The following is a 48,638-nucleotide window of genomic DNA, read 5'->3' as shown; positions in this document are numbered from 1 at the left end:
AGATAATATTAGTTATTCAATAGAGTTCAGTTATTAATCGAAACAAGAATAAAAATAGTTTGGGTTTTGCTATATCTACCCAAGCCATATTTTTCACTCACATAAATTTATTTGCTCATAAATAATTTATTAAAAATTGTTGAAATGGCAGTAAATTCCGAAAATAATAAGTAATCATAGCTCTGACAATATCAAACCCTGCCCTGGCTTCAAAAAAGATGTTTTTAAGCAAAAATGTCTTTATCCAATTAAATTTTTAGGTAAAATATTAATTGGATAAAGAGTATATTAATTTTTTATAAAATAGATACTGGGTTTAAAATTTTAATTTGAAATCTTCCTAATATGGTTCATGTCCAATTGTCCAGGTAATTGCATAATGCTAACAAAGTCTTTAACAATTATTGCAGAGCATCATCAATATTTCAAAAATGATGGTGATGATGTAATTCAAGGATTAAAACAAACACCAAAGAATTTACCACCAAAATATTTTTATGATGATCGCGGCTCGGAATTATTTGAACAAATTTGTGAATTACCAGAATATTATCCCACCAGAACAGAAGCTTGGATATTGCGTCAATATGCCGATGAAATTGCTCAAATCACTGGTAAATCTGAATTGATAGAGTTAGGAAGCGGTAGTTCTACCAAAACTATTTTCCTGTTAGATGCTTATCAAAAAAAGTCCAGTTTATGTAAATATGTACTAATTGATGTTAGTGGTGGAATCCTCAAAGCTAGTGTCCTGAAGCTGCAAAAAAAGTACCCTAATTTATCGATTAATGGCTTAGTAGGAACTTACGAACAAACATTAATCAAACTAGCCTCTAATGCTTCCCTCTCGCGGATTATTTCCTTTCTGGGAAGTTCGATAGGGAATTTCAATCCCCAAGAGTCGGAGAAGTTTTTACAACAAGTTGCTGATGCTTTAAACCCAGGTGATTACTTTTTACTAGGGTTAGATTTACAAAAACCCAAAGATATTTTAGAAGCAGCCTACAACGACAATCAAGGAGTAACATCTGCTTTTAATTTGAATATGCTCTCCCATTTAAATTGGCGGTTTAAAGGTAATTTTGACCTCAATTTATTTACTCATCAAGCCATTTATAATCAAGCCGACGCTCAAATTGAAATGTATCTGCATTGCCAAAAGAGCCATTGGGTATCTCTAGAAGCTTTAGATTGCAAAGTTTTCTTGGAAGCTGGAGAAAGCATTCTCACTGAAATTTCTCGCAAGTTCGATTTAGAAAATATCCAAAAAGAACTGGAGGTACAAGGACTGAAGACCATCAAGACTTGGACAGACCCCAAGCAGTGGTTTGGCTTGATTCTTTGTCAAGCTTAAATCTTATTGTTTCATGGATGAAAATATAGCTCAAAACTGAGAACCCACGGAGGAATTTCCGAAAATTAAAACGTAATTTAAAATACGAAAATTATGAGTTAATTTACGGATATATCTTACCTAATTCTTTCCTCTTTATCCCCAAATCTTTTGATCCCACAGAGTTTGGGGATTGTTATTCTTATCTTGACGCTGACGCAGATATTGAGAGAGAGCTATTCTAGAACTTTTAGAGCAAGAGGGAATAGATTTTTTGCATATCGAATTAAGAACAGATCCAGACAACTATCAAAAAACTCTAAATGCCATCAAAAACTGATAAAAGTAATGAAAATTATTCAATCTACTGAACTGCTAAAACTTGATAGTTGCAATAACCAAGATATTTTCGATTACTTTGATAATGCTTGGCGACTGGAAGATAGACTTTTGGAAAGTCTAGTCGGCGAAGAAACATTTTATCTTAACCCCGACCCTCTCAGAAATCCTCTCATTTTTTATCTGGGTCATTCGCCTGTTTTTTACATCAATAAGTTAATCCAGGTAGGTTTATTAGAAAAACGCCTTAATTCAGACTATGAAATCCTGTTTGAAATTGGCGTTGATCCAGAAAAACCACAGGAATTAAATCAAGCGATCGCGCATTTAGAATGGCCACAAGTTGCAAAGGTTTGGGAATATCGCCAAAAAGCCTATGAGGTAATTTCACAATTTATTCAAACAACTGCAATTGATTTACCAATTCGTCCTAATCATCCCCTATGGGCTTTAATGATGGGACTAGAACACCAGCGTATTCACATTGAAACTTCTTCGATGTTAATTCGCCAACTACCAATTTCTAGGGTTAAACGTCCGCAAAATTGGGAATACGCACCTTGTAATGGTTATACACCCCAAAATGAAATGGTAGAAGTATCTGGGGGTGTAGTAAAAATAGGTAAAGCCTTTGATGATCATACCTATGGATGGGATATTGATTATGGCGATCGCACTGTTGAAGTTGCACCTTTTTTAGCCAGTCAATATCTGATTACCAATGCCGATTTTTTCTATTTTGTCAAGGATGGAGGCTACGAAAATAAAGATTATTGGGATAAAGAATCTTGGTGCTGGAAAACGGAAAACAACATCAAATATCCCAAGTTTTGGCTACCTGAAAATGGTAATTATAAATATCGAGCCATGTTTGATGAAATTAAATTACCTCTAGATTGGCCTGTTGAAGTCAATCACTATGAAGCAATGGCTTACTGTCGTTGGCAAGGTAAAGATACCCGTTTAATGAGTGAAGCTGAATACCATTTAGCAACTTATTGTAACGGTTTAATAGAAGATATAGAAAATTATAATCTCAATTTAAGATTTGGCTCACCTAGTCCAGTTGGAATGCTAGAAACCGCTAAAAGTCACTCTGGATTGTACGATTTACGGGGTAATGTTTGGGAATGGTTGAGTGATAACTTAAATCCGCTTTCAGGATATAAACCTCACTTTCTTTATAAAGACAATTCTGCTATCTTTTTTGATACCAAACATCATATGATGTTAGGTGGATGTTGGATCACTAACGGTACAGAAGCTTTAAAGTATTACCGCAACTGGTTTCGCCCCAATTTTTATCAGCACGCTGGTTTTAGGATTGTCATAAACCAGTAAGTCCGTGCAACTAATTTACTAGTGTTTCACTTTCTAATCAGGAAGCTGAAATAAATTATTGTGCTTAAAAGTAGGAGATGTTTAATGAAAGATTTTGACAATATTCAGATGGCAGAATTTCAACAACCGATTCGTTGCTGTAATGTCACAGCAATCGCCTATGCTGCAACTGCATTAGGCTTTCCCATCACAGTTGATGATATTTTCTATGTCACGAAACTACCAATTGCTTCGGTTCTAGATGATGGAATGACATTAGCGGAGACATACGATACCTGTGTGAAATATGTGCAGAATGCCAACTTGCCAGTTGCCGTCAGTATGGAATATTTTGACAATCCATCAATGACAATGGAGAAGTTTATTGAAATTGTAGAAAAAGCTGTTTTCGATACAAGTGACATTCATATTTTCAACTTCAATACCAAAATTGCTCACAATAACCCCAATCTAGAAGGGGGACACTTCTCACTGTTAGCAGACTATAATCCTAGTTCTCAGGAAATCACCGTTGCAGATACAAATCCCAAGCGATACACACGCTTTTGGAAATGCCCTGTACATCTGATGTATAAAGCTTGCGTTGATAAAGATTCTGCCTGTGATCGCTCTCGCGGAATGATTATTCTGCGAAAGAATAACAGCTAAGGCTTTATCAGATACTTTTATTTCATAGTTGCTAGGGTGTATCAGGAAACAATAAAACTGCTGCACTCTAGATATCAGAGTTTTTTGGAGAAGCAAAAGGCAAATTTCAAGTACATATTTGCAGTAGTTGACGTTGGCGTACCTTATAATTCCAACCTAGCTCATATCTACAAGAGTAATTGAGGAAGTAGGACAAGAGTTAAAAGCAAATTATTCAGATGTCCTCGAATCTACACAAATAGATGGAGTGGAAAGTCTCGGTGAATCTAACTTGTTGCTGCGGACATTGACCAAGGTGAAGCCAGGAAAACATATCCATATACAGCATATTCTTCGCAAAATGTTCATGGATACCTTACTTGAAGAAAGTATTCGACTTTATCCTTCCAGTGCAAGTTGTGAAGAGTAAAAAATATATCAGCAACCAGAAACATTATTTTCTATAAATATTGAGGTTATATAGATAGATGCAATATTTCTTAAATATGTGCTATGAACTTGAGTTTTATGTAAAAATTGCTATTAGCTGCACGATTGTTCAGCAGGTTTTTTACTGGTTTTTAAATAAAGCCGAAACTAACTTGATCATGCAAGTTAGTTTGTACTGGCTAATTGGTTCTATTTCATTTTATAGTATTGGGTTTTTCATTGAAAAAATAATCAAAACTAATGATTCTCTTAGAGATAAACTGATAGTAAGAGTTAAGAAAGTAAAAAAGCAATCATTTCCCATCTGCACTGTAAAAGGTGTCATTATAGGAGAAATCAAAGCTTTGATATCAGCATCAATAATTCTATATTTAGCCCCAGAAGTTCATAGGGGAAACAGCTTAATCCTCAATTTTGGATGGTTTTTGATGAGAATAGTAGTTGCTGATTTTTGTTTTTATGTTGCCCATTGGCTACTACACAGAAAGTTCTTGCAACAAATCCATCTTAAACATCATGAATTTCGTGATTCCTCAAGTTTTGTGGCTGGACATAAGAGTTTTATTGAATATGTAATTGTTACGCTCACAGACATTTTACCTATATTTATATTTGGATATGACATCACTCAACTTTGTGCATGGAGCATTATAGGGAACGCTTATAATTTAGAAGGTCATAGTTCTTTGTCAATATTTTTTATTCCATCAGATTTCCATGATCTTCATCACACTTGCTTTCAGGGAAATTATGGCATTCAGGGATTGTGGGACAGAGTATTCAATACACTAAATCCTCCTACCAAGAAGCGAGGAATAATGTTTCCTGTGAGTCTTCTGGAGTTTAGAAACATCAATGCCAAGGATGGCGATCGCAGCAATTAAGCACCAGTATTTTTGAGGATGCAGGAAAATTGTTCAGGTATAAAATTAAATAATCCATTCAGATGCGCGTTCTCCCAAATCTAAGGGGATACTAACAGCTTTGCCAAGCCGGGGGCGATCGCGTGTTTGGGTAATAAATGTTCGCACCTGCACCGCACCACCCAAAGCATGAAGATAATTCGCCACACTTTCCAGATGCTCTTGATATTCTGTTTCACTCATAGGGAAAGAAGCTTGCTCTAGATACTTCCACATGACTTGCAGAAAGATTTTCCCCTGGGTGCGACGGAACTGGACATCGTATGAATGTCCCCATTTATCCAGCAATAGTTGGTGTAACTCCTGTCCTGTCATAGTTTTGCTCAAATAGATTTTACATTTAGTTATGATGTTAAGTTCCGTAACTCAAGTATGATAAGGATATAAAGAAATGTAATGCTAACAAAATGGATGCTAAATATATCTTGAAACAAAGAAATACAGCATCACGGTCGGCGTTAGCATTTCGACTCAGGCAGGAGATGCTCAAGTATTAGTACTCTTGTCAACACGCTTAACAAAATACACGAAAGAGCGCGTAGATTATGGCTCAATTTTCTGAATCTATGGACGTTCCCGATATGGGGCGACGTCAATTCATGAACCTGCTAACTTTTGGAACTGTCACAGGTGTAGCCCTGGGTGCATTGTATCCTGTTGTCAATTACTTTATTCCACCTGCAACGGGTGGAGCAGGTGGCGGAACAACAGCAAAAGACGAGCTGGGCAACGATGTTAGCGTCAGCAAATTTCTAGAAAGCCATAATGTAGGCGATCGCACCCTAGTTCAAGGACTAAAGGGAGACCCAACTTACATTGTGGTCGAAAGCAAAGAAGCTATTACTGATTACGGCATCAACGCCATTTGTACCCACTTAGGTTGTGTCGTTCCTTGGAATGTGGCAGAAAACAAGTTTAAATGTCCTTGTCACGGTTCTCAATATGATGCAACAGGTAAGGTAGTACGTGGGCCAGCACCACGTTCTTTAGCGTTGAGTCATGCCAAAGTGGAAGACGATAAAATCGTTCTCACCACTTGGACTGAAACCGACTTCCGCACAAACGAAGAACCTTGGTGGTCTTAATCAGTGCTGAGTATTGAGTGCTGAGTATTGAGTATTATTGTCTCCACTCATAACTCTTAACTCATTGCGGCTGAGAGTGCTAAGTCTTTAGTCCAAAGTCCATAGTAGAAATCATCAACTATTGACGAATGACTAATGACCAATGACTAATGACTAATGACTAATGACCAATGACTAATTCAATCGTTGTCCTTAAATGAGATGAGAAATGCTTGTATAACAGCGAGGTTAACTCGCTCTGCTAGAGCAATGGTAAAAGTATTGCTCGTAGCGATCGCTGCCGTGACATTTTTCTTTACCAGCGACATAGCTCTTCCCCAATCTGCTGCTGCATACCCTTTCTGGGCGCAGCAAACCTACCCACAAACTCCCCGCGAACCGACAGGGCGAATTGTTTGTGCTAACTGCCACCTAGCAGCCAAGCCAACAGAAGTAGAAGTTCCCCAATCGGTATTACCTGATCAGGTATTTAAAGCCGTTGTCAAAATTCCCTACGACACCAGCATTCAACAAGTTGGTGCTGATGGCTCTAAAGTCGGCTTAAACGTCGGTGCAGTCTTGATGTTGCCCGAAGGCTTCAAAATTGCCCCCGCAGACCGTATTCCTGAAGAATTGAAAGAAGAAGTTGGCGATGTTTACTTCCAAGCCTACGGCGAAGATAAAGAAAACGTCGTAATTGTTGGCCCTTTACCTGGCGAACAGTATCAGGAAATCGTCTTCCCGGTTCTTTCTCCCAACCCTGCAACGGATAAAAACATCCATTTCGGAAAATATGCAGTGAACGTCGGCGCAAACCGTGGACGTGGACAAGTTTATCCTACAGGCGAAAAGAGCAACAATAACGTCTATAACGCTGCTGCGACAGGCACAATTAGCAAGATTGCTAAAGAAGAAGATGAAAACGGCAGCGTTAAATATGTAGTAAACATCAAAACTGAGTCCGGTGAAGTTGTTACTGATACTCTTCCCGCAGGCCCAGAATTGATTGTTTCTGAAGGTCAAGCAGTGACAGCAGGTGATGCTTTAACCAGCAACCCCAACGTTGGTGGTTTCGGTCAAAAAGATGTAGAAATCGTATTGCAAGATGCCAACAGAGTTGGCTGGATGATTGCTTTCGTTGCGCTAGTAATGATGGCTCAAGTAATGCTAGTTCTCAAGAAGAAGCAGGTTGAAAAAGTCCAAGCTGCTGAACTTAATTTCTAAATTCTCTGCTAAATGAATATTTTTAAGACAGGCTAACTACCTGTCTTTTTTATTTTCTGGCAGTGAGGAATACCCACCCTACCTGATCGGTATGCACACCTGAGAGTAGATTGCAAATCTTGTTGCAATAAAGTTATATTTATTTACATAAAGTTACAAAAATAAAAAAAGAGGTTTGTAATGACTATTTTATTTGCAATATTAGCTTTAGGTTGGGTAGCAGCTTCTGTATTAGGTACTATGGCTTATTTCCTAGGAGAGCAGAAAAAGCCCATCCATGAACGCAACTGGAGTTCTGAATCCTTTGAAAAGTTAGCTAAATCTATTACTGGTACAGATATAGATTACAGTGATCGCACTCCTGCCTATGCTATGGATGCTTATACTAGCCGGAATCTGTCCCGATAACATTCAAAATGCTAAATTTATCAGTAATAACAAACCCCCAGTAATTGATTCTGGGGGTTTTGCTTTTAAGCTACTAAAGGGTTAGAGGCTAGAGAATCTAATTTTTTATTACTCAGAACTCACTACTCACTACTCACTACTCAGCACTCTTACAAAGGACGGTAAGCGCGGTAGTTGATATTCGGGAAAATATTATCCATTAATTCGACCTTTTCCAGCCAACCGCTATCGATTTTGCCGATTTTCACATCTTCATAGAGCTTATTAAAGCGCATCAAGTGCGATCGCGTCCGCCTCACAGCATAAGGAACCATAGTTCCTGTCCGCATAATAAACGCCCAGTCAGAAGATTGCGCCAATAATAATTCCCGCGCTGCTTGATTAAGTGCCTTCGAGCCTAATTCATCTTCTGGTTCTAGGTGGGAAATTTCAATCATGCGTTCAGCCGCCTTGTGCAGATGTGGGTAAATCCAAGCATTAGTCTCATTTAACCAATACTCATGGAAACCCTTATAACCCCAACTTGATTGGGAAGGACGACAGACTTGTTGAGTTGGTTCTGCTCGTAAATAGTCTGCCAAATGGGTCATTGCATAAGTTCCTTGGTCATACCACGACTTACGGAACAGATAATCAATAAACCAAGGGCCTTCATACCACCAATGTCCAAATAACTCTGCATCATAGGGAGAAACAATAATCGGCGGACGCTGCATTATTCCGTAAAGATGTTCTGCTTGTCGTTCGCGGTTATACATAAAATTAGCCGCGTGTTCTGCCGCTTTTTCTTTTGCCCAATATGGATCATAGAGTGCCTTGTCTGATAAACCCAAGCCTCGTCCAGTAATTTTATGATACTTAATACCAGTGTTTTTACGTTGACCGTTAGGCATGATATAGGGCTTGATGTACTCATACTCAGCTTCCCAACCCAAATCCTTATAAAATTCCCGATATTCTGCTGCACCGGGATAACCTACCTCAGAAGACCAGACCTGCTGAGAAGATTCATGATCTCGACCAAAAGCCGCAACACCAGTTTCGGTAAAAATTGGGGTATACGTACCAAAACGGGGACGAGGACGGGCGTAAAGAATACCATGTCCATCAGTGAGGAAGTAGCGCAAACCAGCATCGGCTAGCATCCGTTCTAAGCCTTCATAATAGGCGCATTCCGGCAACCAAATACCTTTAGGTGGACGGCCAAACGTTTCTTCGTAGTGTTCACACGCTACCTGAATTTGCGCCCACACAGCTTGCGGGTACATTTTCATCAGTGGCAAATAGCCGTGAGTTGCACCACAAGTAATGATTTCTAAGTTGTTAGAGTCTTGGAACTGTTTAAAAGCCGTAACCAAATCGCCATTGTAGCGTTCCCACATCTGACGGGCTTCGTTAAACTCAGTGGCGTAGTGTTCGGCTAAGTAACGCATATGTCCATTTTGGACATTACGCTCGGCTTCCAGTTCTATAAGTTCTTCTAATTGAGCTAGATGTGCATCATAACGTTCTTGCAGTAAAGGATCACGGAGCATTGACACAAGCGGTGGTGTCATACTCATTGTGATTTTAAAGTCAATGCCGTCACGCTTTAAGCCTTCAAATACTTTCAATAAAGGAATGTAAGTTTCTGTAATAGCTTCATAGAGCCATTCCTCTTCCAGCACATAATCACTTTCCGGGTGACGAACGAAGGGGAGGTGTGCGTGGAGTACAAGCGCGACGTAGCCAATAGCCATAGTGTTTTGGGGTGATACTGATAAATTGAAGGTCTAGGGAGTAGGTGGAAATTAACAATATTTTAAGACCTTCTGGAGATCGTATCAGACTAGTAATTTCAGCAAATTAACTATCAACCCACAGTAAAAATTAATTTTTCTCTACTGCTAGGGTATTTTATCTGGGACAATACCAGCAGCACGTAAGCGTTCAGCCAATCTTGCAGCCTTTTGGCTAGAAAAATTATTCTTCATCATGATACAAATCTTGTAACCCTTGTACTTGAGTACGTCGGGAAGTGCGGCGATATTTTTTGCTTTCTAGTTTTGGTTCGTATTGGCTTTGGCCTTTACCTTTGGTTTTGTGCTTTAAATTGGATTCTGGATCGGCTTGTTGGTTAAGTTGTGTTTGCCGCGCGATCGCTTCGTCTAAAAATTCCAAATAATGTTCATATCGTTCCCACTCACCCCGCACTACACAATCTGGCTCATCTCGATGTAAACAGTCATTAAATCTACAGTTACCATTGGCTAGGCGTTCTCTGACCTCTGGAAAATAATGTACTAACTCTTGTGGACTGCAATCCAAGTCAGGCTGATTAAAGCCGGGGGTGTCTGCTAATAAACCACCATTGGGTAAGTCAAATAATTCTACATGGCGTGTTGTATGCCGACCACGGGCTAACTTACCCGAAACTTCTCCCACTCGCAGGTTAATATCGGGAATTAAGGCATTAATTAAGCTGGATTTACCCACACCAGAAGGCCCAGCTATAACGGTGATTTTCTGGCTGAGATATTTTGCTACTTCGCCAATATTAATTTCCTGCTGAACGCTAATAAATAGGGGTTGATAGCCCCACTTTGATAAGCGATCGCTAATTTCTTGCTTTTCTTTAGGGCTGACTAAATCGCTTTTATTCAAACATAACAGCACATCTATACCAGTAGATTCAGCCTTAATTAAAAATCGGCTGAGTTGGTAAGGTTCTAGGGGTGGGTCAGCCACTGCAAAAACCAACAGAATTTGGTCAGCATTGGCGATTGGCGGTCGGTCTAATTCAGTTTGACGGGGTAAGACATCCGCGATCGCCCCGCGTCCTCCCGACCAATCTGGCTCTTCTACGACCACGCGATCGCCCACCATTACCTGCTGCCCGATTTTCTTCAAACGCATTCGGCGAGTACATAAAAGCAGGGGTAGAGGTGTAGAGGGGAACAGTGTATTTATTTCCTCCCCTGATCCCCCTACCTCCTCTGCTTCCCTTGCTCTCAATTCTTGATCTAGCTGTACTTTGTAAAAATTAGCTTGCACAGCTAACACAGTACCCAAAAGCTGTCCAGTAGTACCAAGTTTCATTAGGCAGTTACGGGACGGCGGATTAACAAAGAAAAATAGCCAGTACAGTCTGTAATTTTTTCTACTTGATAACCAGCCATTGTCAAGCTGTCAGGAACTTGTTCAATTGGTTCGCCAGGGTCTAACCATACCTCCAGCAAAGCACCAGGAGACATTTGTTCCAGACGAAGTTTAGTCCGCACAAAATTAATCGGGCAAGGAGTGCCACGCAAATCTAGTTGAGCATCAGGAGTTAATAAAGGAGAGAGATTCATTACTTAAACAGATTTCCCAAAAAACCTTCTAAACCACCTTTACCAGTACGGTCTCCCTTAATTTTAGCCAGCTTCTCTAACAATTCTCTCTCCTCTGGTATCACCTTGGTAGGAATATCAATTAACACTGTTAACAGATGATCCCCCCGACTTACAGGATTACCTAAGCGGGGTACACCGCGATTTTCCAACTTCATCACCGTATTAGGCTGAGTACCTGCGGGAATAATCAATTCCACAGGCCCATCTACCGTATCTACTTCCAAACGACAGCCTAAAATTGCTTGCAAATAGCTAACTTTAATTTCCGAGAGAACATTAATTCCATCCCGGTGAAATTCTTCATCCTCATTCACGAACAAGTAGACATACAAATCGCCTGGAGGACCACTACGTTGACCTGCATCACCCTCTTGGGATATGCGTAGACGTGTACCATTATCCACACCTGCGGGAATAGTAATTTTCAGTTTCTTGGTAATTTGATTTGTACCCTTACCATCACAAGTATCACATTTGTCTTCAATTACCATGCCTGTACCATTACAGGTGGGACAAGTCGATACCTGAGTGAAACTACCAAAGGGCGTTCTAGTTACGCGGCGGACTTGACCAGAACCGCTACAAGTCGAACAGGTGCGGGGACGAGTTCCTGGTTTTGCGCCTGAACCACTACAGGTTTCACAGGTTTCTAGGTGAGAAATCCGAATTTCTTTTTCACCACCGAAGACAGCTTCCCGAAAATCTAACTTTAAGTCTAGCCGTAAATCATCGCCCCGCGCCGGCCCGCTACGCCGTCTCTGGGTTGGGCCACCCATACCACCGGCAAAGCCACTAAAAATACTTTCAAAGATATCGGCAAAGCCGCCCATATCGCTCATATCTTGGAAACCAACACCAGCACCAGAAACACCCTCTGGCCCGAAGCGATCGTAACGCGCACGGGTTTCTGGCTCAGAAAGGACTTCGTAAGCACGGTTAATTTCCTTAAATCGCTCCTCCGCCCCCGGTTCTTTGTTCACATCTGGGTGATACTTCCGGGCTAGACGACGGTAAGCTTGTTTGAGTTCTTCTTTGTCAGCGTCACGAGAGACGCCCAGAATTTCATAGTAGTCGCGGGCCATATAGCAAAGGTAAAAGTGAGGACGAATAGATAATCAGGCAGCAGACACCACAAGTGGGGCTGGCTGGAAGCTAGTACCGCAAGGCGGAAGTCAAAAGTCAAAAGTTTCGTATATCAAGGCTGTTGCTCGTTTGAAATGGTATGTTGATTTACGCCGTAGTGTACTAGGCAGAAGGTAGGCGTTAACTTATTTTAATAATTAATTGATTTTACCTGTTACCTTTTACAAAAATCACCAGCAAGTTGCCAGGCGTAGGTACTTTCTTCGCGGGAAACGAAAAAGCTACCGAATTTGGCAGTATTAAGAACACAGATTAGACTTGTCACTGACCAATCGGCGGTCTCTTTTACAATTGTGCTACGTACCACGGTAAAAGCCTGCTCATGAAATAGAGGGGCTAGCCGCACCATCAGGTGTGGAAAACCCCCCTTGCTAGGTATTAGTGATTGATGAATAGGGACTGGGGACAAGAAAGCAGGGGAGGTAGGGGAAGAAAAATACAATGCCCGCTCCCCAATCCTAATAGACCTAGCTTGAAAATAGGGAGTGGGGAGTAGGGAAAATAAATTTTTATTGCTCCTTGTGAGGGCAATTCATGGAGTCTCCTGCATAAATGCTTAATCTGTCATGTTGAGCAAAGCGAAACACCTCAAAGATTCTACATTTCATTCAGAATGACACATCTCATTTTCGGATTTTTGCAAGAGGTCTAATCTATGGCTTCATAATCAGCTTGTGCTGTGCTTTCGTCATCAAAATCAAAATTAAATTGGGGAATTAGAGTTCCATTCATCGGATGTTCTAAGGATAATGAACCATCGGAAATGGCTTCTACTTCTACTTCTACTTCTACTTCGTCATCATCATCATTTTGTCCGCTAGCCCGCTCGTAAACATTTGCACCAATCGCAAATAAAGTTTGTTGGAAGTCTTCTAGACACTGTTGGAATTCTTTCAGGGAAATGGCGGGATTAGTCATGACACTCTGGAGGAGGGCAAATTTTTCGTTGGCTAAAACTTTCATCTGCTCACCGATCAATTCACCATTATCTTTGAGAGTAGATTCATAACTAGATAACAAATTATCTGCTTGGTTTTTGAGGTCTACTAGTTCTTTGCGTCTTCTATCTTCTTCCGCAAACACTTCTGCTTCTTGGCGCATCCGTTCTACTTCATTGCTATTTAATCCACCTGTGTTAGTAATCCGAATACTCTGTTCTCTACCTGTGCCTTTATCTTGGGCAGCAACTTTGAGGATACCGTTTACATCGATTTCAAACGATACCTCAATTTGGGGTACACCACGAGGGGCCGGAGGAATGCCTGCTAAAAGAAATTTGCCGAGACTTTTATTATCTCGTGCCATTGCCCGTTCACCTTGGAGAACGTGAATTTCTACGGATGTTTGTCCATCAACGGCGGTGGAAAATATTTGTGACTTACTGGTAGGAATTGTCGTGTTACGTTCAATGATTTTGGTGAACACTTCTCCCAAAGTTTCAATTCCCAATGATAGTGGTGTGACATCTAAGAGTAAAAGATTATCTACTTCGCCACCTAGAACACCAGCTTGAATTGCTGCACCTAAACCCACTGCTTCATCGGGATTCACTGAACGGTCAGGAGTTTTGCCGTTGAAAAATTTGATCAGCGCGTTTTGTACGGCAGGAATCCGAGTAGAACCACCTACTAAAATAATTTTGTTGATATCTTGTGCTTTCAGGTCTGCATCTTTGAGAGCTTGACTCATTGGCTCGATGGTGGCTGCAATTAAATGCCCTACCAATTCTTCAAATTTAGAGCGGCTGAGTTCCATCTCTAGATGCTTTGGCCCAGTTTGATCAGCCGTAATAAAAGGCAGGTTAATCGAGGTACTAGCCATGCTAGAGAGTTCAATTTTGGCTTTTTCTGCCGCTTCTCGGAGGCGTTGCAGTGCCATTTTATCTTGGGCAAGGTCGATTTCTTCTTGTTGTTGGAAGCGTTCAATCATCCAACTGACAACACAGCCGTCAAAGTCATCGCCCCCTAATTGGTTATTACCACTGGTAGCTTTGACTTCAAAAACCCCATCGCCTAGTTGCAATATAGATACATCAAATGTTCCGCCGCCTAAGTCAAATACCAAAATTAGCTGTTCTTGGTCTTGCTTTTCTAGACCAAAGGCTAAAGCCGCAGCTGTAGGTTCATTAATAATTCGTAGCACTTCCAGTCCGGCAATTGTGCCAGCATCTTTAGTAGCTTGCCGTTGGGCATCAGTGAAATATGCTGGTACGGTAATTACTGCTTGTGTTACAGCTTCACCTAAGAAGTTTTCCGCATCCTGTTTGAGCTTTTGCAGGATCATAGCGGATATTTCTTGGGGTGTGTAATTGCGTCCGCGAATCTGCACATCAACGGTATCGTCTCGACCTTTTACACAGTTATAAGGTACACGATCGCGCTCTGTTTCTGTATCATCCCAGCGACGACCGATAAATCTTTTGATACTAAAAACCGTGTTTTCAGCATTAGTTACGGCTTGGCGTTTTGCTAATTGACCGACCAAGCGATCGCCACTTTTACCAAACCCTACAATACTCGGTGTAGTTCGTCCGCCTTCGGAATTGGTAATCACAATTGGTTGACCACCTTCCAAAACTGCAACACAACTATTTGTAGTGCCTAAGTCGATCCCAATAACTTTTCCCATATTCAAGTATTTTTACTGACTGCTGTTGCCGGAATGTTACGCGGACTAACTTGAGGCAGGAGACAAACAATTCAAAATTAAGACTTGACTCTTGTCCAATAACCTATACCCAATCCCCAGCCTTTCAATGAGTGGATTTTAGATTATTCAATCCAAAATCTGTCTTGAAAAGTTTCCTACGGCGGGAAACCCGCCTACAGAACTTTCCGCAAAATCTAAAATTCCTAGTCCCCAGTAACCAATCCCTAACAATGCTCGCCTCTACTATGACCTAGGCACTATTGGTCAGCGAGGCGAGCATATACAGCTTAACTGTCGGCTGGACTCGACTGACTTTCTGGTGCAGATGGTGCATCTTCCTTTGGAGCAGCCACCTTAACCATAGAATGGCGTAGCACGCGATCGCCCAAGTAATATCCGCGTACTAACTCTTCTAACACTGTTCCTTCAGGATGTTCATCCGTAGGTTCGCGCATTACTGCTTCATGAAGGTTAGGATCAAATTCTTGTCCTTCAGGACGCATTGGCGATACACCCAATCGCTTCAGGGAATCTACGAGTTGTTTATAAACTCCCTGATAACTTTTGTGAATTGTCATTTCACCTTCGGTTTGTGGCTTGAGGTGCGCTCTAGCCCGTTCAAAATTATCGACTATAGGCAGCAAATCCATCAGAGTATTCCGCTTTACCTGTACGTCCAGCTCTTCTTTTTCCTTTTGTGTACGTTTGCGGTAATTTTCAAAATCTGCCGCAATCCTCATGTACTGTGTACTGCGTTCTTCTAGTTGGGCTTTGAGTGACTCAATATGTTGAGTCAATTCTGCCAAAGCTGCTGTTTCGACTTCAGTCGTCTCTGGTGCAGCGAAGTTATTTTCTTCTGTGAGTACAGTGTCTCCCGCTACATTAGTTGGGGCTGCCACTTGCTCATTAACCTCGCTGCCAGATTCGTGAGAATTGCTTGGGGCTTGGGAGTCGCTCATCATTGCTTGATTTACCTCTGTTGATTCACCCAATGGCTGGCTTGTATTGTTTATCTGTTTATTTTCGTCCATCATTATCTAAGTCTACTCATCCCAGGTATTGTTTAAGGCAGAATTTCGCCACAGCTAAGTAGCCATTGCAATTGATGGCTGTAAACTAGAGCTAATTTTTGTCCGAAATATATCTGGAACTAGTGTTACCTTCATCCTATTTTGACAAATGGTGAACAGACCTTCTAGGTGTGATAAACCGAATGAAATCGGGGAATGGGGGATAGGCCATTTAATTTTGAATTTTGAATTGATTCTTCCCCACTGCATCAAGCAGTTTAAAGTTTTAATGAGTCTGGATGAAAATTCTGTGGCTCATGTTGGGAATACTCTAAGCAGAGGTTTTCCCTACTCATTGCTCACCTATGACTCAATCGTCTCCGCAACGGCGCAGTACCGCTCTCACTACAAGAACAGAGTTTTCGCCTTTTGGTAGCAAGCTAGTGCAAACTGGCTATGTTAATACCGACCAAATGAGGCAGGCGCTGATTGAAAGTCGCAAGTCTGGTAGACCCTTGACGGAAGTGCTGGAGTCAATTACCGGGCGACAACTATCACCTGAGTTTCTCAGACAATACAAGAAACAACAATTATTTGAACTGAAAATACTATACGGTGTTGAATTCCTTGATCCGGAAGTCAATAACATCGGCGATACAATGGTGGGGCAACTCATAGAAACCCTCATTCCAGTTGATATCTGCCGTCGTCATCGTTTAGTACCACTCTCGAAGAATGATCAGCAAAATCCACCCTGCATTTTAGTAGCGATGGTTGATCCGGACAATTTAGAAGCGTCCGATGACCTCAACCGCATCTTGCGCCCCCAAGGTTTGGCATTAAAGCGCATGGTGATTACCCAGGATGATTACCAACAGCTAATCAACCAATATCTGGATGACTTGGCTGTGCGGCAAAAGCATATAGAACAAGAAAAGTTTACAGATATTAATCAAGATTTAGAAAATCTCAGCAATCTCAACCTAGAAGATGCCCCTGAAGAGATGGAGGCGGATTTAGGGGCGGCGATGAAGGGTGCAGAAGATGCACCAGTTATCAACCTCGTCAATAGAATTTTGGCAAAGGCTCTACATGAGCAGGTTTCTGATATCCACGTCGAACCACAAGAAGAAAACCTCCGCATTCGCTTCCGTAAGGATGGGGTGTTGCGGGAGGCTTTTGACCCCCTACCGAAAAAAATCATTCCCGCAGTTACAGCCCGATTTAAAATTATCTCTAACTTGGATATTGCCGAGAGACGTTTACCCCAAGACGGACGTATCAGGCGGATGTTTGAGGGACGGAAAGTAGACTTCCGGGTGAATACTTTGCCCAGCCGCTACGGGGAAAAGGTCGTACTGCGGATTTTAGACAACTCTTCTACCCAACTGGGATTAAATAAGTTAATTACCGACCCAGAAACTTTGCAGATTGTCCAAGATATGGTCAGTAAGCCTTTTGGGTTGATTTTGGTAACAGGGCCTACGGGTTCTGGTAAAACAACTTCGCTATATTCAGCACTATCAGAAAAGAACTCTCCCGGTATTAATATCAGTACGGTAGAAGACCCGATTGAGTACAGTTTGCCGGGAATTACCCAAGTACAGGTAATTCGGGAAAAAGGACTGGATTTTGCCACAGCATTGCGGGCATTCTTGCGACAAGATCCAGATGTGTTACTGGTGGGTGAAACACGAGACAAAGAAACAGCTAAAACAGCGATTGAGGCGGCTTTAACTGGTCACTTAGTATTAACTACCTTACATACTAATGATGCCCCAGGTGCGATCGCGCGTTTGGGAGAAATGGGCATTGAGCCGTTCATGGTTTCTAGTTCCTTAATTGGGGTATTGGCACAACGTTTGGTACGGCGTGTCTGTGGTGATTGTCGTATTGCTTATACTCCTACACCTGAAGAACTGGCTCGTTATGGCATGACCGCTTCCCAAGATGTGGGAGTGACTTTCTATAAGGCTAATACTTTATCACTAGAAGCGATCGCTGAAGCCAAAGCTCAAAATCATCTCTGCCCAACCTGTAATGGTGTCGGCTACAAAGGACGTTGTGGTGTTTATGAAGTGATGCGGGTAACTGAACAACTGCAAACTTTAATCAACGAAGAAGCACCCACAGAACGCATCAAGGAAGTAGCTGTAGAAGAAGGTATGAAAACCCTGCTGGCTTACAGTCTAGACTTAGTTCGCCAAGGCTCTACCACCCTAGAAGAAGTAGAACGGGTAACGTTTACTGACACAGGTTTAGAAGCTGAGTTAAAAGCCAAGCGTAAGAGTGGACTAACCTGTCGGAGTTGTAATGCTGTATTACAGCCAGAATGGCTAGATTGTCCCTACTGTATGACACCTCGATTTGAAGATTAGTGACTGGGGATTAAGTAATTAGAGGGGCTTTACTATTCTTTCACGCCCTACACCCCAGAAATTTTTGAATTTTGAATTTTGAATTGGTACGACACTATGGAAATGATGATTGAAGACTTGATGGAGCAGTTGATTGAAATGGGTGGCTCGGATATGCACTTATCCGCAGGTTTACCTCCCTATTTTCGCATCAGTGGCAAGCTCACACCCATCGGAGAAGATGTATTAACCTCAGAGCAGTGCCAAAGACTGATTTTTAGTATGCTCAACAATACCCAGCGTAAAACCCTAGAACAGACATGGGAGTTGGATTGTTCCTATGGTGTGAAAGGTTTAGCACGTTTTCGGGTGAATGTTTATAAAGAGCGTGGTGCTTACGCTGCTTGTTTAAGAGCGCTCAGTTCCAAAATTCCTAATTTTGAAAAATTAGGTCTGCCAGATGTTGTTAGAGAGATGTGTGATAAACCCAGAGGATTAATTCTGGTGACAGGCCCTACAGGTTCTGGTAAAACAACGACTCTAGCGGCGATGATCGACTTGATTAACCGCACTAAAGCAGAGCATATTCTCACAGTCGAAGACCCCATTGAATTTGTCTACGAACCAATTAAAAGCCTAGTTCACCAACGACAATTGGGTGAAGATACTAAGAGTTTTGCTAATGCCTTAAAAGCTGCCCTACGGGAAGACCCAGATATTGTTCTAGTGGGAGAAATGCGGGATTTAGAAACTATTTCTTTGGCAATTTCCGCAGCAGAAACAGGTCACTTAGTATTTGGTACGCTACATACCAGTTCAGCCTCTCAGACTGTTGACCGGATTATTGACGTTTTCCCTCACGAAAAACAAACTCAAGTAAGAGTGCAATTATCTAACTCTTTAGTAGCCGTATTTAGTCAAACCTTAGTACCGAAGAAAAACCCCAAACCCGGTGAATATGGTCGGGTGATGGCACAAGAAATTATGATTATTACTCCCGCTATTTCTAACTTAATTCGTGAAGGTAAAACTTCACAAATTTATTCAGCTATTCAGACGGGCGGTAAATTAGGAATGCAAACTTTAGAGAAGGTTTTAGCAGATTATTACAAATCTGGCATGATCTCTTTTGAAGCTGCCATGTCTAAAACCTCCAAACCAGATGAGATTCAACGTCTTATCGGTGCATCTGCTCCACCACCAGGAGCAGCTAAAGCAGGTGCAAAAGCCCATTAATTATCGACAATAGTCATTAGTCAGTTTGAATAGCTATAGGAAATTGACTAGTGACTATAATATTAATTTTGAATTTTGAATTAAATTATGCCAACATTTGTTGCTCGTGTTCGCGACTCACAGGGAAAAACCAGAAGTGAAAAAGTTGTTGCCGAATCCTTGGCAGACGCTCGTACTAATTTGAGGGATAAAGGTTTTGTAGTTCAAGATTTGAAGCAGAGTCAATCTGCCAGTTTTGACTTCCAAAAATTTCAGACTTCTTTGGTCAAAGTTACTGTTAAAGAAAAAGCAGTATTCTCTCGACAACTTGCTACTTTGGTGAATGCAGGTGTAGCGATTGTTAGAGGATTAGGTGTGTTAGCTGATCAGTGTACTAATAGTAAACTAAAACAGGCTCTAAACGATATTAGTAACGATGTGCAAAGCGGTGTTAATCTTTCAGATGCCATGCGTAAGCACCCTGATTGTTTTGATGGTTTATATGTCAGTATGATTCAAGCTGGGGAGGTTGGTGGTGTTCTTGATGAAGTGCTAAATCGCCTAGCCAAGTTATTAGAAGATATGGCTAGATTACAGAACCAACTTAAATCAGCCCTAGCTTATCCAGTAGTTGTGGGTATTTTGGCAACTGGTATTTTTGTGGGGATGACTGTTTTTTTACTTCCAATTTTTGGGAAAATTTTCCAAGATTTGGGAACAGAATTGCCAGCTTTAACTCAATTTTTAATGAATTGTAGTGAAGTTTTGAGAAGTTGGCGTTCAGGATTAATTATTGGTGGAATTGTAGGTGTGAAATTTAGCTACACACAGTATTACAAAACCCGCCTGGGGAAAGAAACAATTGACCGTCTTTCTTTAAAAATGCCGATATTTGGTGACTTGATTCAAAAATCTTCAGTGGCTCGTTTTAGTCGGACGTTTGGTTCTTTGACTCGTTCTGGTGTACCCATTCTCACATCTTTAGAAATTGTGCGCGATACATCAGGTAATCAGGTGGTTGCTAATGCTATCGATGCGGCGCGAGCCGAAATTCAACAAGGTGGGATGATTAGCATTGCTCTACAGAAAGAACAAGTTTTTCCAGCAATGGCAATTCAAATGATTAGTATTGGCGAGGAAACTGGAGAATTAGACGCGATGTTGATGAAAATTGCTGATTTTTATGAAGATGAAGTTGAGCAAGCGGTAAAAGCATTAACCAGCGTTTTAGAACCAATTATGATTTTGTTTTTGGGGGGTATGGTGGGTACGATTTTGATGTCGATGTATCTGCCTTTATTCAAGGTATTTGAAAAATTGGGCTAGATGAACTATGAATCATTAATTTTGAATTTCTTATGCCTGTGCAAAAATCTGATTATGAAGCAAGCTTGGCAGAGTATAGCAATCATTTAGCTGCGATCGCATTACTTAAGCAACACCGTCCATACTTGGAAATGATCCCCAGTCTGCGCCGTCCTGATGAAAGCTTAATCACTATCCCTCTACCAATTATTCGTTTACGTAAAATTACCTCTGCAACTACACAGGCAATTTGCCTACCCTGTGATGTAGCAATTTTAATGTGTGATCCAGAGTGGAAGATTAAAACTGGAGCAGAAATTTTAGTATTTATTCATCGTCCCGATGAAGATTTTTCTGATTTGTTGGGACGTTGGCGACAAACCCAAGTCTTCCTCAACCAAGACTATGAATGGTTAATGCCACATCGTCATAGCCACATTCTCAGTGAAGGTGCTAATAGTATATATCCGTTATTTGTATTGTTCAGCGAAACCTGGGAACGTATTCAACGGGGTCTGATAGGTGCAGAATTGCCATTTGTTATTCAAATACCAGCTTTGCCACTTTTAGATGAGAATAAGGATGAACAAAGGTTAGAAGCTAGGGACTAAAGACTAGATGGGTAGAGAGAGGTATCCTGCTTTCACCCCAGAAGATGAATCATTTATAGGGCGGTGATTAGCCCCAAAAATCTCCGGCGATTGATGGCGGGGATTGTCAACATAATCAGGACTTATGCAAAAACTCTCTCAAACCTTTATTTCTCTGTGTTCTCTGTGTCTCTGTGGTATGCGCTACGCGAACGTTATTCCGTAATTTGTGCGTAAGTCCTAATAATGTTAGGCGACTTGAAAACTAAAGTTGAGACTTGCCCAATGATTCACATCTAATATGTAAGAATCGGTAGCTGTAGCATTCATCTCCGCTTTGATGGTACTAGCATTGTGCAAATCTTGCAGTAAAGCTTGGGCAATCACTAAGGGATTAACCAGTGTGCTAATTGGCTGTTGATCGCCTGTTGGATACTTAGCAGTTTCTAAAGCATTTAACGTTTCCTTAAAGGGTGCGGTACTGACAATTAATTGATATTCACATTCATAGCCTGGCCCAGAAATCATCCATCCTGATGTTGTGGCGGTTTGTGGTAAAGTGAGTGTCTCTCTAGGAGCAATGACTATAGGTTGTAGTTGCAGCTTATTATCAGAACTGTTGACTGTTGAGAGAATTTGCCAAGGGTAAAAAGCGATCGCAGTTCGATGATTCTTAATACCCAACAACATCAAATAGATTGGGTGTTGGCTTTTGTTTTGGACTCGATACTGTACCCGACTCCCAATAGGAATCACGGGAGGCTTAAGGTTTGATAACTGAGTGCTGGCTGATTTTTTGGGGGAAGTTTCAGCTACGACGGTACGCAGGGTTTCTCGTTGCAATACCACCCTAGACGCAATCCCCACCACCTCTAAACTTACTTTCACCGGTAAGCGAGAAGAACCTTCATTTTCTGTCAGTCGCCATAACTTAGCCGCTAAGAGAGTGGGTAATTTTGTGACTAACCGCAGTGCAGCCACCTTAACAGCTTCTCCAAATTCCCCGATGGTGCTGGGTATCGGTTCACCACCCATAGAAAATAAACCGTAGCGGCTGGGTGTTTGCAGTAGTTTACCAAAGACGTAATCTGCTGGCTGTTCTCCTTCGACAACGGTGGAAACGTGGGGAACTGCGGCAAAGGCACTAGTAGCATCCACCCGTTCAATTCTGTCTAATCCAGTATCTAAGGCCACTGTTAATTTAATATTCCTGGGTAAAACACGGACTGTTTCTTGGAGAATTTGCCCAACTTGCAAGGTAGTAGTGTCACCAATTTTAGCAGGTTGAGCTTTGGCTGTTAATCCGGTACGCGATCGCACTACTAACTCTTCTCCTGTTTCTAGAGCTAGTCTAGAATTGATCCCATAGTGTTCTAAAACCTGGGCGGGTAGTCCTCCTAACCATATCTGTGCTGCATTACCGTCGTCTTCTGTGGCAATAATTGCACCCTCAGCCCCAATCATCCTATCTGGAAGTAAATTTTCAATAGTCACTCCCGCTTGATTTTTCTTCTTGCTTACCAATCCTGGTTGCTGTTTGCTACCCAACTGAGACATAGAACTAGCTACACGGGAGAGGCTGATTTGAATAGTTGTAGACGGGATAGACTCCCATAATTGTTGAGTCAACGCGTAGGTGAATAATCCTGCACTAAACCCAGATAGCAGAACTTCTCTAGCGGTTTGTTGCAAATCTGAGGTAGCCGACAACACCAAAGCCGGGCTACTCAGTTCAGCATCTTGAGTTTTGGGGGTAGTTTGGGTTTTGAGTTGTTGGAGAAATGCTAGTTCGGCTGGTGCTAACTGCGCTTGTACTAATTCTGGACGGGCGCGAATTCTTAATCCTTTAGTTTGGACTGTGTGGGGGGGATAATAACTGGTATCTAATACTGCCGTTACTCGGTCTGTAGAAAGCGATCGCAATAATAATAATAAGGTTTCTTCTAGTAAATAATTAGCGAGTTGAGAATTTTGTAATGCTTGATTTTCATCGGTAGGTACTAAAGCATTTTGGATTTTATCTGGTGCTAGCTGAACGCGTGTACCATAACCGCTAAAGTGGAAAACTACCACATCTCCAGGCTTGGCTTGCTCTTTGAGGTGTTCCACAAAAGCCGCCTCAATAAATTCTCTGCTAGCTTGTTCTTCCGTCAAAGTCAAAATATCTGAAGATTGGAAGCCAAACCGATTAATTAACAGTTCTTTTTGCAGTTCGACATCAGTCAGACAACCATTGAGAGAAGAACTTTTTTGATACTGATTAATGCCAATTAATAATGCCAGCTTACGCGGTGTGGGTTGTGCCAAAGCTTGATAATATTGATTGCCCAAAGTCAACCATTCAGCTTCAGTAACACCCATCACAGCGAGTATTGAGCCAATCCGTTGTAAAAAACTCCGACGCTTCATAGTGTTAGGGGTTTAGGGGGGTAGGGGTATAGGTGTGAGGAACTCAGTGCTGAGTACCGAGTAAGCAATTCTTTAGTTTTAAATTTTGTAGCTAGCGTATCCCTAGGATTCACTCCCAAGGAGTATTTTGAATTTTGAATTGAATACACCCCCATACCCTTATACCCCTTTTAGGCTAATACTTGTACTCGCATTGCCCGCGCTAATTCTGCCGCCACTTCGGGACGAGAAAATTCTGGTGGGGGTAATTCACCACGACGCAGCATTTCTCTAACTTTAGTCCCAGAGAGATGAACACGTTCCTCTGGTTTGCTAGGACTGGTTTTGGTAGTGGCCATTTGTTTGGTGCGGGTGCAGTAGAACGCGTGTTCAAACTTCATGGGTACAATACCCAATTCCTCTGGCTCAAATTCATCGAAGATATATTGAGCGTCATACGTGCCGTAGTAGTCTCCCACGCCTGCATGATCCCGACCGACGATAAAGTGAGTACAGCCGTAGTTTTTTCGCACTAAAGCATGGAAAATGGCTTCGCGGGGGCCAGCATAACGCATGGCGGCGGGATTAATTGCTAAAATCACCCTGTCTGCGGGGTAATAATGTTCTAGCAAAATTTCATAGCAGCGCATCCGCACATCCGCAGCGATATCATCTTCTTTGGTTGCACCGACTAAGGGGTGCAAAAATAGACCATCAACTGTTTCTAAAGCGCACTTTTGAATATACTCATGGGCGCGGTGGATGGGGTTGCGGGTTTGAAAACCGACAATTGTTTTCCAACCCTTATCTTTAAACATCTGCCGTGAAGCAGCCGGATCAATTTGGTATGCAGGGAAAGAAGGGTGATCATTGCGTTGCAGTAGCCAGATATCACCAGCTAGATTCACTGCACCTTGGTTATAAACTACCTGTACCCCTGGATGTTTAGCATCATCGGTACGGTAGACATTAATTGCTTCACGGGTTTTGTCGTAGTGATATTTTTGCGTGAGTTGCAAGACCCCAATATATTCACCTTGGGGATTATCCAGACGCACAAGATCACCTTCCTTTAAGGTGGCAGCTACGGCTTCACTTACCGACAGGGTAATGGGTATTGACCACACAACACCGTTAGCGAGACGCATTTGGGTTACTACTCGATCATAGTCTTCCTGATTCATAAAACCGGTGAGTGGACTAAAACCACCGATCGCAATCATTTCTACATCAGAAAGCGATCGCTCATCAAGTTGTACCCGGGGCAAAAAATCACCCTTCGACAGAAACTCTTGTCTTTGTTCCGGTGTGGCAATACGATTTACTAACTGTCCACCGTGCGGTGCAATGGCATCTGGATGCTGACTCAAATTAAACCCCCTTGGCGATAACTATAAATTGTTGCGAACTATGTACTAACTTATCAAAATGCTGGTACGACTAAAAAAATAGTTTGTCAAGAAGATTAGAAAAATCGGAATTATACCATACATTAAAACAAATAATCAAAACTAGACTTTGCTATTCAATAAGTTGTGATAATATAAAATCGGAAATTAGAGAAGTTGAGTTCGGTGATAAGTATCTTGTTTTTAGTAATAATTACAAGTGGCTCTCCGGATCAGCATCTCTGCATCAATGGATTCTGGAGAGTTTCATGTCAATCTACGTAGGGAACTTGTCCTACAGCGTCACTCAAGACGACCTTACTAAAGTATTTTCCGAGTACGGAGCAGTTACGCGCGTTCAGTTACCCACAGATAGGGAAACTGGACGCGCTCGTGGCTTTGGTTTCGTAGAAATGGAATCATCGGCTGCTGAAGATGCTGCTATTCAAGCCCTGGATGGTGCTGAATGGATGGGTCGTGTCATGAAAGTTAATAAAGCTCGTCCACGGGAGGAGAAAAGCACTCGCTCTGGAGGTGGTAGCTGGGGAAAAAATAATGGTGGATACTCAGGGCAATATTAAGTCTTGAGGAAATTCGACCTGAAAAAAATTAAATTATTTCATGATCGGCGGTTCAGTAGTTTCCTGAACCGCTTTCTGATTTTGTACGTAACCTTTAAAGGGAAAACAAAAAATCTGGCTTTCCAACACTTTTTCAGCAACCCCTAATTATTTTTTAATGATTAATAATCATAATTGAATGTACGAAAATCACTTTGTAACCTAATGTTGACCTACTATTAACCTAACTTTAACTTGATAGAAACGAAATATAAAATAATATAAATAATGTTTGAAAATAAAAACTTTATGAAAATAAATTTTGACACTGAATGGAAAAAATATAGATACCGCAAAGGTTGACTAACTGTATTCCATAAATGGTTATGGAATAGATAGGATGCGAGGTTTTATTATGCGAAGATTTACCTCGCGTAAAAGTGTATTGTCTAATTTTTTTGTCAAAAATTGACTGTTGCTCGCTTAAGTGACAGTCACTAATTGGGATGCTTACAGTTTAGTGCGTTCAGTAACCTAAATTATGTCTCAATCGCCAGTAAAAACACCAATAAAAATTGCAGACAGTCACACAGGTAAATTTTTAAGTCCCTTTCAACGTAGGCTTTTGGAGAAGAGTTTACAAGAAGATTTAGCTGATTCTTACCGTCAGCGTATTGAAATTATGCTGCTAGCAGATCAGGGTAAATCTCAAACTACAATTTGTCAAAATTTAGGTTGTTGTCCAGCCACAGCCAGACACTGGATGCACATTGCTCGTACTGGGATGGCACACCAATGGGAAGATTGTCCTATTGGTCGTCCGAAAGCAGTCAATGATAAATATTTAGAGCGTTTAAAAGAATTGGTTAGTCATAGTCCCCGCGATTATGGCTATTCTTTTAGACGATGGACGGCTAACTGGTTGCAGAAACATTTAGCTAAAGAATTAGGGATTGAAATTAGCGATCGCCATATTAAAAGGCTACTTAAACAAATGGGATTATCGACTCGTCCACAAACCGATAAAGCCCAAACAGACACAACAGAAAGGCGTAGTAATTCCAGCATATTGATTCACGACCTGAAATCCGAAGAATTGTCCGAAAATCACGGATTGATCCCCATAAATTTAGCCAAATTAGGTACGGAGTCAGAAATTCATGGTGCAAAAACTATCCGATCAGTTGATTTCCCTAGAACTTTTGAACAATGTTTTGGGTTACTCTCTACCACCAGCAGAATTTCAACGCTGCTACCCAAAATTTAAATTCCTCAACCCGAAAGTCGGTAAGTTTTGGACAGGAGAGAATGTTGAAGCTGGGATATATATTGCGATCGCTGGTAAGGTACGTTTATTAGATGACGCTGGAGAATTAATCACCACACTAGAAACTGGAGAATCGTTTGGAGAATTTACCCTGTTTCCAGAGAAGACGTTTCCGTCTTATGGGGCGAGGGCGAGTGTCAATTTGCAACTATGCTTCATTCCTAGTGAGGTGATTGCATCTTGGATGCAGCAGTATCCCCCAATTAAAGAACATTTGTTAGCAACAGTACAGGCGCGTCATCGGTTATTGGGGAATTCTTCTCAAACAACAGAAATCAAAACTGATTCTCCATCAACACCAGTTATAGAGTCTAAGCCGAAGACAATCAGCAAAGCCTACTTTCCCCACCCCACCCAGCGTGTAGGTCATCTCTTACAAAAGGTCACTCACCGTTATCCTTTCTTTGCTCAACAAAGTGCATCAGATTGCGGTGCGGCTTGCTTGGTGATGGTATCCCGGTATTGGGGGAAACGTTTTAGTGTCAACCGCTTGCGAGATATCGCCAATGTTGACCGGAACGGCGCATCGTTGCGGGGTTTATCAACGGCGGCTGAAAGTATTGGTTTTGCGACAAGACCAGTCAAGGCCAGTTTAGATCAATTAGCTAAACAGAACTTACCTGCGATCGCCCATTGGGAAGGTAAACATTATATTGTTGTCTATCAGATCACTCCCAAGCACGTCATTGTCGCCGATCCGGCGATCGGTCAACGCACCCTTACCCATCAAGAATTTAAAGCAGATTGGACTGGTTACACACTACTACTACAACCTACAGTTTTCTTAAAGGATACTCAAGAAGTAACAACACCTTTTTGGCAATTCTTTGAATTAGTTAAGCCTCATGGCTTAGTGATGTTAGAGGTGTTTATCGCTTCTATATTTATCCAAATATTTGGTCTAATTACCCCTTTATTCACCCAATTAATTTTAGACCGAGTAGTAGTACAACGTTCCGAGTTAACTTTATTTGCTGTCGGCTTAGGATTGCTAATTTTTAGCTTATTTCGTGTAGCAATGACGGGGCTGCGACAATATTTACTCGACCATACAGCCAAGAAAATAGATGCAGCTTTAATAGTGGCATTTATTCGCCATACCCTCCGCCTACCCTTAAGCTTTTTTGAATCACGTTATGTAGGGGATATTATCTCCCGTGTCCAAGAAAACCGGAAAATTCAACGCTTTCTTTCTGGTGAAGCCTTATCAATTTTACTAGATTTAATCACAGTTTTTATCTATGTAGGATTGATGTTTTGGTATAGCTGGAAAATGGCATTATTAGTATTAATAATTGTGCCACCTTTCTTTATTTTAGCATTGGTTGCTACACCATTTTTACGCAAAATATCCAGGGAAATATTCAATGCCTATGCTAACGAAAGTAGTTACCTCATCGAAGTTTTATCTGGTGTGCGGACAGTTAAATCTACAGCAGTAGAACAAACAGTACGTTGGCATTGGGAAGATTTATTAAATAAAGAAATCCAAACCAGTTTCTCTGGACAAGTAATCGGCAATCGTTTACAAATTTTCAGCAATGCTATTCAAGCCGTAATTAGCACAGCCTTACTATGGTTTGGCGCACATCAAGTAATTAACAATGAGTTAACTATTGGTCAATTAGTAGCGTTTAATATGCTCCTCGGTAATATTATTAATCCCTTTCAAAGATTAATAGTATTATGGAATGAATTTCAAGAAGTAACTATTGCTGTAGAACGGATTAACGATGTATTAGACACCGAACCGGAAGAAGATTTACACAATCAATCACGGCAATCTTTACCACAAATCAAGGGTCATGTTCGCTTTGAATATGTCACATTTCGCTATCACCCAGAAAGTGATATTAATATTTTAGAAAATCTCAGTTTTGAAATTAAACCAGGTCAAATGGTTGCCTTAGTAGGGCGTAGTGGTTCAGGTAAAACGACAATTTCTAAGTTAGTTTTAGGCTTGTATCCCCCTACAGATGGCAAAGTTTTGATTGATGGTCAAGATATCACTAGCATTTCCTTACGTTCTTTACGGGAACAAGTAGGAGTAGTAGACCAAGATACATTTCTGTTTGGTGGCACAATTAGAGACAATATTAGTCTGGGAGATCCAAGTGCGACTTTAGAATCAGTCATTACCGCCGCTAAACTAGCCGGTGCTGATGAATTTATTAAAAAGCTACCTCTAGGCTATGAAACGCAAATTGGTGAAGGTGGAGGAATGCTATCTGGTGGACAACGCCAACGACTTGCGATCGCTAGGGCTTTATTAGGTGATCCCAAACTCCTAGTTTTAGATGAAGCTACTTCTCATTTAGATGCTGAATCCGAAAGAATTATTCAGCATAATTTCAACACAATACTCAAGGGACGGACTACCTTAGTAATTGCTCATCGTCTCTCCACAGTCCGTAATGCAGATTTGATTTTAGTTCTCGATAAAGGTCTATTAATTGAACAGGGAACGCACGAAGAGTTAATGAGAAAAAGAGGTCATTATTTTTATCTTAATCAACAGCAATTAGACCCTGGCATTTAATCCTAACTTTTTATCCCACACATTAATCAAAGTCATGCCTAACACATTAAATGGATTTGTTCCCCCTCAAGTGCATGAAGAGAAACTTCATGAGCAATTGAACACATCATCACAACCTACAACATCTAATGATGATTGGTCTAACGTCACTAAAGAATTACTAGATAGCTTACCGCAGACTTGGACAAGAGGACTGTTGTATTTTTTCGTAGTGTTTATTTCTATTATTTTACCTTGGGCAATGTTTTCTCAAGTCGATGAAACCGGTACCGCCAGAGGCAGATTAGAACCTGAAGGAAAAACAGTCAGACTAGATGCGGCTGTGGCGGGGACTGTGGAAAAAATTTTGGTTAAAGAAGGGGAATCAGTTAAGGCAGGACAGACTTTACTATTATTAGAATCTGAATTAGTTAATACCGAATTACAGCAGGTACAAACTAAGCTAGAAGGACAATTAAACCAACTATCACAGCTAAATTTATTAAAAAATCAATTAGTCTTAGCTTGGACAATTCAGCGTCAGCAGAATCAAGCTCAAGAATTAGAGAAACAATCGCAAATTGACCAAGAGAGACAAAACTTAAAGACCATTATCAATTCATTTAATTTTCAAGAAGAAGAAAAACTCGCACAGGTTGATCAGGCACGAAAAGCTGTTGAACATAGTCGCATCACTCAGAATTTAGTAGAAATTAGTGTAAATAGTGCAACCAGAGAAGTAGAACGTTACAAGCAAGCTTGGGAAGAAGGAGTAGTTCCAGAAATCAACCTTGTAGATAAGCAAGATATAGCTAAAGAAAGAACAAAATTGCTAGAACAGGCAAAATCAGATATTGAACAATCAAAATTAAGGCTTGCTGAACAACAAAATAGCTATGAAAGGACTATACGACAAGCCAAAGCTAATATTGAACAGTCACAGTTGCGAATTCAAGAGAAAGAACGTAGCTTTCAGAGTTTAAATCATTCCGGAAAGTTAGCCGTTCTCAAAAGTGAAGAACAACTCAAGGGTTTAGATAGAGAAATTACTGCTCTAAAAGCAGAAATAGCTCAAAATAAAAGTCAAATAGATGGATTAAAATTCCAATTAAGGCAAAGAGAATTAAAAGCACCAGTAGATGGTACAGTCTTCCAATTACCAATTCAACGGGCTGGTTCTGTAGTGCAACCAGGGGCAATGATAGCAGAAATTTCTCCCATCAATTCGCCTTTAGTAATTAGAGCGCAGATGGCAACTACTGAGAGCGGTTCTTTGAAAACTGGATTACCTGTAAAACTCAAATTCGATGCCTATCCTTTTCAAGATTACGGAGTTATAGAAGGCAAGTTATTAAAAATTTCTCCTACCACTTTTGAACTAGATACAGCAAATGGCAAAGTAGCTGCATATCAATTAGATATTACACTGAATCAAAATTGTATGCCTACAGCGAATCAGTGTATTCCTCTGCGTCCTGGAGATACAGCAATAGCAGAAGTAGTGGTAAGACAACGCCGAATTATAGATTTTCTACTAGATCCGTTTAAGAAATTACAACAAGGCGGCATGAAATTGTAGCAGAGAAGTTGGGTAATTTTTTTGTTTAAATAGTTTAGTTTTTGGTTAAGAAGTATGTCACAAGTTATTAGCATTCCACAAGAGATTAACATCAACAAAGAAGATATCATTGAGCAAATTAAACTATCTTGCAAAGTTCCCAGTCTAGTGGAAGAAATTACCGTCCGTAAAATTGTAGAAAATACAGCACAGATACTGGGTATTGAAGTTGATGCACAGGAGTTGCAACAGACAGCAGACAAAATTAGATTAACTAATAAATTAAACAGTGCTGCTCATACATGGGCTTGGTTAGAGAAACATGGACTTTCTCTAGATGATTTTGAAAAAATTGCTTATCTCTCCGTACTCTCAGCAAAGTTAGCAGAGCATTTATTTACAGATAAAGTTGAGCCTTATTTTTTCGAGCATCAGAATGATTATACCAGTGCGATCGCCTACGAAGTTGTCTTGGATGATGAGGATTTAGCCATTGAGCTTTTTTATGCCATTCAAGAAGGAGAAACAAGTTTTTATGATGTCGCTCATAAGTATATTCAAGATGAAGAATTACGCCGTCATGGGGGATATCAAGGTGCTTTAAGACGCAAGGATTTAAAACCAGAAATTTCTGCGGCAATTTTTGCCTCTCAACCACCACAACTGCTTAAGCCCATTTTTACTGCTAAAGGCATGCATTTAATTTTAGTAGAAAAAATTATTCTCCCAGAATTAGATCATAAGTTACGCAACATGATTACATTGGAGTTATTTTCTAATTGGTTGAAAATACAAGTTGAGTCAGTTGCAGTTACAGTGGTCTTGCAAGATAGTTAATTTTCTTAATTGGGTACATTGATTGGGAAAAAACTAAATTTATTATGTCCCTTTAACTGACTCAGTGCTTCTAGCGATAGCGGGGCGTTGAGTAGCTTGCTGAGTCAGAATAATAATACTCAGGACTAAAGTCCTTACTACAAACTTAATCGCCTATATTTTACATGGTTTATAGCTATGAAAATTTAGAATTTACAGCTAGATTTAATCAAATTTTCACTAGACCGTAAATGAATTTTTTAAGTCCAAAAACATGATTTTCAAGTGTTGTCTATCCAGAAATATATTGATATTTATATATTGTGCTGAAAAACAAATAAGTTTTTAGCATTTGCAATAAATCATTAATAGTAACTTGGAGAGTTCATCATGGCATCAATCGCAATTAATGAACTGAAATTTGCCGGTTCTGATTTATTAGTAGACTCCGAAAGTTTCCTCAACGATTTAGAAGATCGTGATTTAACAGCAGCCGTGGGAGGTATTACCCCTGTTGTTACATTTACCGCTACCGCACTAGGTACTGTTAGCGTTTGGGGAACTACTTTCGGTACTGGTTTTGCTCTCAGCACCTTTGCTGCTGGTGCTGGTATTAGCTACTACGCACTGCACTAATATCCAATCATTAAGTCAATAAATAAGGAGACAGACATGGCAATTACTATTAACGATCTCACTTCTGAATACAGCCTTTTATTTGATAATGAAAGCTACCTAGATGAACTAGGTAACGACGAACTTCGTGATGCAATTGGTGGTGCTAGTCCTGTTGCTGCTACCTGGGGAGCTTATCTTTTGACTACTTTAGTCATCGGTGGTGCTGGTGCAGGTTTTGGCGCATTGGTATATCACTTGAGCCACTAATTAATTGTCTCTAGTTTATTTAACATCTAAGGTCAGTAAGTTTATATCAAACCCTGACCTTTTTATCAAATCAATTAATGAGGTTTATCCATGAATATCACGCCATATTTATTCGGATTAATGGGTTTAGCACTGTTGGTATACGGTGAGTATATTCTCGCCTCTGTTTTATTGATAATTGCTGTGGCAGAGATTACATTTCCCAATTTAAATACTACAACTGGTACTCCTGCTACTTTCTTAAGGTTTGGCTTGATTTTAACTATTGGTTCTTTGTTAATTTACCGATTATTTTATCTCAGAGGAACGACATAGAAATAACATCACCAATCAAGTGTATTTTGCCAATAATTTGAAAAATTTTAACTAATAAATTGTAATTAATTTGGGGGCTGTGATGTTTTTATTAAGTCATCACAATGTGACTGAGTATCTCAGTAATTCAGGTGTTTTTGCACAACAAGAGTTGTCAGGATTGGCTTTAGAAGTAGGCAAATTAAATACAAAAAACTTTAGTATTATAGCTACTTTACAAGATGGACGTAAATTTATTGTCAAGCAGGAACGTCCTACACTTTCAGGTATATTATCACAGGAAATTTTTAATGAATGGCAGTTTCAAAGCATGATGGGAGATATTCCCCAGTTAAATATTTTGCAAGTTTTTATTAGAGAAATGCTTGTTTATGACCATGATAATTTTATTGCCATCTACAAATATTTAGATAATTATCAGGAACTATATACCGGGATTTTGCGATCGCCTATGGCGGGGCGTAGCCCATCGCGCAAAGTTCTTCCCCTAACAATTCCTGGCTGGGTAGCTGCAATACTTGCTCAAATTCATCGTTCTACTTTCAATTGTGAAGCAGCATGTACCTATGTTACGCAAGCAGGTAGCTTTTGGCACAAGCAAGGCGCAGCTTTTACGTTTTTGCAAAGCAGAATTACACCAGAAATTCTCAGCATCATGCATCCTGACTATATTAAATTTATTAGTCTTTACCAGCGTTACGAAAGCTTAGAACAGGCAAGATTAGAGGCTATTAGTTCTTGGCGTGCTTGTTCTGTCGTACATAACGACTTGAATATTGCCAATATTCTAGTACATGAAGATTGGGAAAATATCACTTCCTTTCATGAAGCACAAAAACAATCTGCTACCAAAATCATAGATTGGGAAAGAAGTAGTTGGGGAGATCCGGTGTTTGATTTGGCTAGTTTTATAACTAACTATATCACTTTATGGCTTTCTAGTATGATCATTGACCCTTCTATAGAAATGGAAGAGTCAGTTAGTTCTGCTGAAATTAAATTAGAAGATGTCCGACCATCTATTGTGATAATTGTCAGAGAATACTTGCAATACTTTCCAGAAATTACTCAATATTTCCCCGATTTCTTTAAAAAGCTAATTCAGTTTATTGGTCTTTCATTAATTATCCAAACTCAAGCAAAAATTGAACATCATAAAAAATTAATAAATAGTGATATTTATTGCCTCCAGGTAGCTAAGAGTTTATTATGTCGTCCCCAAGATTCATTAATCAGTATCTTTGGGATGACAGAAAAAGAACTTGGTGGGGTCACAGTATCTGCGTAAAAGTTAGTTGAGTAGTTTTACTGGAGATATAAAAATGACGGCTGTTCAATATCCAAACCAGATTTTGTCCCAGATTCCCAAATATTTGCAAGCATCACTTGAGGATATATCTACTAACCTAGAGTTAGGTTGTGAGTTGTGTATCCGTCATCCAAATTACCAGCCTTGGGAAACTTCCATAGATATGAAAAGTCGCTTCCAGAAGTTACCTTGGGAAGTACAGCAAAAACACATTGCAAAACATCTCAGAAACTTTTTATATGGTGTTTACTACAACGGGTCACTGATTAAATCCCTTGAATTACAAACAAATACAGCAGAATTAGTAGACAATCAAAAGCTGAACAATGATAACCTTATTGGTATAGATGTCAGTCTATTTCAACAACTACACGCCAGTAATCAAGGTGAAGGTTATTTTTCTCCAGAGTGGGTAGTGAAAAAGCAAGAGAAAGACGGCACTATAGCAGTTAATAGGGGGCAATTAACTGTACATATTAATCCTGAGATTCATTTAAAAACTAGTGAAAAGTCTGTAGCTATAGGCGATATTGTTGCTGTTAAAATGCCTAAAAATTGTGTACAAGAAGGCTTTTATATTGCAGTAGGTAATACAGGTGTTGTGCCTGTAGATGAAGAAGATAAGAATTATAGAATAGTCAGAATTTACTTTAACATTACGTCAGATGGTGCTGTTCCTCTGATGCAGGCTTTAACTCAGCAATTAAATGAACAAAAAATATACTTTTCATTTAAAGTTCCCTACAGTTACTCTAGCTATGATAGATATGATGCTGGTGTACTGTATATTAGACAGAATGACTATCTAAATATATATCAAATTCTACAAAATATTTATAACGAAAATCAAGCCTATTTTCAGGAAAATATTCCTTTATTTACCAAATATTTAGCCCCTGGTCTTGGTTTAGCTGAAGAGCCAGATACTAAATTTGAACAACAAGAAAGCTTTGGGACAAATCGCTGTCAAATTGTTGCTAATGGGTTGCTAATTGCTCAACAAAATAATCGGCGATCGCCAGAAGAAAAACTCTCTACAATTATCGAACAATTTGCTAAATTAAATGTGGATTTACGATATCCATATTTGAATCCTAACTCTACAGATATTTACACCCCACTGTAAATAAACACAACTAAATACAGGAATAATATTTAATTTTTCAAAAATACTTAGGGTTTGTTACCAAAGTATAACGCACCCTAAAAATAATTACAGCATATTGCAAGTTAGTGGGGTGTATCTCAGTTACTTGCAATATGTTTTATGTTTTTTCCATTTCCTGTTTCTTGTTCTATGCGGTCTAAAGCTTTCTTCGCTTTGAACATAACTTTTAAATAAGCTAATTGACTATTCCAAGCTGAACGAGGCAAGATAGGTTCAACTTGAGTTTGAGAAATATCTGGTGCTGATGCTGTTGAATTATCGGGGTTAATAGACATTCTTATTTATGCTTTGATTGGGAAAAATTGGTTTAGCTAAATACTTAATGTTACTAATGATGCTACTTCCTGCCAACTTTCTGACCATTGAATTTTATCAGCCGTAAAGTGCAATGGATCGTTTTCTGGCCAAGGTGCATTAATTGGTTCTTCAATCAAAGCAAATTCACCATTATCAAAGGGTTGTCCGTCGGCGCGACGCTGGAGAAATACTCGTTCCCGAATATTATGTTTAGCTTGTGTTAAAGCGCGATGATGACAATAGGGATTATTACCGCGTTTGTCGAAAAAGACGTGTGCAGTCCAACTGCAACCACCCCGACAGAGTTCAGCAAATTCGCAAGTTTTGCAAAAACCCCACAAATGTTCTATCCCTTTGGGTGTACCAGCACCTAAATTAAACCGTAATTCCTCTGTTTCTTCGATGATTGTTCTTAGTGAGTAGTCGCGGATGTTACCACCAGTGTAAGCAGAGGTTGGTAGTGACGGACAACCTTTAATCGCACCATCCGCTTCAATTCCTAGTGTAGATAGCCCAGCATTGCATCCTTGCCAAAATGACCAAGCACTCCCGCCCCGCAAAAATCGCTCGTAGGGGCCGAAATAACCAATGTTGTTTCCAGCCTGAAGCTGTACACCTTCCTGTTTTGCTCGTTGAGCCACCCGTGCAATCATCGGATAGACATCTAATAATTCGTATGGTTGCAGCAGAATTTCGCTATTATCGGCGGCATTTCCCATTGGTACAGTTAGCTGGATTTGCCAAGCAAACACACCTGCATCGCGGATATGTTCATAGATGCTAGGGAATTCTGGTGCAGAGAGGCGATTAATTTGGGTATTGCAACCAAAAGGAATGCCTACTTGCTTGAGGTGACTCATGGTTTTAAATGCCCATTGCCATGAACCTTGTCTTCCTCGGAGTCTGTCGTGAGTTGCTTCTAAGCCATCAACTGAAACGGAAACTACTCTAATTCCAGCGTCTTTCATCTTCTGCGCTGTATCTAAGGTGATGCCATAGCCGCCAGTAGTCATCCCACAGTGCATTCCAGCTTGATTAATGGCTTGGGCAATTTCCAACCAATCTGGACGCAGAAAGGCTTCACCACCAATAATGGTGACTTCGGTGATGCCCACATCTGCCATTTGTTTGACTAAATCCAGGGCTTCTGATGTAGAAAGTTCATTTGTTCTGGTATGCCCTGCACGCGAACCACAATGTTGACAGGCAAGATTACATTTTAATGTGATTTCCCAAACAGCATAGCTAATTCTGCGATCGCTCATGAACTATCACCCCTATTTAACTTATGAAACAGGGACGGGTTGTGTTTATCCGTCCCCAAAAACCGAAATTGTAATTTTTTTAATCTCTCTAGAATTGGTCGTTAACTACAACTCCATACAAAGGTTGGGGTTGAATCGGTGGCCATTTAATAGGTGGCCAAAGAATCACACCATACAGTGGCTGAACGCCGATTTTATCAATGAAGGAGGAAGCGCCGCCAAATACAGCTTCTAGTTCTTCATCATTTAAATCTCGGATTTCGCCTTCATCAGCGTTTGCTTCTAATAATTGACTGGTGTATTCTTCAAACTCTACTTGTGTAAAATCAAAACCAGCTTCTTGGACTATTTGGCTGCATTCTTCTTTGTTTTCTACTTGTTGCATTTGGGTGCGAAAGGCTTCATCACTAGCTAGCCTTTCATAGAAAGCTCTAACATTTTCAAAAGACATTATTTGCTCCTGAATTAAGTATTTACTTCAGTTGATGCAACTGCTTGCATTAATTGCGATGGGTTGTAGTTGTCTGTAATTACTTGTGGACAACGCATACAAGCTGCCTTACCTTCTTGTTGCCACCAACGGCAATCTCTGCGTATAGAACAAGGAGGCAGTTCTACTACTACAGCAGGTAATTTTTCAGCTACTCGCGTTGCTAAACGGCAATCTTGACCATCAAAATGCTGACAACCTTTTTCCACACAAGGGGCGGCGGTGCGAAAAATTTCAGTCGGTGTAACGGGGCTAGCTTTCGCTAACAATTCATCTGTGACAGCTAGTGACTGTTTAAGATAAGTTACACGGGGTTCTGCAACTTTGCCACCAATCAAACCAAAGACTACGCTGTCTTTTATTTCTGGTCTAGCACTGGGACAGAGTGGAGTTTTAGCAGCAGGAATCTCTTGCATGGCAAAGAGGATTGGTTACTTAAAGTTATCGATGGCAATCAGTCCGATGGTGATTGGGGGACAAATGGGTTTGTAGCCTGCAATCACAATAGGTTTATAGCCTGCGATCGTAATAGGTTGAATCAACCCGCCTGTAACATTCTCCGCAACTGCATCAGATAAGTCTGATAAGTTTTCATCTGTATTTATGGTTTCGCTTCTGCGTGCTAGGGCATCACTGATAGCACCATCGATCAAATCATTAATTTCGATTTGATTTTTGAAATTTCTATGATTGATTTCCATTTTTTTTGATGACAATACATTAAATGACTGTGAATTGACTATTGATAAATATGTCTTTTCACTTTTTTGAATTTTAAGATAAAGTAAAATCATGAAACTATTAGTTACATTTTTTTAAATGCCGAAAATAAACTATTTTTGTCACTAAAATAAGTTCAAATATATTTTGTTGGACTTCAATACACTAAATTAGCAACCATAATTCAGATCGAAAGTAAACTATTTATGTCCCTAAAAAATGAAGTTCTGTCTTTCCCCTTTCTTCTGCATTGCTGGGAGTGCTAAAACCTGCGTTGCGTGCGATCGCCACCAGGAAATTCGTCTCGCAGGGTGAACTGTCCCGTTCCTAGCATCCTTAGTGATCGTCAAAAATAATCATTGCCGGGTCTGGAAATTGACCCCATTGCTTGTAGCTGTGGGTTGTAAGGTGTTATTGGGGCTTTAAATTTGGTTTCATTAGTATATAATGAGGGATTGTGTCGAATTAAAGCCAAGCCATGCCAAAACTTAAAACACGCAAAGCAGCTGCGAAACGATTCCGTGCCACTGGTAGCGGTAAGATTGTGCGCCGCAAAGCTTTTAAAAACCACCTTTTGGAACACAAGACAACCAACAAAAAGCGTCAATATTCCAAAATGGCCGTTGTGAACGAACGCGACGAAGAAAACGTGCGCTTGATGCTGCCTTATTTGTAAATTTGTGAGATTCTTTAGGAATAAAATATGACTCGTGTAAAGCGCGGTAACGTTGCTCGTAAACGCCGCAATAAAATCCTCAAACTAGCTAAAGGTTTTCGTGGTTCTCACTCAACTCTGTTTAGAACCGCTAACCAACAGGTAATGAAAGCACTACGGAGTGCATACCGCGATCGCAAAAAGAAAAAGCGCGATTTCCGTAGTCTGTGGATTACCCGGATTAACGCTGCTTCTAGACAACATGGCTTAAGCTACAGTCGCTTGATCGGCAACCTCAAAAAAGCTAACATCCAACTTAACCGGAAAATGTTGGCACAATTGGCAGTTCTCGATCCCGCTAGCTTCGGTAAAGTTATTGAAATAGCTAGTCAAGTTCAAGGTTAAAGGTGAAAACGGATGAATAACGGATGTAACAGATGGCAAATAATTAGTCGGTTACATCTGGTATTATCCGCGACTATTATTTGCATTTTTTGCGTATTTTTTGGGTCAGGATTGGCTGCATCTGCCGCCCCAATGCCAGAAATCCAACGGCGAGGTTACATAACGGTTGCCGTTAAAGATAACTTACCACCCTTGGGATTTAAAGATGGGAATGGGAAGTTACAAGGCTTAGAAATTGACTTAGCGCAGCGTTTAGCGGCTGATTTGTTGGGTAAAGCCGATGCTGTGAAATTAAAACCCGTAATGAACCGCGATCGCTTATCGGCAGTCTTCGATCATAAAGTAGATATGGCGATCGCTAGAGTCACAGCTACAGAATCACGCTCACGTTTGGTAAGCTTTAGTGTTCCTTACTACTATGATGGTACTGTCTTAGTTACCAAAGACGCATCAATACAGCAATTGAGAGATTTGAAAAAACAAAAAATCGCCGTTTTAAATCACTCCAGCGCCATCGCCGAAGTCCGTTACTACATCCCTGATGCCGATTTAGTTGGGGTTAATTCCTACAAAGAAGCGCAAAAACAAATAGAAAATAATACTGTCATAGCCTTTGCTGCCGATTCTAGCGTTTTGAGTGGTTGGGTGCAACAAAACCCCAAATATCGCATATTACCAACAAAATTATCAACCGCACCCTTATCTGTAGTCATGCCCAAAGGATTGCAGTACGATGAATTTAGAAGAGAAGTCAATGAAGCGATCGCTAGTTACATCGCCAACGGTTGGCTGAAAGAACGCATCAAATATTGGGGATTATTCAATAGTCAATAGCTTCCTTGTCACCTGTCACCCTTCGGGTTCGCCAGTCGCTCATGGGGGAAACCCCCAAGACCGCGTGGCTCACCTGTCACCTGATCCCTTCTCATGCCCCAGAAAGACCGATAATAGATAAAGAAGCAACTTTAATATTTTAATTTGAAGCCAATGGATAGCAATCTAGCGGTCGTTTATCTCTCTGTTTTGGTGGGTTTACTGGCATTTGCAGTTGTGAGTGTTCTCCGCCAGTTGTTCAAAACGCGTAAGCGTGAAAGTTCTTTATCTCGATTGCGAAATAAATTGAGTAAAGACAAGGGTACGGCTCAAGAATACTACGAACTCGCCTGTATTTATTCTGAGAAAAAAGTGTTTACCCAGGCTATACCATTGTTTCAAAAAGCACTCAAAGCTGCGGAAGAAGAGGGTGAAGAAAATACATCTCCTATCTACAATGGTCTAGGTTACGCTTATTTTGTCCAAGAGCAATATGACTTAGCAATTCGTCAATACAAAGAAGCCCTGAAACTTCAACCCGATTATGTGGTAGCACTAAATAATCTGGGTCATGCTTACGAGCGCAAAAAGTTGAATGCTCAGGCGTTACAAATGTACGAAGAAGCACTCAAATTTGCACCTAACAATGCTACAGCTAAACGTCGTGCTGAATCTTTGCGTCGTTTGGTAGCTGCGTAATCAGTAGAAACTAATACTTCAACAGTTACAATAACCTAGATTTGTTCCAGAAGAGCGATCGCTTTTGATTTGGTAAAGGCGATCGCTCTTAATTAAGATCCAGTAAAAAATGGGTAAGAAAAAAATTTAATGAATTTCTAAAAGTAATCTCTGTTAAGGCTTTAAGCCGCCAATGTAGCTTAACTTCCTTGCTCGGTCGAAGTTAGGGCGATCGCTTTATTTCGCGATAATATCTAAACAGATGTTATGGAGAAATCAGCATGAAATAAATGCAGAACTCACCTTTATCTCAAAAATGAACAGGAAAGATGACAATGGTCAGCAGCCTTAAAGAACTAATTGATGAGCCAGAATTGGGTCATGGTAACGAAAGAGAAGAAAAGTTTATCAGTAGTGGTGTGAGTTGGGAAAGCTATGAATCGCTACTGACGAAACTAGAAAACAACTCTCATTACCGTGTTAATTATTTAGATGGAATCTTAGAGATCGTGTCGCCATCAATCAGACATGAAAAAATCAAAACGAATTTAGGGATGCTGTTAGAGCGTTTTTTCTACAGCAAGCGCATTCGGTTTGTACCTATGGGAAGTTCTACTTTTAAAAACAAAGCAAAAAAAGCTGGTGCAGAACCAGACGAGTGTTACTGCATAGGTGAAGAGAAAAAAGTACCAGATTTAGCTATAGAAGTAGTTTTGACAAGTGGTAGTGTAAGCAAACTGGAAATCTACCGCAGATTAGGAGTTGCAGAAGTCTGGTTTTGGGAGAGCAACCATTTTAAGTTATACCATTTACGGGACAATTCCCAGACTGAGCTTGCTACTGTTTACCCTGATACTTATGGGTATGAAGCAATCCCTAAAAGTGAGATACTGCCAGAATTAGACATTTCTTTGCTAGAGCAATGTCTGACAATCTCGGATTCAATTCAAGCTATTGACGAATTTGAGCAGGGGTTGAGAGCCGCCGATGAGCGAAAGCAATAGCCGCGACGGTGCAATAGAGATACTCCTCATTGGCTCTCAAAACTATTGATCTCATTAAGTTGTGGCAACTCTTAGTCAGAAATCAAGGGCTAAATTTTCTTACTTCTGGATTTTTGAGAGCATTTTTACCATATGCTGCCACAAGGTGAAGAGTATACTTACCAGTTTCTTTGGTATATAAACAGTATAATTTACGTTTAATTCTGTTTTTTATCTGATTTCTGGAAATAAATAACAATCCAGTTGTTTCTCAATACTCAAGCATGATTAAGCGGCTCAGATTATTTTTTGGTTTACTTACTACCATTATTCTTTGCTTTGCTCTCTCACTAAAATTAATGGGGATAGTTGCAGCTCAACAGCCAAATATTACCCATCCTCTGACAGCGTTAACAGCAGCAGAAATTAAAACAGCTGTAGCAGTAATTAGAAAAGAAAAGCCTTTGACTGATATGGCTGCTTTTCCACTGATTACCTTAGCTGAACCAGATAAAACCGAAGTTCTGAAATTTACACCAGGACAAATATTTCCACGCCAAGCTTTTTTGGTAGTCTATGAGCGAAAGCAAAATAAAACCTATGAGGGTATTGTTGATCTCAAGACTCAAAAAATTGTATCTTGGCAAAAAATACCCAATGTGCAGCCTGCTATCATAGCATCAGAATACGAAATTGCTCGGCAGGTAGTCAAATCTGACCCCCGATGGCAGAAAGCTATGCAAAAGCGGGGAATTAAAGATTTTGACAAAGTGCAAATTAGCTGCTGGGCTGCGGGAATTTTAAGCCCAGAAGAAACCGCAACAGGTAGCCGTCTGTGTCGGACTCTATTTTATTACAAACCCGGCTGGAATTATTACGGCAGTCCCATTGAAGGGGTACTAGCCACGGTCAATTTAAACACAAACACAGTCACCTATTTTACAGATAACGCCATAGTTCCCATATCTAAAACTAATTGGAACTATGATTTACAGTCTTTGGTTAAACTACTTTCACCGCCAAAACTGTTAAAAATTCTCCAACCTAATGGCACAACTTTCCAAATCAAGGGGAATGAAATTACTTGGCAAGGTTGGAAGTTTCGCTACATGATGCACCCCCGCAGTGGATTGGTGCTGTATCAAGTCAGCTATAACGACGGTGAAAATGAGCGTCCCATATTATACCGCGCCAGTTTATCGGAGATGGTCGTACCCTATGGCGATCCTAACCCTACTTGGTCATTTAGAAATGCTTTTGATGTGGGGGAATATAATTTAGGGTTACTCGCCAATACAATGGAATTAGGGAAGGAAGTCCCAGAGAATGGGATTTTACTTGATGCGGTGTTTGCCAATGAAGAGGGCGAACCTTACACCATGCCGGGAGTCGCAGGTATTTACGAGCGCGATCGCGGTATACTTTGGAAACACTACGAGTATAGTACCCAGCGTAATGATGTGCGCCGCGATCGCGAATTAGTCATGAGCATGACGGCGGCAATTGACAACTATGATTACAACATCAACTGGATTTTTCACCAAGACGGAACTATAGAAGTAGAAAACGATTTATCAGGGATTGTTTTGGCACAGGGAACGGCTGCTGAACAAGAGACGTTTAAGAATTCCTATGGCCGGATGTTGGCAAAAAATACCTTTGGGGTAAATCACCAGCACTTTTTCAACTACCGCCTAGATATGGATGTTGATGGACAAGCTAATTCTGTGATGGAAATGAACGTCAACAGTTTACCAATAGGTAAGAATAACCCTTTAGGAAATGCCATTGTTGTAGAAGATACCCCATTAACAACAGAAAAAGCGGCTGTGCGTGATGCAGATATCAAACACAGTCGGGAATGGATGATTGCGAGTGCAGAGAAAAAGAATACTTTGGGTGCGCCACCTGCATATATGCTAATGCCAGGAAGTAATACTATATTATTTCCCGTGGAAGGGGCAAAAATTCGTCAAAAAGCTGAGTTCGCTAGCCATCATTTTTGGGTAACAAAATATCAGCCTAATGAATTATATGCCGGCGGTGATTATCCCAATCAAGCTGCACCGGGTGAAGGTTTACCAAAATATATTGCTGACAATGAATCTTTGACTGGTGAAGATGTTGTGTTGTGGTACACAATGGGTATTACTCATGTACCTAAACCAGAAGATTGGCCTGTAATGCCTCTTCACAAACTAGGGTTTAAGCTATCTCCTAGAGGATTTTTTAGCCGCAATCCGGCGATTAATTTACCTGAGTAGAAGCGTAAGTTGGGAAGCCACCGCCTTGGACGGGTCTCCCGGCTTGGGGCGAGTGGCGTTTGACGTAAGGAAACCCAACATCAAAATTTAACATAATATCGAAAATTATTGGTATGCTTGGATTTCACTCAATTAACGATCGCCCAGCTTGAAAAATCTGTTCAGCAGTCAAATTCAATGCTGGAAATGTCGGTGATACAATGCGATCGCTGCCTCGAAATTGGTTAACTTGATACTCATCCTCTAGTAAATAATAAATAGAAATAGTCGGTTGTTTGGGATTACCTATGTACCGTCTACCACCCAAAGCTAAATAGTCAACAACCCAATATTCAGGAACACCAAAAGTTTCATAGTCAACCAACTTGTGTGCATAATCATCTTTCCAGTTGCTACTGACAACTTCAATAACTAAAATAACAGATGCAGCTTGAGTCACTGTTGAAGACTTTTTCCACATCGGTTCTAATGAAAGATGCTTTTGATTAATCACTATTACATCAGGTGAATAACCAGACTCTTTATCAGGAATTTTGACGAGTGCTTGTTTGGGTATGATGTAAGGCAGTTTTAATCGTTTAAACTCGAAAGTTACTTCACCAGCTAAAAAACCATTAATCTCTTCATGATCTCCTACTGGCTGCATTTCAACAATCATCCCATCATGTAGTTCATAACATCCGCCGTCTGGCTTCCAATTCAGGAATTCTGCAAAAGTTAGGGTTTTTGGTAAAGCTTGAAACATTGGGCTTGCTCCTGACTCTGATTTAAAGTCTAGCACCACAGTCTTATACCAAGTATTTATATCTCACGAATTACGAATTGGTATTAGGCTGAGATTAAAGCTTTAACTTGACCGAAACGGCGATCGCGTTTTTGATAGTTCAATAAGGCTTGATGAAATGCTTCTCTATCAAAATCAGGCCAAAGAATATCGGTGAAATACATCTCTATGATATTTGCCGAAGATTTGAACTTTAAAGCATGGGCTAAAGGTATGTTTTCAAAACACACCCTAGATGCAGGCTTTGGTGAGTTTCTCTCAATCTTAGAATGGCTGTGTTGGAAGCACGGGTGTACTTCGCCAAAGTTAACCCTGATGGGACTAGTCAAATCTGTCCCAACTGCAATCACCACACAGGAAAGAAAGAGCTATCTGAGCGGGTGCATTATTGCAGTGAATGCGGATTTCAGACAGATAGAGACGTTGCTGCTGCTATGGTGGTGATGCAGCGTGGACTTGCAGCCGTAGGATACGGTCAAGATGCTTGGCGAGGGGTTAAGCAATAGCTCCCTTTTGACCCAAGAATCTCCCGTTTTATAAACGGGGGAGTGTCAACATCCATGATAATGGCTATGTGTTGGGGGATTTTTTGGGTGTCTAAGTCTGGGGGTAAGGGAGTCATGGGTTTTGGGCTTGGTGAATGAGTGTATGAGAGGTTCGCGCATACTGCAAGGCAGAACAGCGCAAAGAAGAGCGCGAAAGGGTTATTTGCTTCCTAGTAAGTTATTTAAATATTGTGGGGTGAGGGTGTTGTTCCATTTCCAGAGGCGGTGCATGGTGTAGCTAAAGGTGAGGAGGAGAGTGGTTTTGTTGGTGAGAGTCCAGGCGTTCCAGTTGAGTGTATTCATCATGCGGCGGAGGGTTCGCATGAGGTTGTTACGTTGACAGGTTTGGGAGCGGGTTTTGATGAGGGTGTTGGTGATGCGGATTAGTCCGTTGTCGGGGTACGCCCAGACTCCAAAACCCCAGAATTTTGCCATGTGGTTGATTTCGTCTTTTGTGAGTTCTTCTAGAACGTCTTGGAGTGCGCCGGTTGTGTGCGCCATCAGCCATAGGTAAAGGCAGGTTGCACCGTATTCTGTAGCTACTCGGTGTAAACCGTGGCGATATAAGTCTTCTTGATGGTTATCTGTAGGGAGGTAGCCTCTAACTGTGCGGTGTTTGGGGATGATTTTTTCGCCTGTTAGTTGGGTGTAAACTTTGATTAATGCAGGTGTGTGTTGACGTTCTTCTTTTTCCCACAAGCCTAGTTCTTGGAGTTCGCCATCTTCACGGACTGTTCCACCGACAAACCGCGCCATTTGGGGATGCAATTTTTCTAAATACTGTCGGCTGGTTTGGGTGTAGCCGCGAATGGGGGCTTCTGTATCCATTGCACCTATCAAGATGGATATAAATACCTCTGGCTCTATACCAATAATTTGATCACGGTTGATGGTTTGCCAATCAATGGGTTTCCAGGGACGCGGTTGGGGATTGGCAAATTGTATCGGTAAATCTTGCAGGCGGTCGTGTAGTTGTTCAACTGCAAGATAGTTATCTATTAGGGAATTAATACGACGCTGTGTTTGCCAGTAATCAGGACTGGTGTAGCTTTGACCTGCCAAGTCTGCTGTCAGTGGGCTGAGAGTGTTAAGCATAATTTTTATACTTTAATTTCTAACTCTATGCCCAATAGCCTAAGCGATCGCACCAACGTTTGTCAGTCGGCTGAAGTCGGCAGTTTTATCAAGCCATACAATTATTCACCGAAATCAAAGCCCCAAAGTAAATTAAAAAAAGCTCAATAAATCTCTCCAATTAAAACCTCCGTGTCCCTCCGCGCCTCTTTGCGTTCAAAAAAAGTAATTAATACCTATCCATCCCAATTGATAACAAAACTTGCCGAACTTTAAGATTCATGTAATTTAAAAAGCCTGAAGTTGTTTCCAGCACAACCTGAATCATAATCAGGAAGTAGTTTTGAGCGATCGCCACACCAGAAAAACCCCCAAACACCCCACTTCATCAATGCTTCCAGTTTTGGGACAATCAATCAGCATCAATTTACTCATCAAGCACTTATAGTCCCGTTCCGATTTATTTAAGTTTACGAGGGAGAACATATTAATGAAATTAGCTTACTGGATGTATGCTGGCCCAGCCCACATCGGCACTCTGCGAGTCGCCACTTCATTTAAAAATGTCCACGCCATCATGCACGCACCTCTGGGTGATGACTACTTTAACGTCATGCGCTCCATGCTATCGCGGGAAAGAGACTTTACCCCAGTGACAACCAGTGTAGTTGACCGCAACGTGTTGGCGCGTGGTTCTCAAGAAAAGGTGGTAGATAATATTACCCGTAAAGACACAGAAGAACGTCCAGATTTAATTGTCTTAACTCCCACCTGCACCTCTAGTATTCTGCAAGAAGACCTAGGAAACTTTGTCGAACGGGCGCAGATAGAAGCCAAAGGGGATGTGATGCTGGCGGATGTAAATCACTACCGTTTCAACGAACTACAAGCAGCCGATCGCACTCTGCACCAAATTGTGCAGTTCTACATTGAGAAAGCCCGCAAAAAAGGAGAACTACCAACGGCTAAGACAGAAAAGCCCTCCGTTAACATCATTGGAATTTCTACCCTTGGTTTCCATAATAACCACGACTGCACCGAACTCAAAAGGCTGATGGCTGATTTGGGAATTGAGGTAAACGCCATCCTTCCTGAAAGTGCATCAGTCCATGAATTGAAGAACTTACCTAGAGCTTGGTTTAACCTCATCCCTTACCGGGAATTAGGGCCAATGACTGCTAATTACCTACAAGCAGAATTCGGTACACCCTACGTAGATATCGCGCCAATGGGTGTTGTAGAAACTGCTAGATGTATCCGTAAAATTCAGCAGATAGTTAACGAGCAAGGTGCAAACGTTGACTACGAAGAGTACATCAACGAGCAAACCCTGTATGTCTCGCAAGCTGCTTGGTTCTCCCGTTCCATCGACTGTCAAAACTTGACTGGTAAAAAAGCCGTGGTCTTTGGTGACAACACCCATGCCGCCGCTCTGACCAAGATTTTGTCACGGGAAATGGGGATTCGTGTAGTTTTGGCGGGAACATACTGTAAGTATGATGCTGATTGGTTTCGCGAACAGGTAAGCGAATATTGCGACGAAGTGCTGATTACGGAAGATCATGGCGAAATTGGGGATGCGATCGCTCGCGCTGAACCCTCCGCCATTTTCGGTACACAAATGGAACGCCACGTGGGTAAGCGTTTGGATATTCCTTGCGGTGTGATTGCTGCACCCATTCATGTCCAAAACTTCCCCATTGGTTACAAACCATTCTTGGGTTACGAAGGTACGAATCAAATTACAGATTTAATCTACAATTCCTTCACTTTAGGAATGGAAGATCATCTATTAGAAATCTTCGGCGGACATGATACCAAAGAAGTAATTACCAAAGGAATTTCGGCTGGATCTGACCTCAATTGGACAAAAGATGGTTCAGCTGAATTGAACAAAATCCCTGGTTTTGTGCGCGGTAAAGTGAAGCGAAATACCGAAAAATTTGCTCGCGATCGCGGTATTAAAGATATCTCGGCTGAGGTACTATATGCCGCGAAAGAAGCAGTTGGAGCTTAGTTTTCTAGGTAGCTAAATTGAGTGAGGAGTTAATGATTACTCCTCACTCATTTACATTGGTTAA

46 protein-coding genes and 1 pseudogene are annotated in these 48,638 nt (G+C 40.8%); 29 read left to right on the top strand and 18 right to left on the bottom strand.

What is annotated here, in order from left to right; translation table 11 throughout:
• The first annotated feature begins 379 nt into the window (after positions 1–379).
• The 4 genes from egtD (at position 380) to VB693_RS09380 (ending at position 4,974) form a co-directional block, all read left to right on the top strand.
• Complete coding sequence (gene egtD, locus VB693_RS09400) at positions 380–1,354, top strand: L-histidine N(alpha)-methyltransferase (RefSeq protein WP_323266026.1); 975 nt, start codon at positions 380–382, stop codon at positions 1,352–1,354.
• Positions 1,355–1,681: 327 nt separating this feature from the next.
• Entirely contained in the window at positions 1,682–3,013 is a 1,332-nt protein-coding gene (ovoA, locus tag VB693_RS09395; RefSeq protein ID WP_323266025.1) for a 5-histidylcysteine sulfoxide synthase, read from the top strand.
• A gap of 84 nt (positions 3,014–3,097) precedes the next feature.
• A complete protein-coding gene (locus tag VB693_RS09390) occupies positions 3,098–3,661 on the top strand; it encodes a phytochelatin synthase family protein (RefSeq protein WP_323266024.1) in 564 nt (187 codons plus the stop codon).
• A gap of 467 nt (positions 3,662–4,128) precedes the next feature.
• Positions 4,129–4,974 carry a sterol desaturase family protein gene (locus tag VB693_RS09380; protein ID WP_323266023.1) on the top strand — a complete coding sequence of 282 codons (846 nt, stop codon included), beginning with the start codon at positions 4,129–4,131 and terminating at the stop codon, positions 4,972–4,974.
• Positions 4,975–5,019: 45 nt separating this feature from the next.
• Here the strand turns inward: VB693_RS09380 and VB693_RS09375 are convergent, their stop codons facing one another.
• Entirely contained in the window at positions 5,020–5,328 is a 309-nt protein-coding gene (locus VB693_RS09375) for a DUF3067 family protein (RefSeq protein ID WP_323266022.1), read from the bottom strand.
• A gap of 230 nt (positions 5,329–5,558) precedes the next feature.
• Between VB693_RS09375 and petC the strand changes: the two genes are divergently transcribed.
• The 3 genes from petC to VB693_RS09360 all read left to right on the top strand — a co-directional run bounded on the left by petC (position 5,559) and on the right by VB693_RS09360 (position 7,709).
• Entirely contained in the window at positions 5,559–6,098 is a 540-nt protein-coding gene (petC, locus tag VB693_RS09370) for a cytochrome b6-f complex iron-sulfur subunit (RefSeq protein ID WP_323266021.1), read from the top strand.
• Between the two features lie 201 nt (positions 6,099–6,299).
• Complete coding sequence (gene petA, locus VB693_RS09365; RefSeq protein ID WP_323266032.1) at positions 6,300–7,301, top strand: cytochrome f; 1,002 nt, start codon at positions 6,300–6,302, stop codon at positions 7,299–7,301.
• 180 nt (positions 7,302–7,481) lie between these two features.
• Positions 7,482–7,709 (top strand): photosystem II protein, Psb35-related, encoded by a 228-nt coding sequence (locus tag VB693_RS09360; RefSeq protein ID WP_323266020.1) that lies wholly within the window; start codon positions 7,482–7,484, stop codon positions 7,707–7,709.
• Positions 7,710–7,858: 149 nt separating this feature from the next.
• Here the strand turns inward: VB693_RS09360 and VB693_RS09355 are convergent, their stop codons facing one another.
• The 6 genes from VB693_RS09355 to grpE form a co-directional block, all read right to left on the bottom strand.
• Entirely contained in the window at positions 7,859–9,448 is a 1,590-nt protein-coding gene (locus VB693_RS09355; RefSeq protein ID WP_323266019.1) for a glycoside hydrolase family 57 protein, read from the bottom strand.
• 223 nt (positions 9,449–9,671) lie between these two features.
• Positions 9,672–10,787 carry a small ribosomal subunit biogenesis GTPase RsgA gene (gene rsgA, locus VB693_RS09350; protein WP_323266018.1) on the bottom strand — a complete coding sequence of 372 codons (1,116 nt, stop codon included), beginning with the start codon at positions 10,785–10,787 and terminating at the stop codon, positions 9,672–9,674.
• The gene (locus tag VB693_RS09345; RefSeq protein WP_190697000.1) at positions 10,787–11,041 is read right to left on the bottom strand and encodes a sulfurtransferase TusA family protein; all 255 of its coding nucleotides are present in this window, start codon (positions 11,039–11,041) and stop codon (positions 10,787–10,789) included. Before VB693_RS09345 ends, rsgA begins: the two co-directional genes overlap by 1 nt.
• The gene (gene dnaJ / locus VB693_RS09340; RefSeq protein ID WP_190697003.1) at positions 11,041–12,165 is read right to left on the bottom strand and encodes a molecular chaperone DnaJ; all 1,125 of its coding nucleotides are present in this window, start codon (positions 12,163–12,165) and stop codon (positions 11,041–11,043) included. The genes VB693_RS09345 and dnaJ overlap by 1 nt, the downstream gene beginning before the upstream one ends.
• A 709-nt stretch (positions 12,166–12,874) precedes the next feature.
• On the bottom strand, positions 12,875–14,854 hold the full coding sequence (gene dnaK / locus VB693_RS09335; protein ID WP_323266017.1) for a molecular chaperone DnaK: 1,980 nt from the start codon (positions 14,852–14,854) through the stop codon (positions 12,875–12,877).
• A 308-nt stretch (positions 14,855–15,162) separates the two neighbouring features.
• Complete coding sequence (grpE, locus tag VB693_RS09330; protein WP_190697010.1) at positions 15,163–15,909, bottom strand: nucleotide exchange factor GrpE; 747 nt, start codon at positions 15,907–15,909, stop codon at positions 15,163–15,165.
• 341 nt (positions 15,910–16,250) lie between these two features.
• Here grpE and VB693_RS09325 point away from each other — a divergent pair, with 341 nt between their 5' ends.
• From VB693_RS09325 to VB693_RS09310, 4 genes are all read left to right on the top strand, one after another.
• A complete protein-coding gene (locus VB693_RS09325) occupies positions 16,251–18,263 on the top strand; it encodes a GspE/PulE family protein (RefSeq protein WP_323266016.1) in 2,013 nt (670 codons plus the stop codon).
• Positions 18,264–18,359: 96 nt separating this feature from the next.
• Positions 18,360–19,478 (top strand): type IV pilus twitching motility protein PilT, encoded by a 1,119-nt coding sequence (locus VB693_RS09320; RefSeq protein WP_323266031.1) that lies wholly within the window; start codon positions 18,360–18,362, stop codon positions 19,476–19,478.
• An 87-nt stretch (positions 19,479–19,565) separates the two neighbouring features.
• Positions 19,566–20,783, top strand: coding sequence for a type II secretion system F family protein (locus VB693_RS09315; protein WP_323266015.1), 1,218 nt, complete (start codon positions 19,566–19,568; stop codon positions 20,781–20,783).
• Positions 20,784–20,815: 32 nt separating this feature from the next.
• On the top strand, positions 20,816–21,373 hold the full coding sequence (locus VB693_RS09310; protein WP_190697048.1) for a hypothetical protein: 558 nt from the start codon (positions 20,816–20,818) through the stop codon (positions 21,371–21,373).
• Positions 21,374–21,601: 228 nt separating this feature from the next.
• On the opposite strand, the gene VB693_RS09305 is transcribed toward VB693_RS09310, so the two are convergent.
• Together VB693_RS09305 and sat are read right to left on the bottom strand one after the other, a co-directional pair.
• Complete coding sequence (locus VB693_RS09305) at positions 21,602–23,761, bottom strand: caspase family protein (protein ID WP_323266014.1); 2,160 nt, start codon at positions 23,759–23,761, stop codon at positions 21,602–21,604.
• A gap of 170 nt (positions 23,762–23,931) precedes the next feature.
• Positions 23,932–25,110 (bottom strand): sulfate adenylyltransferase, encoded by a 1,179-nt coding sequence (sat, locus tag VB693_RS09300; protein WP_323266013.1) that lies wholly within the window; start codon positions 25,108–25,110, stop codon positions 23,932–23,934.
• A gap of 287 nt (positions 25,111–25,397) precedes the next feature.
• On the opposite strand from sat, the gene VB693_RS09295 reads away from it, so the two are divergent.
• The 10 genes from VB693_RS09295 (at position 25,398) to VB693_RS09250 (ending at position 35,542) form a co-directional block, all read left to right on the top strand.
• The gene (locus VB693_RS09295; protein ID WP_190697057.1) at positions 25,398–25,709 is read left to right on the top strand and encodes an RNA recognition motif domain-containing protein; all 312 of its coding nucleotides are present in this window, start codon (positions 25,398–25,400) and stop codon (positions 25,707–25,709) included.
• A gap of 520 nt (positions 25,710–26,229) precedes the next feature.
• Positions 26,230–26,955: a helix-turn-helix domain-containing protein gene (locus VB693_RS09290; RefSeq protein ID WP_323266012.1), complete on the top strand. Its 726-nt coding sequence runs from the start codon at positions 26,230–26,232 to the stop codon at positions 26,953–26,955.
• Positions 26,849–29,554: a peptidase domain-containing ABC transporter gene (locus VB693_RS09285; protein WP_323266011.1), complete on the top strand. Its 2,706-nt coding sequence runs from the start codon at positions 26,849–26,851 to the stop codon at positions 29,552–29,554. The genes VB693_RS09290 and VB693_RS09285 overlap by 107 nt, the downstream gene beginning before the upstream one ends.
• A 34-nt stretch (positions 29,555–29,588) precedes the next feature.
• Positions 29,589–31,112: an HlyD family efflux transporter periplasmic adaptor subunit gene (locus tag VB693_RS09280; RefSeq protein ID WP_323266010.1), complete on the top strand. Its 1,524-nt coding sequence runs from the start codon at positions 29,589–29,591 to the stop codon at positions 31,110–31,112.
• A 72-nt stretch (positions 31,113–31,184) separates the two neighbouring features.
• A complete protein-coding gene (locus tag VB693_RS09275) occupies positions 31,185–31,928 on the top strand; it encodes a peptidylprolyl isomerase (RefSeq protein WP_416233376.1) in 744 nt (247 codons plus the stop codon).
• Between the two features lie 369 nt (positions 31,929–32,297).
• Positions 32,298–32,543: a hypothetical protein gene (locus tag VB693_RS09270; protein WP_323266008.1), complete on the top strand. Its 246-nt coding sequence runs from the start codon at positions 32,298–32,300 to the stop codon at positions 32,541–32,543.
• A gap of 36 nt (positions 32,544–32,579) precedes the next feature.
• On the top strand, positions 32,580–32,792 hold the full coding sequence (locus tag VB693_RS09265; protein WP_323266007.1) for a hypothetical protein: 213 nt from the start codon (positions 32,580–32,582) through the stop codon (positions 32,790–32,792).
• A gap of 90 nt (positions 32,793–32,882) precedes the next feature.
• Positions 32,883–33,107 carry a hypothetical protein gene (locus VB693_RS09260; RefSeq protein WP_323266006.1) on the top strand — a complete coding sequence of 75 codons (225 nt, stop codon included), beginning with the start codon at positions 32,883–32,885 and terminating at the stop codon, positions 33,105–33,107.
• An 82-nt stretch (positions 33,108–33,189) separates the two neighbouring features.
• On the top strand, positions 33,190–34,395 hold the full coding sequence (locus VB693_RS09255; RefSeq protein WP_323266005.1) for a phosphotransferase: 1,206 nt from the start codon (positions 33,190–33,192) through the stop codon (positions 34,393–34,395).
• 34 nt (positions 34,396–34,429) lie between these two features.
• Positions 34,430–35,542, top strand: a complete 1,113-nt coding sequence (locus tag VB693_RS09250; RefSeq protein ID WP_323266004.1) for a T3SS effector HopA1 family protein — start codon at positions 34,430–34,432, stop codon at positions 35,540–35,542.
• A gap of 119 nt (positions 35,543–35,661) precedes the next feature.
• Here VB693_RS09250 and VB693_RS09245 read toward each other — a convergent pair whose 3' ends face one another.
• From VB693_RS09245 to VB693_RS09225, 5 genes are all read right to left on the bottom strand, one after another.
• Positions 35,662–35,859 carry a hypothetical protein gene (locus VB693_RS09245; protein WP_323266003.1) on the bottom strand — a complete coding sequence of 66 codons (198 nt, stop codon included), beginning with the start codon at positions 35,857–35,859 and terminating at the stop codon, positions 35,662–35,664.
• 36 nt (positions 35,860–35,895) lie between these two features.
• The gene (locus tag VB693_RS09240) at positions 35,896–37,146 is read right to left on the bottom strand and encodes a nif11-class peptide radical SAM maturase 3 (protein WP_323266002.1); all 1,251 of its coding nucleotides are present in this window, start codon (positions 37,144–37,146) and stop codon (positions 35,896–35,898) included.
• An 88-nt stretch (positions 37,147–37,234) separates the two neighbouring features.
• Entirely contained in the window at positions 37,235–37,597 is a 363-nt protein-coding gene (locus tag VB693_RS09235; protein WP_323266001.1) for a Nif11-like leader peptide family natural product precursor, read from the bottom strand.
• A gap of 14 nt (positions 37,598–37,611) precedes the next feature.
• Positions 37,612–38,052 carry a nitrogen fixation protein gene (locus tag VB693_RS09230; RefSeq protein WP_323266000.1) on the bottom strand — a complete coding sequence of 147 codons (441 nt, stop codon included), beginning with the start codon at positions 38,050–38,052 and terminating at the stop codon, positions 37,612–37,614.
• Between the two features lie 15 nt (positions 38,053–38,067).
• Positions 38,068–38,337 (bottom strand): hypothetical protein, encoded by a 270-nt coding sequence (locus VB693_RS09225; RefSeq protein WP_323265999.1) that lies wholly within the window; start codon positions 38,335–38,337, stop codon positions 38,068–38,070.
• A 497-nt stretch (positions 38,338–38,834) separates the two neighbouring features.
• On the opposite strand from VB693_RS09225, the gene rpmI reads away from it, so the two are divergent.
• The 6 genes from rpmI (at position 38,835) to VB693_RS09195 (ending at position 44,154) form a co-directional block, all read left to right on the top strand.
• Positions 38,835–39,032 carry a 50S ribosomal protein L35 gene (gene rpmI / locus VB693_RS09220; protein ID WP_190697063.1) on the top strand — a complete coding sequence of 66 codons (198 nt, stop codon included), beginning with the start codon at positions 38,835–38,837 and terminating at the stop codon, positions 39,030–39,032.
• A gap of 27 nt (positions 39,033–39,059) precedes the next feature.
• Complete coding sequence (gene rplT / locus VB693_RS09215) at positions 39,060–39,416, top strand: 50S ribosomal protein L20 (protein WP_323265998.1); 357 nt, start codon at positions 39,060–39,062, stop codon at positions 39,414–39,416.
• A gap of 12 nt (positions 39,417–39,428) precedes the next feature.
• A complete protein-coding gene (locus VB693_RS09210) occupies positions 39,429–40,250 on the top strand; it encodes a transporter substrate-binding domain-containing protein (RefSeq protein ID WP_323265997.1) in 822 nt (273 codons plus the stop codon).
• A 153-nt stretch (positions 40,251–40,403) separates the two neighbouring features.
• A complete protein-coding gene (locus VB693_RS09205; RefSeq protein WP_323265996.1) occupies positions 40,404–40,928 on the top strand; it encodes a tetratricopeptide repeat protein in 525 nt (174 codons plus the stop codon).
• Between the two features lie 314 nt (positions 40,929–41,242).
• On the top strand, positions 41,243–41,911 hold the full coding sequence (locus VB693_RS09200; RefSeq protein WP_323265995.1) for a Uma2 family endonuclease: 669 nt from the start codon (positions 41,243–41,245) through the stop codon (positions 41,909–41,911).
• 263 nt (positions 41,912–42,174) lie between these two features.
• On the top strand, positions 42,175–44,154 hold the full coding sequence (locus VB693_RS09195; protein WP_323265994.1) for a primary-amine oxidase: 1,980 nt from the start codon (positions 42,175–42,177) through the stop codon (positions 44,152–44,154).
• Between the two features lie 124 nt (positions 44,155–44,278).
• On the opposite strand, the gene VB693_RS09190 is transcribed toward VB693_RS09195, so the two are convergent.
• Both VB693_RS09190 and VB693_RS09185 read right to left on the bottom strand, forming a co-directional pair.
• Positions 44,279–44,899 carry a Uma2 family endonuclease gene (locus tag VB693_RS09190; RefSeq protein ID WP_323265993.1) on the bottom strand — a complete coding sequence of 207 codons (621 nt, stop codon included), beginning with the start codon at positions 44,897–44,899 and terminating at the stop codon, positions 44,279–44,281.
• Between the two features lie 83 nt (positions 44,900–44,982).
• A pseudogene (locus VB693_RS09185) lies at positions 44,983–45,105 on the bottom strand (undecaprenyl diphosphate synthase family protein); the annotation flags it as partial.
• Between the two features lie 102 nt (positions 45,106–45,207).
• Here VB693_RS09185 and VB693_RS09180 point away from each other — a divergent pair.
• On the top strand, positions 45,208–45,444 hold the full coding sequence (locus tag VB693_RS09180) for a zinc ribbon domain-containing protein (RefSeq protein WP_323265992.1): 237 nt from the start codon (positions 45,208–45,210) through the stop codon (positions 45,442–45,444).
• 198 nt (positions 45,445–45,642) lie between these two features.
• On the opposite strand, the gene VB693_RS09175 is transcribed toward VB693_RS09180, so the two are convergent.
• Positions 45,643–46,578 (bottom strand): ferritin-like domain-containing protein, encoded by a 936-nt coding sequence (locus VB693_RS09175; protein WP_323265991.1) that lies wholly within the window; start codon positions 46,576–46,578, stop codon positions 45,643–45,645.
• A gap of 309 nt (positions 46,579–46,887) precedes the next feature.
• Complete coding sequence (locus VB693_RS09170; protein ID WP_323265990.1) at positions 46,888–47,043, bottom strand: hypothetical protein; 156 nt, start codon at positions 47,041–47,043, stop codon at positions 46,888–46,890.
• 4 nt (positions 47,044–47,047) lie between these two features.
• Here VB693_RS09170 and bchB point away from each other — a divergent pair, with 4 nt between their 5' ends.
• Positions 47,048–48,574, top strand: a complete 1,527-nt coding sequence (gene bchB, locus VB693_RS09165; RefSeq protein WP_323265989.1) for a ferredoxin:protochlorophyllide reductase (ATP-dependent) subunit B — start codon at positions 47,048–47,050, stop codon at positions 48,572–48,574.
• The last annotated feature ends 64 nt before the right edge of the window (positions 48,575–48,638 follow it).

Origin of the sequence: Anabaena sp. UHCC 0399, from assembly GCF_034931465.1 — a bacterium.
GTDB lineage: Bacteria > Cyanobacteriota > Cyanobacteriia > Cyanobacteriales > Nostocaceae > Trichormus > Trichormus minutissimus.
The sequence above is the reverse complement of the archived record's forward strand: the minus strand, read 5'-3'. Positions and strand labels throughout refer to the sequence as shown.

What these genes read in the sequence shown, in the direction of transcription:
- egtD (WP_323266026.1), top strand. Translation starts at nt 380, where the DNA reads ATGCTAACAAAGTCTTTAACAATTATTGCAGAGCATCATCAATATTTC.
- ovoA (WP_323266025.1), top strand. Translation starts at nt 1,682, where the DNA reads ATGAAAATTATTCAATCTACTGAACTGCTAAAACTTGATAGTTGCAAT.
- VB693_RS09390 (WP_323266024.1), top strand. Translation starts at nt 3,098, where the DNA reads ATGAAAGATTTTGACAATATTCAGATGGCAGAATTTCAACAACCGATT.
- VB693_RS09380 (WP_323266023.1), top strand. Translation starts at nt 4,129, where the DNA reads ATGCAATATTTCTTAAATATGTGCTATGAACTTGAGTTTTATGTAAAA.
- VB693_RS09375 (WP_323266022.1), bottom strand. Translation starts at nt 5,328, where the DNA reads ATGACAGGACAGGAGTTACACCAACTATTGCTGGATAAATGGGGACAT.
- petC (WP_323266021.1), top strand. Translation starts at nt 5,559, where the DNA reads ATGGCTCAATTTTCTGAATCTATGGACGTTCCCGATATGGGGCGACGT.
- petA (WP_323266032.1), top strand. Translation starts at nt 6,300, where the DNA reads ATGAGAAATGCTTGTATAACAGCGAGGTTAACTCGCTCTGCTAGAGCA.
- VB693_RS09360 (WP_323266020.1), top strand. Translation starts at nt 7,482, where the DNA reads ATGACTATTTTATTTGCAATATTAGCTTTAGGTTGGGTAGCAGCTTCT.
- VB693_RS09355 (WP_323266019.1), bottom strand. Translation starts at nt 9,448, where the DNA reads ATGGCTATTGGCTACGTCGCGCTTGTACTCCACGCACACCTCCCCTTC.
- rsgA (WP_323266018.1), bottom strand. Translation starts at nt 10,787, where the DNA reads ATGAAACTTGGTACTACTGGACAGCTTTTGGGTACTGTGTTAGCTGTG.
- VB693_RS09345 (WP_190697000.1), bottom strand. Translation starts at nt 11,041, where the DNA reads ATGAATCTCTCTCCTTTATTAACTCCTGATGCTCAACTAGATTTGCGT.
- dnaJ (WP_190697003.1), bottom strand. Translation starts at nt 12,165, where the DNA reads ATGGCCCGCGACTACTATGAAATTCTGGGCGTCTCTCGTGACGCTGAC.
- dnaK (WP_323266017.1), bottom strand. Translation starts at nt 14,854, where the DNA reads ATGGGAAAAGTTATTGGGATCGACTTAGGCACTACAAATAGTTGTGTT.
- grpE (WP_190697010.1), bottom strand. Translation starts at nt 15,909, where the DNA reads ATGATGGACGAAAATAAACAGATAAACAATACAAGCCAGCCATTGGGT.
- VB693_RS09325 (WP_323266016.1), top strand. Translation starts at nt 16,251, where the DNA reads ATGACTCAATCGTCTCCGCAACGGCGCAGTACCGCTCTCACTACAAGA.
- VB693_RS09320 (WP_323266031.1), top strand. Translation starts at nt 18,360, where the DNA reads ATGGAAATGATGATTGAAGACTTGATGGAGCAGTTGATTGAAATGGGT.
- VB693_RS09315 (WP_323266015.1), top strand. Translation starts at nt 19,566, where the DNA reads ATGCCAACATTTGTTGCTCGTGTTCGCGACTCACAGGGAAAAACCAGA.
- VB693_RS09310 (WP_190697048.1), top strand. Translation starts at nt 20,816, where the DNA reads ATGCCTGTGCAAAAATCTGATTATGAAGCAAGCTTGGCAGAGTATAGC.
- VB693_RS09305 (WP_323266014.1), bottom strand. Translation starts at nt 23,761, where the DNA reads ATGAAGCGTCGGAGTTTTTTACAACGGATTGGCTCAATACTCGCTGTG.
- VB693_RS09295 (WP_190697057.1), top strand. Translation starts at nt 25,398, where the DNA reads ATGTCAATCTACGTAGGGAACTTGTCCTACAGCGTCACTCAAGACGAC.
- VB693_RS09290 (WP_323266012.1), top strand. Translation starts at nt 26,230, where the DNA reads ATGTCTCAATCGCCAGTAAAAACACCAATAAAAATTGCAGACAGTCAC.
- VB693_RS09285 (WP_323266011.1), top strand. Translation starts at nt 26,849, where the DNA reads ATGGTGCAAAAACTATCCGATCAGTTGATTTCCCTAGAACTTTTGAAC.
- VB693_RS09280 (WP_323266010.1), top strand. Translation starts at nt 29,589, where the DNA reads ATGCCTAACACATTAAATGGATTTGTTCCCCCTCAAGTGCATGAAGAG.
- VB693_RS09270 (WP_323266008.1), top strand. Translation starts at nt 32,298, where the DNA reads ATGGCATCAATCGCAATTAATGAACTGAAATTTGCCGGTTCTGATTTA.
- VB693_RS09265 (WP_323266007.1), top strand. Translation starts at nt 32,580, where the DNA reads ATGGCAATTACTATTAACGATCTCACTTCTGAATACAGCCTTTTATTT.
- VB693_RS09260 (WP_323266006.1), top strand. Translation starts at nt 32,883, where the DNA reads ATGAATATCACGCCATATTTATTCGGATTAATGGGTTTAGCACTGTTG.
- VB693_RS09255 (WP_323266005.1), top strand. Translation starts at nt 33,190, where the DNA reads ATGTTTTTATTAAGTCATCACAATGTGACTGAGTATCTCAGTAATTCA.
- VB693_RS09250 (WP_323266004.1), top strand. Translation starts at nt 34,430, where the DNA reads ATGACGGCTGTTCAATATCCAAACCAGATTTTGTCCCAGATTCCCAAA.
- VB693_RS09245 (WP_323266003.1), bottom strand. Translation starts at nt 35,859, where the DNA reads ATGTCTATTAACCCCGATAATTCAACAGCATCAGCACCAGATATTTCT.
- VB693_RS09240 (WP_323266002.1), bottom strand. Translation starts at nt 37,146, where the DNA reads ATGAGCGATCGCAGAATTAGCTATGCTGTTTGGGAAATCACATTAAAA.
- VB693_RS09235 (WP_323266001.1), bottom strand. Translation starts at nt 37,597, where the DNA reads ATGTCTTTTGAAAATGTTAGAGCTTTCTATGAAAGGCTAGCTAGTGAT.
- VB693_RS09230 (WP_323266000.1), bottom strand. Translation starts at nt 38,052, where the DNA reads ATGCAAGAGATTCCTGCTGCTAAAACTCCACTCTGTCCCAGTGCTAGA.
- VB693_RS09225 (WP_323265999.1), bottom strand. Translation starts at nt 38,337, where the DNA reads ATGGAAATCAATCATAGAAATTTCAAAAATCAAATCGAAATTAATGAT.
- rpmI (WP_190697063.1), top strand. Translation starts at nt 38,835, where the DNA reads ATGCCAAAACTTAAAACACGCAAAGCAGCTGCGAAACGATTCCGTGCC.
- rplT (WP_323265998.1), top strand. Translation starts at nt 39,060, where the DNA reads ATGACTCGTGTAAAGCGCGGTAACGTTGCTCGTAAACGCCGCAATAAA.
- VB693_RS09210 (WP_323265997.1), top strand. Translation starts at nt 39,429, where the DNA reads ATGAATAACGGATGTAACAGATGGCAAATAATTAGTCGGTTACATCTG.
- VB693_RS09205 (WP_323265996.1), top strand. Translation starts at nt 40,404, where the DNA reads ATGGATAGCAATCTAGCGGTCGTTTATCTCTCTGTTTTGGTGGGTTTA.
- VB693_RS09200 (WP_323265995.1), top strand. Translation starts at nt 41,243, where the DNA reads ATGGTCAGCAGCCTTAAAGAACTAATTGATGAGCCAGAATTGGGTCAT.
- VB693_RS09195 (WP_323265994.1), top strand. Translation starts at nt 42,175, where the DNA reads ATGATTAAGCGGCTCAGATTATTTTTTGGTTTACTTACTACCATTATT.
- VB693_RS09190 (WP_323265993.1), bottom strand. Translation starts at nt 44,899, where the DNA reads ATGTTTCAAGCTTTACCAAAAACCCTAACTTTTGCAGAATTCCTGAAT.
- VB693_RS09180 (WP_323265992.1), top strand. Translation starts at nt 45,208, where the DNA reads ATGGCTGTGTTGGAAGCACGGGTGTACTTCGCCAAAGTTAACCCTGAT.
- VB693_RS09175 (WP_323265991.1), bottom strand. Translation starts at nt 46,578, where the DNA reads ATGCTTAACACTCTCAGCCCACTGACAGCAGACTTGGCAGGTCAAAGC.
- VB693_RS09170 (WP_323265990.1), bottom strand. Translation starts at nt 47,043, where the DNA reads ATGTTCTCCCTCGTAAACTTAAATAAATCGGAACGGGACTATAAGTGC.
- bchB (WP_323265989.1), top strand. Translation starts at nt 47,048, where the DNA reads ATGAAATTAGCTTACTGGATGTATGCTGGCCCAGCCCACATCGGCACT.